The organism is Peribacillus sp. NPDC076916 (genome assembly GCF_050269675.1).
GTDB classification, from domain to species: Bacteria; Bacillota; Bacilli; order Bacillales; family DSM-1321; genus Peribacillus; species Peribacillus aracenensis.
Genome location: NZ_JBNNIU010000012.1, coordinates 1 through 57,671, shown reverse-complemented (window position 1 = coordinate 57,671; position 57,671 = coordinate 1). Strand labels below are relative to the sequence as shown.

Below are 57,671 nucleotides of genomic sequence, written 5' to 3'. Positions count from 1 at the left end.
ACTACAAAAAATTTTCATCATATATAGGTGTTATCCGTTCGGATTTGATAAGGAGGATATCATGCAACCTATGTTACCTACGGAAAAATATTTTGGGCAGTTTGAACTGGTGCATGCTTTTTATGGGGCTATGCCTACAGGTGTCAGTGTTTCCGAAACCGGTCGTATTTTTGTATGCTTTCCGAAATGGGGAGACGACGTTAAATTTACTGTGGCGGAAATTGTTGAGGGTGAATTGCAGCCTTATCCCAGTGTAGAAACCAATTTAGTTAATACTGGGAATATTACGATGTCTTTCGTCAGTGTCCAAAGTATCGTTGCTGATGGAAGAGGAACACTTTGGGTACTAGATACAGGGGCACCAAATTTTTCTGAACCTATTCAAGGGGAAGCAAAATTAGTTGCTGTTGATTTAAGCACGAATACAATAAGGAGAGTATATACCTTTACAGAAGATGTTGTCTTGCCAACAACTTATCTGAATGATGTCCGTTTGGATTTTAGGGTTGGAAGAGCAGGCTATGCATATATAACGGATTCTTCTTCCAGAGGGCCAGGGGCTATTATCGTCGTAGATTTAGAAAATGGGAACGCGTTTAGACGGTTAAATGGGGCAATATCAACTTCACCTGATCCCTATTTTTTGCCGAAAGTAGAAGGTGAAATTTTGATGAATCGAAACCCGGACGGCTCGACTTTCCCATTTAGATTGGCTTCCGATAGTTTAGCGATTTCTCCTGATGGAAAGGTTTTATTTTATGCTCCGCTAACCAGCCGTCAGCTGTTCTCGATCTCAACAGAAGCCCTAAGAGACAGGGGGATACAGGACCTGAATTTATCCCAATATGTGCAGTATTGGGGGGAAAAAGGTGCGTCTGATGGAATGATCACCGGCTCAAAAGGAACCGTTTATGCGGGAGACTATGAAAACAATAGTATCCGGAAGATATTGCCGAATGGCGCAATGGAAACCATCGCACATGACCCGAGAATTTTATGGCCGGATACTTTTTCGATTGGCCCTGATCAATACTTATATGTCATTGTGAATCAATTACATCGGCAGGCGAGATTTCATTATGGAAGAGACCTCCGGGAAAAACCATATAGTTTACTTCGTATGAGAATTGATGAATTCCCTGCTCCTACCTTTTCATAGTAATCGTAAACGGAGGTAGCTATCCCCCATCAGGGAGCTGCCTTTTTTGTCAGATATGCCCGCAACTGTCCTATAATAAAGAGGTGACTTAACTCAAATTGAAAAGCCTGCTTCTTTATAAGCCTTCCGTTGTCTCCAACACGTATATAAGGAGAGCAAAACTCTGATTTTGATTTCATTGTACGATTCTTTTTCTTTGATACAGTTGGGAAATATGCCGAGTTATAGCTTTATCGGACCTGAGATAAAGTAAGGTATTAACTAAAAGTAACAGGGATCTTTCTAAAATGGCACGGCTAGTTTTATTATAGTAATACTGGCAAGGATCACTAGTGTTAGGGAAAGGTTTATCAAAAACCTTTTTGGCTGATTCAAATATATCGATATGTTCACCAGCTGGTAAATTTACAGCGACCATCACACTACCTGTCTGTGTTTTATTTTTATAATTTCTTACTTTTAGCGAGGCAACAATATCCCAATAAATATTACCTATCCTCTCTACCTCAATCACATAAACACCTTGAGAAACTCCTTCATACAAACATTCTCCCTCATCACCTGCAAACGAAACAGTAACAATATCCTCCGGAACAGTTAAATAGAAACAAGGAAATGGGATATTTAAATCTGATCCTTTAACACTATGGGACATCTGTTTGCACAAGCATATTTGCTGTATCTTTTTCAAGATGAAAGTGTTTACTTTTGTAATACCAATGTAGAGAGGCTACATAAAATTTATGAGCAGTAATTTGCATTTCATTGAGCAGTCGTTGATTTAAAGAAGTATTAATAAAAGGAATGTGATTTTGCTCCCTAATCCATCCAAATACAATATCAGGAGTTAATTGCTTATGTGACAATTCTTGATCGTTTAGATAACAATTAAACTGATTAAAAGCTTCCTCATCTGTTTTAAAGTAGGACATTGATTATAAGACCTCCTTTTTAAAATTCTTTAACTGTTTCTCTACGCATCCCTTTTATTCCTTTGTTTCTTTTGGTTTTGTTTTCCATAGCGGCCCTCATTCTTTGAATCATTTCCGTACTCTTATGGAACTTACGGGGCAGTCTCAAGTGGTTCGGGTTGCTGAAGCAACTATGTTATGTAACTAAAGGGCACGGTAGTATCTTTTATTGAATTGCAGTCACTATTTTTTCCAATCTTCTATACTATGGTTTACGAAATAAAATCTTGGCGGGATTAATCGTAAAATGTATGGTATTGATACATAAAAAAATTTATATTTTTAAAATAAAATTTTAGGTTTTGTTTCTCCCAGTAACAATTGGGTTTAATGGATACTCCATATACCATATATTAATTCTTTAATTTATCCCGTAATATATCCCTGTTACAATGTAGGTTATTGTTAGATTGTGTCAGATTATATTAAGAATTTAAAGGGTTCAAGTCCTGATTGGAGAAGTATATTATCAGGGTGTTTTTAGCCGAGAAATACTGACTGCAAAGATTTTGACACAGAAGGAGGGCTCTTAATTAAAAAGCAGCTGTTTCTAATAAGTATATTTTGCTTGATGGTCTTTGTTCAAACGCTTTGGTCTCCCACGATTTTTGCTGAACAAAAAAACTTTATTATTGCTGGGGAAAGTGCTCTTCCTCCATTTTCATTTGAAAATGAAGCTGGTGAGCTGACAGGCATCAATATTGATTTAATGGAGGAAATAGCAAAATATAATGGCGTAGATTTCAAATATATTCCGATGAGGATGGAAGAAGCGGAAAAAGCCTTAAGCAACGGAACAATTGATGCTATTGTTGGAAGTACCTATAATACCGAAAAAGATAACCAACTTGATTTCACTCAATCCTATTTTACAATGTCCCAATCCATAATCATTCCTAGTAAAAGGAAACAGGATATTCATACGTTAACGGATCTGCGGGATTCACACGTTGTCCTTGACCAAAATACTCCAGTAATCAGTACATTTCTCAATATGAGGAATACAAATTTAACGACCGTTTCGAATCAATACTCGGGTATTTTAACATTATTGAACAACCGTGCAGATGTATTCATCGGGAACAAATGGACTGCAGATTTCTATTTGAAAAAGTTCCGCCAAGAAAAGAATTACATCATTCTCGATGAAGTCATTGAACCAGCGGATTATACGATTGCAGTGAAAAAAGGGAATCAATCGCTTCTTTTCATGATGGATAATACACTCACAGAACTTAAAGCCAACCGGAATATCAATGGTATAATCGATAAATGGGTCATGCCACAATCCAATCAAAAAATTGCCAGGCTGGAGCAATTCATATTCTGGTTGATCATCACCCTAACTGCCGTGGCCCTTATCCTTCTAATCATTTACATATGGAATCAAAAGCTAAAAAAATCCGTTCATAACCAGACGTTAAAATTACATTTATTAAATAAGGATTTAGAGAAACAACGGCAAAACATTGCTAATGCTGAAGCGTTCAAAGATCAAGTCTTAAACAATATCAATAATGGGATCATTACATTCGATCTCGATTTCATGATTACCAGCTGTAATGCAAAGGCATCAGACATTCTTGAAATTTCCAAGGAAATGATTCTGAATTTTATGAATCATTCACAATTAATGAGGAATTTCGGAGCTTTACATCAAGAACAAAATGGGAATAATCTTACGGGTTCTTTTCGGATCTTGGTATTTGATGAGGAAAATGACCAGAAGGTGATTTCATATTCGATGCATAAGATGTTCAATTCTGAAGATATACAAACCGGATACTTACTTTCCATGAATGATGAGACGGAAAAGAAAACATTGGAGAAAAAATTGGTCACGCAAGAAAAGCTGCACGCCCTTGGTCAACTAGTTGCAGGTGTCGCACATGAAATAAGGAATCCTTTGACATCGATTAAAACATTCATTGATTTACTTCCGAGTAAATATGATAATCCTCAATTCCGACAAGTTCTAATGGAGCACTTGCCTACTGAAGTTAACCGTTTGAATGCGATTGTTACCGATTTAATTGAATATGCACGTCCGCGTCCGCCAAATATTACAAATTGCCACGCTCATGAACTTATATCCTTACTTGCTTTTCATAAGGTGACAATGGAAAAAAAACAAATAAATTTCGAGCAGACGATTGAGGAGGACGTTATTTTTTATATAGATTTACAACAAATTCAACAAGTACTTCTTAACTTGGTGTTGAATTCGATTCATGCCGTTGAAGAAACAAAGGAAAAGACCATTAAAATCTCCATTGATAAAGAGAACGAAAAGACAGGGCGGATTACCATATCCGATACGGGAAAAGGGATGAAACAGGAGGAACTGAACCATATTTTCGAGCCGTTTTTTACAAATAAAGAAAAGGGGGTCGGTTTGGGACTAACGTTATCGTATAGGTTAATTAAAGAAAATAACGGAGATATCCATGTAAAAAGTTATCCTAATACAGGTACGAAATTCACCATTTCACTACCTTTATATATCGAATAGAAGCCTGGAAAGAGGGGGAGTTATATGAAAATGCGAGTATTGGTGATTGATGATGAACCTGCTATTTGCACTGCTCTTAGCTTTGCGTTGGAAGATTCTTATCAGGTCGTGGCAACCACTGACCCGGATGAGGGGCTCCGGAAGATCGACAATCAACCTTTTGATATTCTATTACTAGATTTGAGAATAGGAAATAAAAGTGGACTTGATGTCCTGCAGAAAATCAAACAAATAGCACCTAACGTAACAGTCATCATGATGACTGCCTATTCATCCATTGAAACTTCCATCGAGGCCATAAAAAAGGGGGCCTACTACTATATTGAAAAGCCAATTAATATTGAAGAACTTTCTTTGCTCTTGATGAGGGCAGCCGAATTCAAACAGATGTCCAATCAATTGGAGACATTACATGAAGAATTGGGGATTCAAAAGGGATTTGGTAACTTTCTTGGTAACAGCAAGGCGATGCAGCGTATTTTCTCAATGATCGAAAGAGTGAAAGATATTGATTCCAGTGTTCTTATCACGGGTGAAAGTGGTACTGGAAAAGAGCTTGTAGCCCGGAACATCCATACGCTAGGAAGAAGGAAAAACAATCCAATGCAGATTGTCAATTGCGCAGCAATTCCTGAGATGCTGCTGGAATCGGAGTTGTTCGGTTATGAGAAGGGAGCATTTTCCGGTGCAACACAAAGGAAGGAAGGGAAATTCGTTGCTGCTAATGGAGGCATCCTTTTTCTCGATGAGATTAGTGAAATGCCCCTTCCTCTTCAAGCCAAATTATTACGAGTATTGCAGGAACGGGAAGTGACGCCTCTTGGATCCAATGCAAAAATCTCATTGGATGTCCGTATTATAAGTGCAGCCAATAAAAACTTGGAACAAATGGTGATGGAAGGGGAATTTAGGGAGGATTTGTATTTCAGGCTTAATGTCATTCCCATCACGATGCCGCCTCTAAGAGATAGAAAAGAAGATTTACCGATCCTTATGGATTATTTCATAAAAAAGCACGCTAAGGATATGAATCGTGAAGATAAGACGTTCTCGGCAGCCGCACGTCGGATTTTACTGGATTACCATTACCCTGGCAATGTCCGTGAACTTGGTAACATCATAGAATATGCTGTCGCCCTATCGAACTCGAAAAAAATGGAGGATACCGACTTGCCGCAATATGTTCAAGAACAGAAGTTCATTCTTCAGCAGGGCGGCAATGACGAAGATTTTAATAGTTTCAAAATCCCTATCGGAATATCCATGAAAGAGATTGAAGAAAAAGCCATAACGGCCACACTTCAATACTGTAAAAACCATCGGCAAAAAACAGCTCAAATCCTAAAGATTTCTGAAAGAAGCCTTCGTGATAAAATCAAGCTCATTTCAAAAGGAGAATAAAAGGCTCATCGTGTTAATCGGCATTTTTTTCTGGATAACCGGCAAAAATTGCCGATTTATACGTGTATATCATTCAATAAATCGGCAGGATTTGCGTTTTAAAGCAGAAAATCGACTTGGCATGGTATTTGCATCTAAAATACATTAAGAAAGGAGGGCCACGATGAAGAATGGAGCACTCTTTATAAAAGTCGCTTTGTTATTTTGTTTCATGACAGGATGTTCTTTTATGAATGAGCAGCAGGAAATATCTAAACCTGCTACTACCTTGATTCAGAGTCAACTAACTTCTGAAGGACAGGATTTAAATAATAGGATGATAATCATTGGAACTGGAGATATGACAGGTGTTTATTTTTCGTTAGGACAAAGATTATCAAATATGTATGAAAAATATAATGGAACCGTGTCAGGTACCCAGGTAACCCATGCTTCCATCGAAAATACTGAATTGGTTAGCAGCCATCGCGCAGAAATTGGTTTTACCACAGTGGATGTACTGGATTTGCCTGAAACGGATAAATCCAAGTTAAGAGCTTTAACGGCCCTATATTCCAATTATGTACAAATTGTTACTACTAAACAAAATGGTATTGATTCCTTAGAGGATTTAGTTGGGAAACGCATTAGTGTGGGAACGGCGGGAAGCGGTACAAGGCTTATTGCAGAGCGGATACTGTTAGAATCTAATTTACCGACTGATCAATTGAATTTATCCTATCTTTCTTTTTCTCAATCTGCAGAAGCATTACGAAATGGTACTATTGATGTGGCTTTCTTTTCTTCGGGGATTCCGAATAATGAAATCGCTTTCATATCCAAGCGGACCGAACTATCTTTTATTCCAATCCCGGGTGACATCATTGAAGGTCTTCAAAAACAATATGGAGTTTATACCCATGATGAAATTCCCAGAGATACATACAGTGGAATGAAAAAAAATGTCCAAACGATTTCAATTAAAAATGTCCTGGTGACCTACAAGGAAATGTCTGATCCTCATGCATACAGTCTTGTGAAAACATTATATGAACATCTGCCTGAACTACAGCATGCACATCCAGCTGCTTCTGATATTTCAATAAATGAAGCAACTAAACAAGTGCCACTTGATTTTCATCCAGGGGCCATGAATTATTTTAACGAACAAGGAATTATTGAAGATCAATGAAAAAACAGGGGGTAATGACTATGAAAAAACTGCTGACTCTTTTATCAATAATAGTATTGATCGCTCTTGCGGGATGTGGTAATCCTACTCCGCAAAAACCGGGGGAATCCGTCCAAACGGGTGCGGGTGAAAAAGGAGAGAAAAAAATAACGATTGCCGGTAATGGCGGTGTCATTGAAAGTGCCATCAGGGATGTGATTGCACCAAAGTTCAAAGAAGAAACGGGAATCACTGTTAATTATATTTCCGGTTTATCAGGTGAAATTTTATCCAAAGTGGAATTACAGAAGAACGCTCCGCAAATAGATGTTGCCCTTTTTGTACCGGTTGATGTAATTCGCGCTAAGGAGAAGGAACTGATCGTACCAATTGATGAGTCCAATGTTCCCAATATGAAATCGGTGGATCCACGTTTCATTCCGATTGAAAATGCTGCCGCGCCAGCATTCGGTTTAGTCATTGCACCAGCCTATAATACGGAAACCTTTAAAAAGAATGGGTTAAAACCAATTGAATCTTGGAATGATCTTGTATCACCTGATTACGAGGGTAAAACGGCATTTTCAGATATTACGAATGACTGGGGTTTCAATACCCTTAATGGTCTGGCGATTTCAAACGGCGGCAGTACGGAAGATATGGAACCAGGTCTTGAAAAAGCGAAAGATCTTGCAGCTTATTCCAATACCTTTTATAAAAACTCAACGCAAATGATGCCAGCTGTCCAACAAGGAGCTGCTGACGTAACGGTCATGGGAAGTTACTCCATAGGTGAACTAGCCGTTTCAGGTATTCCCATTAAGATGGCCGTACCAAAAGAAGGTGTACCGCTTCAAGCTTTTAGTGCTGGTCTCGTGAAAAATACGCCAAATAGCAAAGAAGCCCTTGAATTCATCAACTATGTAATCAGTGAAGAAGCGCAAGCTTTAATTTCCGAAAAAGGATTTTATCCAACTGTAGAAGGAATGAAAATTCCAGAGAAATATGAAGAGTCAATCGGCCTTAAAGCAAGTGATAAAACATTCAAACCTGATTTCGCCAAGTTTGCCGAAATCCGCGCAGAGGTGTCAGACAGATGGGCGAAAGAGGTTACTCCTGAATTAGGGAAAAAACTCAAATAAAAAGGAGCGTGTTGATCACATGGAATTATTAAAAAAAGATGTGGAAATGAATAGGCAACACCTGGAGGCAGTTCAGGGGTTTGGGTCAAACAAAAATGATGTAGAGATAAAAGGCGCGTTTAAACAATTTGGAACGAACGTTGTACTGAATGGCATTGATCTGGAGGTGAAACAAGGAGAGTTACTTACTCTTCTTGGGCCTTCAGGGTGCGGAAAGTCCACAACCTTGAACCTAATAGCTGGGTTCCTCGATGCAGATCGGGGAGAGGTCCATATTAAAGGCAATAATGTGACGAAAGTTCCGCCTTATAAGCGAGATTTAGGGATGGTTTTTCAAACATATTCACTTTTTCCTCATATGACAGTCTATGAAAATCTCAGTTTTGGCTTGAAACTGCGCAAAGTTAGTAAAACTGAGCAAAAAAAGAAGATAAGTAAAGCGCTTGAATTAGTGAAAATGTCAGGATTGGAGAATCGTTATCCAAGGGAATTATCAGGAGGTCAGCGTCAGCGTGTTGCAATTTCCAGAGCACTTGTAGTTGAGCCGGAGCTCCTATTGCTTGACGAGCCGCTTTCAAATCTTGATGCAAAGTTACGCCATGAACTTAGGGCCGAGATAAAGCGCTTACAAAAGGAGATTGGCGTAACGACCATTTTTGTGACCCATGATCAAGAAGAAGCTCTTTCCATGTCAGATCGAGTTGTGGTCATGAATGCAGGGAAAATTGAACAAATCAGTACTCCGACTGAGATTTACAATCATCCCAAGACTGAATTCGTGTTTCAATTCATCGGAAAATCGAATTGTTTTGAAGGGAATGTGTCTGCTGTGGATAAGCGGAAAGTTTCAGTCAAGATAGGACCTGATATCACTCATGTCGATGCAAACAACATCATGGGAAATGATAGTGATTTGAAAACTGGTGATGAAGTGAAGCTATATATTAGACCAGAAAAACTGCAAATAGTTTCTCTTGAAGAAAAATCTGCCTCTCCATTGGATTTCCAACATGCTAAGATCAGCCAAATTAACTATCTTGGTACCTCTTGGGAAATCAATGTTCTATTACATGGGAAAAGTATTCAAGTATTGACTTCCGCCTTCGATTCATCATGGCAAAATGGAAGTGAGGTGCTGATTGGATGGAGCCCATCAGAAGTTATGCTAGTCAAGAAATAGAACAGGAAACGAATCCTATCGAACCGCAAAAGGAACCTAAAATAAAGAAAAGGAAAGTCTGGGTTCCGGGATTACTCCTTTTAACGCCGATTCTGCTTTTCATATTTGGTTTCTTTGTCATACCGATGTTATACATTTTATATTTAAGCTTCATATCGACAGATAATCTTGGAGGAGCGGATGCAGTTTATAGCCTGAAAAACTATACACAACTATTTACCGATAGCTATTACTTATCTTCTTTATGGCTGACAGTGAAAATCAGTTTATATTCGGTCTTGGTTGCTTTATTTCTTGGATATCCGGTAGCTTTGACGATGGCCAAAAGTTCAGCGCGGATCAGAGGGTATATCACTCTCTTGATCGTGTCACCGCTCTTGGTAAGTATAGTTGTCCGTAATTTTGGCTGGTATCTATTGCTATTGCCTAACGGAACGATTAATCAAACCTTGATGGCCCTTGGCATAATTGATGCGCCATTGAAACTATTGTTTTCGGAAATCGGGGTTGTGATAGGGCTATCCAATGCATATCTTCCTTTCATGATCTTATCCATCGTTGCCAGTTTATATAATATTGATCCTTCTCTGGATAAGGCAGGAGCAATACTTGGGGCAAGCCCATTCAGAAGGTTCTTTTCGATTACATTGCCGTTAAGTATCCCTGGTATCGTATCTGGCTGCATTCTCGTATTCAGTTTATCAATGAGTGCTTATGTTACGCCTGCACTAATGGGAGGAGCCAATGTGCCCGTGATGCCTGTTGTCATCTATGATCAAATAAATAACTTGCTGCATTGGACATTCGGATCTGCTCTTTCTTATATTCTATTAGCAACCACTGTCATATCAGTGGCCGTCTTTACCAGGGTGTTTGAAAAAGGGAAATTCAAGGAGGTATTCCGATGATGAAAACGTTTGGCGGCCTTCGGATTGCCGTAGCCGTGTTGGCAATTATCTATATCTTGATACCGCTCATTGTCGTTATTCCCGCTTCTTTCACAAGTGCCAATTATCCAAGTTTTCCGGCTGAAGGCTTTTCACTGCAATGGTATTCCAAGATCTTGGAGCGTCCTGAATTTTTGGAAGCCTTTTTGAACAGTGCGAAGTTCGCAGCATTGGCTGCCCTTTTCTCCGTCATATTCGGAACTTTGGGTGCCCTTGGCATCGCAAAGTATGATATACCTGGAAAATCATATATTACGGCCCTTTTAACTTCTCCACTAAGTGTGCCGCAATTAGTCTTGGGGATTGCACTTTTAATGTACTTTACACCAATGATGCTTGCCGGTACGTCTACAGGATTTTTAATTGCCCATATCGTCATTTGCATACCCTATGTTATGCGGCTCGTATTAACCGGTTTAAGTGGATTTGATTATAATCTCGAAAGGGCTGCGGCCATACTTGGAGCGAATCCACTAACAGTTTTCATGAAAGTGACATTGCCGCTAATAGGATCCGCGGCCATCTCAGGCGGATTATTCGCATTTTTGACATCTTTTGATAATGTAACGGTCTCTCTCTTTATGGTATCACCGGAAATGAGAACGCTGCCGATCGAAATATTCTCGCAAATGCAGGATGCCTACAATCCAATTGTTGCATCCGTGTCAAGTGTGGTTATTTTCATATCTGTCCTTCTGATCGTCATACTTGAAAAAATTCAAGGTGTCGGGAAAGTTTTTGGTGGTTCCCATCATACTAACGGGTAAAAACGAGATGAATGATATGACAACCGATCATGGTGGTTAAGTTCTGATTTTTTCGAAGAAAACTCATCCAAATGTTCCATTCAAATGAGCCAAACACCTTTTGGCAGCCAATAGTGGAGCCGTTAGGACAGGGACAGAGGGATTAACTTGCTTTGCGATATGTTCCATACTATATTGTGAAAGCAAAATCACTTCTGTCTTTCCGTCCAATTGTTCCACCATCTTTTTAACCCGATCGTCATGTTCCTTTCTTTTTCCTTGTGATAATAAATGGATGATCCCGGGATCCACCAATGATTCGATCATACAGTCAGGATTCTTATTTAATAAGTAATTTTGAAGGGCGATCGGCGTTTCTTTTACGGTTGAAACCAGGCCGATGCTAGCATAGCGAAGCGCTTCATCAAGCATGGCCTCGTCTGAACGAAATAACTTAACAGGGTATAGAGGTTGCAAGATTGAAGTGATGTCATTAAAAGCAGAGCAAGTAAGTTGGATGCATGAAACATCAGAATCATGCGCTATATTCACTAATGCAGAAAAGCGGCGGATGATTTCCGGAGTCAACTTGCCGCTCTTTTCCATCAAGGCGAGCAGACCTGTGTCCATGAAATGAAGGAGTTCAATGTTTGGAGCAACAGTCTGAAAGGCCACTTCAATTGGTTGTAGTGCAGTTGTGGTTGCGTGAATCAGTGCGATTTTCACAAAAAAACCTCCTTTTTCTTTCATCATTATATCTAGCAAAATCATAAAATGCCATTATATAACATGCAGATGGTTCTTTTCCAATTTACTATTATGAAAGGAAGTGAGAAGCATGGAGAAAGAGGCCCTGGACGACCTTAGGCAGGTAATTCCAAATGACAGAATGTTCCTTGATTTGGCAGAAAGGTATTGTTATAGCTATGACGCTTCTTTTGGGGAATATTTACCTGAAATCGTTATACAGCCAAAAAATGCGGAGGAAATCAGTGAAGTGATTAAATTGGCCAATACTCACGGAATACCTGTTTACCCAAGGGGATCTGGAACTTCGTTAAGTGGAGGCCCATTACCTGTTAAAGGAGGAATGGTTCTTGATATGACCCTTTTACGGGATAAATTGATCATTGATCGGGAAAATATGCTTGCCATTGTTTCTCCAGGTGTGATTACGGCAAATATCCATAAAAAGGCTGAAGAAGCCGGCTTGTTCTATCCCCCGGATCCAAGTAGTTCCAACGTTGCCACGATAGGCGGGAATCTATTAGAAAATTCCAGTGGCCCAAAGGGATTGAAGTACGGAACGACAAAAGAATATGTGATAGGCCTGGAGGTGGTCACCCCTACGGGAGAAATCATTCGCACGGGCGGAAAGACCGTAAAAAATGTAACAGGGTATGATTTGACCCGATTGATCGTAGGATCGGAAGGTACCCTTGGCATCGTTACTGAGGCAACCATCCGCTTAATACCAAAACCTCAATCTAAACAAACATTTGTCGCCCACTTCAATCATTTGATAGACTCTGGCCATGCCATTACCAGCATTTTATCGTCAGGGATTCTACCATCTGCCCTGGAACTGATGGATAACGCGTGTATCCGTGCTGTCGAAAGCTATCGGCCTTCAGGATTGCCTCTACAGGCAGAAGCCATCCTGATCATAGAAATAGATGGTCACCCATTGGCAATCGAGGAGGAAATCAATAAATGCGCCGATATTTGCAAGGCGGAGGGTGCTTCCTACGTCAAGATAGCGGAGACAGAGGAAGAATGCCAAACTATTTGGAGTGCGCGTAAATCTGTTTCCCCGGCCATAACACAAATGGGTCCTACAAAAATTTCTGAAGACGCGACCGTTCCACGCAGTCAAATACCGGCGATGATGGAGAGATTAAACAATATCCGGGAGAAATACGGGTTGAACTTGGTTGTATTCGGCCATGCAGGGGATGGCAATTTACATCCGAACATCATTACCGATAAACGAAATATTACGGAAATGAAAAAAGTGGAGCTTGCAGTCAGTGAAATTTTTGAAGCCGCAATCGAACTAGGAGGGACACTTTCCGGGGAACATGGTATCGGTACTTTAAAGTCACCTTATATGAAAATGGAATTAGGAATAACAGGGGTGAATATGATGAAAAAAATTAAAGAAGCATGGGATCCCAATAATATCCTGAATCCAGGAAAGATTTTTCCTGATAAAGGCCAGACGAGGGTCGTGTTGGTTACATGAGTCCATCCGTCAAACCGAACGAGACAAATGCAGTAGCCCATAATTTATATTCAGATGCCTATGATTGGACAAACCAATGCGTAAAATGCGGTTACTGTTTACCAGCTTGTCCTACATATGAATCAATGGGAGTGGAATCCGCCTCTCCACGCGGTCGAATTAATCTAGTGAAAATGGCAGCCGAAGGGAAAATAGATTTCCAAAAAGATTTAGCTGAACCGATCGATCTATGTTTAGGCTGCCGTGCTTGTGAAACGGCATGTCCTGTCGGTGTGCCATACGGACATATACTGGAAGCGGCAAAAGAAGCCATTGAAAACTCCCCGTCAGGCAACAAAAAAAACAAAATGAACAAGATCAAAAAACTGGCTTTGGTTCATCTTTTTCCATATCCAAATCGGATGAACAGAATTGGTAGTGCAGTACAGTTCTATCAAAAAACAGGAATATCCAAGCTTATCCGTTCATCGAATGTACTGCAAAAGGTTTCCCCAGCCCTTGCACAATTAGAACAAGCACTTCCAGCCATCGAGTCGTCCTCCAAACGAATTCGGACAGGTACGATAATGCCGGCAAAAGGGGAAACGAAATTAAAAGTGGCATTTTTTGCTGGGTGTATCATGGATTCCATGATGTCACGAATAAATCGTCTCACCATTGAGCTGCTCACCTTAGCAGGTTGTGAGGTCATTCTCCCTGAAAATCAGAATTGCTGCGGTGCACTGCATTCCCATCAAGGTGAAACAAACCAAGCGAAAGCATTGGCAAAGAGGAATATCCAAGCCTTCATGCAATCAGATGCTAATGTAATTGTAAATAACGCAGGAGGCTGCGGTGCTTCGCTTCTTGAATATGGACATTTATTGGCAGATGATCACGAATGGGCTGGGGCGGCAAGGGCTTTCTCGGAAAAATCAAAAGACATCAGTCAAATTCTTCATCAATTGGGGCCTCTCCCCTTTACTGAAGAATGGCAAGGCATCGTTTCCTATCAAGATTCATGTCATTTACGCAATGTTCAAAAGGTCCAAAAGGAACCTCGTTTACTATTGCAATCCATACCTGGAGTTTCTTATGCGGAAATGGAAGGGTTTGACCGTTGCTGTGCATCTGGAGGCATTTACAATCTTCTTCACTTTGATGAATCAATGAAAATTCTAGATGATAAAATGAAGAACCTAAAAGATACAAAAGCCGCTACAGTAGTGACCGTAAACCCTGGCTGCCAAATGCAAATGAGCATTGGCATTCAAAGGGAGGGGGCAGCAAACCAAATCAAAAGTATGCACCTTGTTGAAATACTTGCCAAGGCCTGCGGCTTGGATTGATAAAGAGGATATTAAAACTTCATAAGGCAATACTCGTCAGCATTATCGCACTTATGGGAAAATGCTGACGTTTTTTATTTTTCAATTAATTAATGACCCATGTTAGGGAATATAATGATTGATGAAAAACTCCTTGTAGATTAATAATGCAGTGCCATATATATGGATGAAAGATTGATTATGTTAGTGCACAGTATGTTAATTGCATGTAAATACATATGAAAAAAACCGTTCAATTTTCTGAACGGATCATCAAATTAGATGTGTTAGTAAATGAACTTAAATTCCTGTTTTTATGCCAAAACCTATTAAAATTAAGCCAGTTGATTTTTGGAATGCTTTCTGGAATTTAGAGTTGTTCATCCATTTTTTTGCGTAATCAATTAGAAAAACAAGAAAAAGAAACCACAATACAGCAAGAAAGGTTAAGATGAACGCTAATATAATCAATTGCTGGTTTACATTTCCGTTCAAATTGATAAATTGAGGCATGATTGTTATATAAACTAAAACGGTCTTTGGATTAAGAATATTATTAAGTAATGCTTGCATAAAGGAATCTTTATTATGCCGGCTTGAATACTTCGTAGGTGTATTTGCTTGTGCTTGAATTTCTTTTAATGAAAAAGCGCTTTTAGCAAAAAAACTTTTTATCCCTAAATAAATTAAGTAGGCGGCTCCCAAATATTTGATTGTACTGAACAGAATCACGGACTTTGCAATGACAACAGATAGTCCAAGAATAGCAATAAGCGTCCAAAAAGAAAGTCCCGTTGCCATTCCGAGAACGGTATAACGTCCGGCTTTTGGACCATAGCTAAGCGTGTTTTTCACTAAGAGCATGGTATCTGCTCCAGGAATAATAACCATCATTGCAACTATTGATATGTATGTAAGTAAGCTATCCATACTATTTCTCCCTTCCCTTCAATAGGGGTTACTAAAGTAACTACTTATGTAAGTATATTAGATGAAAATGGAAATCGTCAACAGATTTTGCTAAAATATTAGTTACAAAGGTAGCAACTACGGTTGTGTGGAGGGTTTATGAAAGAAAACATTTTAGACACATTAAAAAATCTGAATTTTACCGAATATGAAGCGAAAGCATATCTTGCCTTATTGGAAGAATCGCCATTGACAGGCTATGCAGTTGCAAAAAACTCCGGTGTACCACGTTCAAGAATATATGAAATACTGGACAGTCTCGCAATAAGAGGAGATATTCTAGTTAGTCCTGGAAACACTCCACAGTATACTCCCGTACCTGCAAGCGAGCTAATAAAAAACCGCCGCATGAAAGCAGAAGAAAACTTTGAACTGGCAGAAAAATCATTAGCGGAGTTTGAACGTTCTGCAAATGATCGTGAAAACATTTGGAACATCATGGGGCGTAATGAAATACTCGATAAGGTAAAAGCTTGTATATTATCTGCTAAAAAAAGAATACTCTTAGAGATTTGGGAAGAAGAATTCGAAGTATTAGAGTCAGAACTAAGACAGGCTGCAAATAAAGGAGTCAATGTCACAATTATTGCCTATGGTGAAATCGTCTGTGATTTTGCTAATGTTTACCTTCATTATATGGGTCATGAAATTACAGAAGAGTATGGTGGGCGATGGCTTGTTATTAGTGGAGATGATTCAGAAGTGGTAGCAGGTATTGTCTCGCTTGGTAAAGATAGCCGTGCAGCATGGACCATGCATGTAGGTTTGGTCATGCCCATTACAGAAGTCATGATTCATGATTTGTATCTCATGGAAATCATGGAGAAACATAGGGGACTTTTAGAAGAAAGCTTTGGTGTAAACCTCGCCAATTTACGTAAAAAATTTTCTATCCATCCAGATTATAAAAAACATTACGTGGACTAGATTCGGGTTATTAATTCCTGTTTTTTACAGCATAATAAGAAAGCGAACATTATTGTCAACAATAGGGGCATACATCCAGGCAGGATTTATGCCCTTTAAAGATAAAGTCACTTTTTTGATTGAAGATGCAGCAGATGATTAAGAAATATAACTATATTAAAATAGGGAAACGGGTATAATGAAGAATGGAATAAACCATTCTTGGTAATGGGACTATTATAGTATCGGATTGACATCTTGATATCCGGATTACATAAAGACAGAAGGAGAAATGATTCATTTGGATAATAAAGAAACAAAAGGTATCGAGTTACCTGCCAACTATGAGGAATTAAAAAAATCTGCCAATCGCAAATCTAATTGGAGAGAACGTTTGGATGCGATCGAAGAATTAGGACAGTCAAAAAACAAACAAGTGATCGACATTCTCACACATATCATGAATAGTGATTCTGTATATAAAGTTCAAGAGGCTGCATACCGACAACTGAAAAGATTAGGCGAAGATGTCCAATTGCCACCAAGGAAAAAGGGCGATCTGGTTAAAGGATTAACCAAAATCTTAGTAAGGATCAAGAAGAGTTTACCAGAAAATCACTCATATACTGAATTCAAAGATAAACTTCAGAAAATGAGAATGGATATATATGATACCTATGAGGGTGAAAAAGGGGCAGATTTTGATAAGTGGTTAGAAAATACTTGGTCTGCGTTATCGAAAAGATAACATTCATTCAAAAGGAAAACAAATAAGATTGGATTTAGGAGCAAAATTTTTGCTCCTTTTTGTTTACCAATAAAATAGGAATACATGTATATCCCTCCCCTTTTTTAAACCATCGAATGGGACACTCTCTTGCATACAAGGATTAAATGACCGAGAGCCTTTAAAGCACAATTCAAGAAAAACCACATTTCCCATGTGCTCAGCACACACTAGAATAATTCTATTTCTATATAAACACATTTTTTTTATAAATCAACATAATGATATTAATAGAATGAATGAACTCATAGAAGACCAGGGGGAAGACAAGTGAATCAAATGTATACTATCCTTGAAGAAATTCAATCGACATCCATGGAGTGTGTATTGGCTACCATCATTCATGTGGAAGGTTCAGCATACTTGCGTGAAGGTACCTCCATGCTTATAAAAAAAGATGGTACATCTTCAGGCGTTATTAGTGTTGGGTGTATCGAGGAAGATCTTATTCTTCATTCTTGCAGAGTGTTTGAAAGGAAAAATACAGAGACCTTTGTATATCAAATGGAAAGTGATGAAGATCCAGAATGGGGAATTGGAACAGGTTGTAACGGAACTCTCTATATATTACTGGAGTATGTGGACCATAAATTAAAAGAAAATCTTTCATATGTATTGGCTTCCATTAAAGAAGCTAAGGTGATCGTCCATCAAATTGAGTTAGATGATGATTGGAACTTATTGGGGTATTCTTTCCGGCCAAAGGATGAGTATACTAATGAACGCAAAGAAAATGATGTTAGCTTTATTTATAGGCAAAAGATTATACCTAAACCGCGTTTAATCATTTTTGGAGCTGGATGTGATGTATATCCAGTTGTCACTATGGCTACCTCAATAGGGTTTTCAGTTACTGTTTGCGATTGGAGGTCCGAGCTTTGTAACGAAAATAATATACCCGACGCAGTTAGCCATATTATAGGATTCCCATCTGAAATTATGGAACAATTATCTTTAAAAAAAGATGATTATGTTATCATCATGACTCATAACTTTCAGAGAGATAAAGAAATACTTTCACTAATAATGAATCAGCCATTATCCTATATAGGCATTTTAGGTTCCAAAAAACGTACAGCCAGTTTATTTGACACGAAACCCCCTAATAATATACACTCACCTATCGGTTTATCAATTGGAGCTAAGGGCCCTTTCGAGATTGCAGTTAGCATTATAGCCGAATTAATTCAGCATAAAAGTATGAAGGGACATCCCGAATGAAAATAACTGGGGTATACCTGGCCGCTGGAAATAGTAATCGAATGGGTATAAATAAATTAGCATTGCCATTAGGAAATAAAGAAATGGGACGATGGGGATTAGAAAAAGCGATTCTATCTGAACTTAACGGTATTATCATTGTTTCGAATCATTTAAACCACCTGGATTTATCAGGTTTTAGTTCTGAAAAAATAATTACGGTAGAAATTAAAGAACCTGAAGCAGGTCAATCCCATTCACTCCAAACAGGTATACGATCAGCAAACAACATACATTCGGACGCCGTAGTAATTTTACTTGCTGATCAGCCCTTTATAACAACAAATATGATAAACAAACTCATCGAAATATACAAACGAAACCCTAATTACTCCTTTGTTGCCTCTAGTTTTCATGGTTGTATACGACCTCCCATACTTATTGACAAAGATCTCTTTTCCGACATTCACCTTTTACGAGGAGACCGAGGCGCAAGACAGATTCTAATGGCGAAGAGAGAACAGGGGATACTTGTTCCTTTTTATGTGGAAAAATGGTTTGTTGATATTGATAATATGGAAGAATATCTTTTTTGGAAAAACAAAATAGATAACAATTAAAAAGAATAATAATGAAAATGAGGAGACTATATGGATATTATCGGAAAAGGGGTAATTCGAAAAGATGCTTGGGAAAAGGTGACAGGGCAGGCGATTTACACAGGAGATCGAGTAGAAGTGAAAATTCTCCATGTTAAAAAGGTAATTAGTCCTTATGCACATGCCCTTATTAAACATATCAATCTAACCAAAGCTGAAAAAGTTCCAGGTGTTCGTGCAATCATAACAGGTGGGAATTTACCACTAACAGGAGAAGAAATCAGGGATCGGTACCCCATAGCTCAAGATAAGGTCCGCTATCATGGTGAAGTCGTAGCACTTGTTGTTGCTGATACAAAGAAACAAGCAAAGATTGCCGCTGACAATATTCAAGTTATCTATGAACCTTTAGCCGTAGTCAATTCACCAATGGAAGCTTTAAATCCCAATTCCCCTCTACTCCACCCAGATTTAGATACTTATAAAAAAATATCCGAGGTATTTCCCGAGCCAGGCACAAATATAGCAAATCGAACCAAAATCAGAAAAGGCGACAGAAAAACAGGTTGGCAAGAGAGCGAAATCATTATTGAGGAAAAGTTTTCTTTTTCCCCCTCCGACCATGCAGCCATGGAAACAAGATGTTCTTTAGCGGAAATTCAATCAGATGGCAAGATTATTATCACTTCTTCTTCTCAAGCTCCCTTCATGATCAAGCGTTTGATAAGTGATTACTTTGATGTTGAAATTGGCAACGTCATAGTAAACACTCCACTTGTTGGAGGGGCATTCGGTGGTAAAGCCTCGGTCCAACTTGAACTATTAGCTTATATCGCTTCAAAGGCCGTTAATGGCAGGCTAGTAAAAGTTGAAAATAGTCGTGAAGAGGATATTTTGACATCACCTTGTCATATTGGATTAGATGCTACCATTAAATTAGGTTGTACACAATCTGGTTTGCTAAAGGTCGCAGAGCTGACGTATTTATGGGACGGGGGAGCATATGCCGACAAAGCTACAGATCTAAGCCGTGCTGGTGCTGTGGATTGCACCGGACCTTATAATATAGAAAATATTTGGTGTGACTCTCTCTGCATGTATACAAATCATCCATATGCCTCGCCTTATCGAGGTTTCGCCCATTCAGAAGTTCTGTTTGCTTTTGAGCGGACTATGGATTCTCTTTCAAAAAAGCTTGGAATGGATCCACTTGAACTGCGTGAAATGAATGCGATCCTCCCAGGACACTCCACCCCAACACAAGTTAAATTGAATTCGAGCACGGTGGGTAATCTTCCTGAATGCATACAGGTGCTTAAGAAAAAAATGAAATGGGAAGAGGGCCAATTAGTTAAAATAAACGACAAGATTATAAGGGCAAAAGGGATCGCTTGTATATGGAAAACTTCAACGATCGATACCAACGCTGGATCTGGTGTGATTTTAACCTTTAATCCTGATGGCAGTGTAAACCTTATGTCAGGAGTAGTAGAAATCGGTACAGGAACGAAAACGATATTAGCACAGATTGTATCAGATAAATTAAAGGTCCCCATTGATCGTGTAAACGTTCAGTTGAAGGTAAATACACAAAATACACCAGAACATTGGAAAACGGTAGCAAGCCGTGGAACATTAATGGCAGGAAGGGCTGCGATTCAAGCCGCGGAAGATGCTCTTTTACAAATAAAGAAACTTGCTTCTTGTGTATTACGAGCTCCAATTGAAGACATCGTCCTTGGACAGGAAAGGGTCTTTATGAAAGGGGAACCGAATATAGAAATTCCTTTCAAACGGCTAGTGTATGGGTATACATATCCTGACGGAAGCACGATTGGAGGACAAATCATCGGTAGAGGGCAATATACCATCCCACATATAACAAATTTAGATCCCGATACAGGTGCAGGCAGACCAGGTCCTGAATGGACTGTTGGCGCACAAGGGGTAGAAGTAGAGTATGACATAAATGAATATACTTACAAGATAGTAAGGGCAATATCTGTCATTGATGCAGGAAAGGTTCTGAATCAAAAAACTGCAGAAGGACAAATAATGGGTGCAATGAGCATGGGCATAGCATTTGGTGGGCGTGAAACATTCTATTTCGATCAGCTTGGCAGAGTATTGAACCCTCAACTCAGAACCTATAGACCGCTAAGATATGGAGAAAACCCTGAATATATCTGTGAATTTGTTGAAACACCACAATTAGATGCCCCATATGGCGCAAGGGGCCTTGGGGAACATGGGCTTCTTGGTATGCCAGCTGCCTTAGGTAACAGTTTATCTTTGGCGGCTGGGATTCCTTTGAACCAGTTGCCATTACTTCCTGAACTCATTTGGAGGGGGAAAAGAGGGAGAAGAGCGTAATGTTACCTTATAATTTTGATTATTATAAACCTCGATCGATAAAAGAGGCGATTGAACTTTATCAACTATTAAAATTACAAGAAAAAAAAACTATGTATTATGGTGGGGGGACTGAAGTTTTAACATTAGGACGTTTAAATTTTATATACCCCGATGCGATTATTGATTTAAAAGGGATTCCCGAATGCAATGCATTCGGTTTTCAACACCAAGAACTGATCATTGGCTCAACATTGAGTTTACGCGCAATCGAAGAAAATAGGCTATTTCCGCTATTAGCGGATACTTCAAAAGAAGTTGCTGATTATACATCAAGAAATAAAATCACTATAGGTGGAAACATATGTGGTCAAATTTTTTATAGAGAGGCAGTTCTTCCATTTTTATTATCAGATAGTACTGTCATTATTGCAGGGCCAAAAGGAACGAGGAAAGAATTTATTAATGAAGTTTTCCATAAAGAGCTACGACTTGACGAAGGGGAATTTCTCGTACAAATTATAACAGAAAAAGAATATACGAAAGCTAAACACATTAGTGTAAAGAAGAGGCAGCAATGGAAAACGGGATATCCGCTTTTAACAGTTGCCTCATTAAAAAAAGAAGGATATATTCGATTTGCATTCAGCGGGGTATGTCCATTTCCTTTTCGGTCAATTCAAATGGAAAACAAACTAAATGATAAGAGATTATCTATTAAAGACCGAATTTTAAACTCTTTTGAGTTTTTACCAGCTCAGGTTTTAAACGATATAGAAGGATCCAATGAATATAGATTATTTGTTTTAGAAAATACCCTTTCATACATTTTGTCATATATAGGTGGTGAGGAACATGAATAGTCATTCGGCGGATCGAAAAATTACCATTCAATTAGAAATAAATAAAGAACGTTATGAGAGGGATATATTGGCATCAGATAAATTGCTAGATGTTCTCCGATATAAAATTGGACTTACAGGAGCTAAACCTGGATGTTTAAATGGAGATTGCGGCGCTTGTACAGTTATAATGAATAACCAGCCAATGAAATCCTGTTTAATGTTAGCCATTGAAGCCATTGATTCAGAAATCCTTACAATTGAAGGCCTCAAGAATACCCCGATCCAGAGAGCATTCGTGGAACATTTTGCTTTTCAATGTGGGTATTGTACATCAGGATTTATAATGATTTGCCAGGCTTTACTCCTTAATGACAGAAACCCAAGCCCTGAAAAAATTGAAACATGGCTTTCTTCGAATATTTGTCGCTGTACCGGATATAAAGAAATTGAAAAAGCCATATATTCAGTAATAGAACTTTTAAATAAAAATCAATCAAATCAGTGACGTTTGCCCGTTTATATGAATAAAATGCCTACATGGGGAGTGGTGATATTGATTGAATCCTGTGTAGTTAATTCAGAAAAAAAAGTAATTCACTCCTTTCAGCGTAATCTCGAAATTACAACAGCCATCCTATTATTAACTGGACAAATCACAATCATTGGCGTGTTTGTAAGACCAGGAAGATTTAGTATCTCATTAGGCGGGCCTCTTTTTGGGGGCCATCGTTTAGAAGGGACGGACCAGTCGCAAGTGGGAAATCTTTTTATCGATATATTGGACATCATCATAGCTATATTATTAATCAATGATGCCATACATGTGACAGGAACATTTATTTCGTCTGGTGATTTCTCAATTAATGTTTCCGGTCCTATATTTGGTTATCCTGAAGTTGTTCCGGCATTGCCAATTGAAGATTATAATTTTTTCAATACGATTGTAAAGAAGCATTATAACGTACCACCAGAATTATTAACTACATTAAAAGGAAATGAGTAAAAATGTCATTAACAGATATTCCTACAATTAAAAGTTCGAGAAACAATGCCTTTCTAATAGCCATTCCCATTATCATCTTCATATTTTTCTTCACTCAGCAAAAGTCCACAGATGTCTAAATTACAATAAACCTAGAAAAGATTGGATTAGAAACATTGAATCATTTACGGATTTAAATACACCCATAAAGATTAGATCATGCATTAAAGAGAGAAAGTACAAGTAAAGTGGATTGATCAAATGACTTTGATACCTTTAGAGTAATGAAGGTTTTAATCATTTCAGAGGTGAGGCCTTTTTGTAGCTTTACCTTTTTTTGTGTTTGATGTTATATGGGGGAGAGATGGAAGCGAATAAATCTCGGACAAAGAATTGAAGGAGTCCATATCCACATCTTTAATAATTCCATTTATGACTAAACTTTAGATAAAAATCTAAAAACACAAGCATTGAATAACAAACTAACATAGAAATGAGAGAGGGATTTGATAGTAATTCCATTTAAACTGTCTATATCGTTATTTTATCCATAGTCTATTCCGAATAAATCCCCATTCTAGCCAGGAACTATGACCTGTCATTATGCTAATAAGGTTTCAAAATACTTTATTCAGGAGGTTGATAAAAGTGGAAAAGAAAAAAATGATAATAAATGGAAAGATGGTATCCTATATCGAGAAAGGCAATGTTAATGATCCCCCAGTACTTTTATTGCACGGGGTACCTGAGTCCAGTCTTTTGTGGAAAGAAATGATTCCATGCATTGTGTCTTGTGGATTTAGAACCATCGCACCGGATCTCCCTGGATTCGGCCAAAGTGAACAGTTTGATGAATCTTCAACCTGGGAAAGATATGAACAGTTTGTATCGGATTTTACAAGGGAACTAAAACTAGATAAATTCCACCTTATTGTACATGACTGGGGCGGACTTATTGGACTGAAATGGGCATGTGATCATCCAGAGAGAATACTAAGTCTCTTTGTTTCAAATACAACCATATCAGTAGATTATAAGTGGCACTCACTTGCTCAGATTTGGAGAACACCAAATGCTGGAGAGAAAATAATGAAGCGCATGTCAGGTGATCCACAAGCTCAAACTGAATTGAAGAAAACGATTCCGAACATAGGTGACGAAATTATGGAAGACTTCTTTCGTGTCTTTAGAACTCCCGAATCTTGTAAAGTCATCTTAGATCTATACCGTTCTGGAAATATAGAAAAGGTAAAATCGTACAATCAAAAACTAAATCAGATCAAAATACCTGTCACAATAATTTGGGGAGAGATGGATCCTTATATACCTTTTGAATTTGCCTACAAGCTCCAGAAAGAAGGTTTCCCACATGCACAGGTTCACATTATTCAAAATGCCGGGCATTTTATCCAAATCGAAGTGCCTGATAAAGTGAATTCTTATATTCAGCAGCATTTTAAAAACGTGTAAACCTTTAGATATATAGAAGGGGAGAAGCGGATGAAACGTCACACTCCCCTTTTCGAACATCATGTTAACCATACTTTATGGATAATCTTATTGTATTATTAAAAGGAGTACCTATAAAATAGAGAAATAGAAAGCCCTAAAGCAGTGAGTCTTTGGACAAAACGCTGCAAGTAGTTGAGTATGAACAATGCTAATTTGTTGAGAGATTATAATATAAAAAAGGCTTTGTTCATTATCGGGAGCTGATTTGCAGCTCTTTTTCTTTTGCAACTATGGGGTAAAAATAGTGTAAGAAAAAATCATTATACATAAATTATATAATTGGGGGAGAGCGAAGATGAAGACTGATAATTTTGATTATATTGAACTTTGGAGAGAATCCATGCTAGATCCTTATGGTAAAATGCCAAATCGACTAAAAGATGATGCCGCAGAAGAAGCTTTTTGGTCCTCCAAAGTGGCAGAAAAAAAACAACATAAAGCGGATCCTTATGCAAAACATGTGCAGCGAGAGTTATTGGCATTATTAAAACAGGATGATCATGTATTGGAAATCGGCCCTGGATGGGGCAATTATACATTCGAAATTGCAAAAGAAGTCAGGAAGCTAACTTGTATAGATAGTTCTAAAAGCATTATCAGTTTTTTAGCATCCCAAGCGAATGAAAAAGGTTTCGAAAACATGGAATTGATTCATGATAAGTGGGAAAGTGATACCAAAAGAGAAAGTTATGATGTAGTATTTGGGTTTAATTGTTATTACCGTATGACAGAAATCGGTCAAATCTTATTAAAAATGAATGAGACTGCAGGCCGATTAGTGATAGTAGGCATGACAACAGGACCAGAAAAACCTCATTATATGGAATTGAAGCAAAGAGGATATACGATCAATTTAAGAAAGCGGGATTACATACACATCTTGAATGTTTTGTATCAACTTGGAATACTGGCGGATTGTAAGATCGTTAAATTAAAAAGTAAAAAAATCTATTCCACCTATGAAGAAATGATTCGTGATAATACGACTAAAATTCTCGACGAACATTTTTCCTATGATGAAGTAAAATCAATCCTTAATAAATATGTGGTGGAAAAAGAAGGAGTTTTTGAATATGAATATCCGTTTCATGCAGCTTTGATGTATTGGAGTCCGAAGTGAAATTAACTTTTCCATTACCATTTTCCCTGAATTCATTATCTTCTTTTTTAAGGTCGTTCAGGAAAAAGGTATTTTTTCTGAAGGATATTCGCAAAATAATAGTAACAAGGCTACAAACCATTGATGGGAAAACGGAGTGTGAATGATACATGAAAGAAATATCCGAAAAGAGATTTTGTGAAACTTGTAAAAAAGAGACCGTACATACAGTAACTGAGGATGCATTGGAAATAGAATATTCCTGTAATGAGTGCGGTCAGCACCAAGACATTTTCAAGACATTTTTTTAGAAAACATTCTAATGGAATTCGCAACCGGACTTTTGCTGCAACCGAAGAAGCTTGACTAAAGTCATGTTTCTTTGGTATTTCAACATGACCTCCCCTAATGGAAAGACTCCCCTCGAATTCTCCGATATTTTTTTGCTTTTTCCCTTACTTAGGAACGAAAATCGACCGCCAATTACTTTCTCAATGATGGGATAATCCAATTAAAAAGACAGTACTCTGGTTGTGAGTGTTGTCTTTTTGGTTTGAAAAGAAAGAGTTTGAATTCTTTTATTCTGGCTTTTACTTTACTCCATTGACGAGACACCATCAAGTAGTCTTACGCCAAGTGGTGGAGCAATTATGAAATCAATTAAATAATACAGCGGTAAAATCTTCTTATTTCTATTTTAACGGCATGCAATATGTGATATATTGCATATTATATATTGATATTTCAAGGAGGTAAAGCCGTTGGTGCATTCAAATTCATCACAAAAAATCAAACGTACTTCTGTACGTGAAGAAGCATACATGATATTGCGGGATTGGATAGTACAGGGAATCCTAACACCAGGCCAACAATTACGTGACAAAGAATTAGCTGAACAATTGGGAGTAAGCAGAACCCCCATTAGAGAAGCACTTTTAAGGCTTGAGGATGAAGGATTTGTAGAGACCAAGCCTAGCCGTTCAACTATTGTTTCCCCTATTCAATTCGAAGGGGTATTAAACATATATTCCATTGTTTGGACACTGGAAAAGTTGGCTATGGAACAGGCTTTTGATTTCATTGAAGAAAAATACTTAATTGAAATGGAAGCCATCAATCATGAAGTGAAAAAAGCAATCGACGAGGGAAATCAAATAGTGGCCGTTCAGAAAGATGATGACTTTCACTCCATTTACATCAACCTTTCTACAAATGATGAATTAAAGCGGATTCTATCAGGACTCAAACAAAAACTTATACGGATAGAACTGTTTTATTTCAATCAGGTTAGTGATGTTCATCTTTCCGTTGATGAGCATGATAGAATCATACAGGCATTAAGGAATGGAAATCTCACTATGGCGCTTAATATGATAGAAAAGAATTGGAAAGAAAGTTATTATAGAATTCAAGCCCATTCGAAACGTGTAAAAAGCGGGGAAGATAAATATGAGTAATGATACTTTAGTTGCTATGTCAACTTCAAGAAATAAAGGGATTGCACTAGTACTGACTGGCGCTGCGTTATGGGGAGTATCAGGAACGGCAGCTCAATATCTATTTCAGCATCAAGGTTTCAGTCCTGAGTGGCTCACTGTTGTGCGCTTGTTGCTTTCTGGAATTATCTTATTAGGTGTCGCATATAAGAACGAAAGACTGAAAGTTTTTGAGATTTGGAAAAATAAAAAAGATGCGCTTCAAATTATCCTTTTTGCCATTCTGGGAATGCTTGCTGTCCAATACACATATTTTGCAGCAATTGAACATGGCAACGCAGCCACCGCTACAGTCCTTCAATATTTGGCACCGGCCCTGATCACTTGTTATTTAGCCATTCATTCCAGACGTCTTCCAAGCATTACTGTGAGTGTAGCTGTGATCATAGCGATTTTAGGAACTTTTTTGCTTGTGACAGGAGGTAGCATACATACACTTTCCATTTCGGGGTGGGCAGTATTTTGGGGAGTAACATCAGCCTTTGCATTGGCATTCTATACATTGCAGCCGTATGAACTCCTTTCAAGATGGGGATCAATGATTGTTGTAGGATGGGGAATGTTGATTGGAGGCATATGCTTTAGCATAATTCATCCTCCATGGGCATTCGAAGGCAATTGGACGTTACCTTCATTTTCAGCGGTATTATTCATCATCATTTTCGGAACGATCATTGCTTTTTATTTTTATTTGGAAAGTACCAAATTCATCTCGGCTTCAGAGGTAAGTTTATTAGCTTCAGTTGAGCCATTATCCGCAACCTTAATATCCGTTTTCTGGCTGAATGTAACATTCGGTTTTGCCGAGTGGCTCGGCACACTCTGCATTATAAGTACCATCACGATTTTATCAATCGTAAAAAACAAGTAATGTCAGTTGCAAGCCGGGCAAAATAATGGAATCTCTGCTATAGCATATAATGCGATATAAACTTTAACTTTTAAACTACCATGAAGCTTGAACATACATCAAAAAAAGGCAATTACACTGCATGTGAATTGCCTTTTTTGTATTTTCCGAGTTTTACGCATGCATTTAATCATTCAAAAATACATTAATTTTTAGAAAATGCTATTTTATATATTACGGCTGTTGTCGAGATGGTCTTACAATAGACTCATTAACAGTAACATCTTCAAGTTGATTTAAAGCAAAAAGAATCGTTTCCGTAATACGGTCTCAAAAGCATCCGGTAATTTTCCCATGAAATGTAATTAAGAAGAGTTTACCTTATATCTATATAATGTTGCAGAACCTTTGACGGGAAGAATTTGAGGGGCAGGGGGCGTAAGGAAACAATAATGGAAGAGGGCATTGTTAAATTCCGTTGTGCTTGCTTTAAACAGTTATACATTGCTTTACCGCCAATTGAATTAGCAGAGTGAATAGTAATGCGGTTAGCAAAAAGCTTTTCTTTGACCATCTTTTGAACAAGCATAAAACCATTCCTAGTTTTATTTAATAAATCATGGTCCAAAGAGAGGTGTTCAATATCAAAGTTTTGCAATAGCTCTATACATTCGTCAATAGTCTCGACTAACACATAGCCATCGGGAGCTTTCCGATAGTCATCCAGAAAAACGCTGATTTTCTCCATTTCTTATACTCCTTTCCCTATAAAAGCGTGATTAATAAAAGTCAAAAAAACCTTAGAAAATATGATTTTATATATTAAGTCTAACATAAAAATGTATGAAGGGGACATTTTCGACGTTAAAGGCTAATATGCGACAGCCTTTTTTTATAAATATTCTATATACTTATCGTTGTACTTCTTCAGCCACTCCCTTATGAAACTCAGTTGCATGATTTCAAACAGTTTAGTAACTCCCTCTAAATATTCCTTGTGAAATAAGGTACAAAACTTACTTAAAAGTTAATAATTGTAATAATTAGGGTAAAAGGTAGTATCTTGACTAAAAGGAGAAGTGATATGTTACATCCAGAAGAGATTTTCCTTGTACTAAGGGACAAAACGCGGCTGTTGGAGTTAAAGGAACAAATAAATGACTATCATCATAATTTCTACTTATCAATGATTAATGATCAGCTTTCATTGATTGATAATGCTCTAAAAGAATGTAACGTTGATTCCTGCACTATATCAAAAGGGTAAAACCAATATTTACTATTTCACATATAAAGGGAATCAAATTTTTAACTATAAATAACCAACTTAGCGCCCTCTGAGAAAAGGCGCTTTTTTATGTCAAATTTAATTGGTCCCCGATAAAACATCAGTTAGCAATAATTTAAGAGGTATACCTCCATGTTCCATTAGTTATCGCAAGCGGAACTTATTTTTCACCTTCAGCATTATGATGAAGGTCTTTTTCATTTTGATAAGCAACAATTTTGGCATCATCTCCAATGCTTTCAAGTGTAGCTGTGGCCATCTGTTCTCTAATGCGAATGATATGGGCGTCCATCAGTTGTTTGGCTTTATCCGCTTCCTTTAATGCGATAGAATAGTAGATTTCTTTGTGTTCTTGAAGCGTTTCTTGAAAATGACCTGGCTTTGCGAAACGATGCCGTCTAGTGGCACGAATAGTATCTTTCATTTGATCACTAAGGGTATGGACCAATCCAGCAAATATGGAATTGTTTGTGGCTTTTGCGACACTATAGTGAAACATCAAATCTGCTCGCAAGCCTAATTCTTCATCATGTTCCGAACGTGCCATTTCTTCTAAAGCATTAAGAATATTTTGTAAATCTAGGGAGTTTGCTCTTTGTGCAGCAAGAAAAGCACACTCGGTTTCAATTACTCGACGGACTTCAAGCATTTCATAGACCATGTTGTCCTTAGCTTTGATGATTGAGTTGGATAGCAGTTCGATCAGGAACTTAACATCAGATTGTCTGATAAATGTCCCGTCACCTGGTCTGACCTCAATGACTCCGTTAATCTCCAATACTCGAAGGGCTTCCCTGATTGATGTTCGACTCACTTTAAAACGATTGGACAACTCCCGCTCAGGGGGTAATTTATCCCCAGGTTTTAATTCACCGCTAATAAAAGATTCCTTAATTTGATTGAAGATGATTTCGTACACTTTTGGGGATTTAACTGGTATAGAATCCATTACTTCCTTCACATCCTTCAATAACAACAAGTTGATACGACTAAGTGGAATCATCTTAACAAGCATTCATTAATGAAGCAAGAAGATAATTTCAGACCTTCTATTGGTTAGACCAATTTTGAAAATATATTATTACTTTATTTCAGTCGAAACCGTTCATTTAGGAATTGAAGGCGATTCATCTTTTGTTAGAGGGTAGGAAAACCGCCTATAATACTGTCAAAATAACGATTAATTTATGGAGAAAAGTAATATATATATAATTGTTGAAAAAGTCAAAAAATTTAGTATAATGAAAATTGGTTAGACCAATTATGAAATGACAAAAATGGTCTAGGTCAATCTATTCATTAATGAAAACGATATCATTTTTTAAGATTTTTAGGGAGGGGGATTCACTCAATAGTTGAAGCTTAGAAGTAGAAACTTAATCTTGGTATAGGTGCGACCAAAGCTTTTGATATGACAAAAGCGGATGTTATAGCAGAAAGAAGGAGAATTGAATGGAAGCAACTAGTGTAAATTTGATCAACGCTTTAAAGGAAGTTCTTTCGGAAAGTCAAGTAACAGTAAACCAGACAGTGAGAGAATTGCACGGCAGAGATGAATCATATCATGCTGTAAGTCTTCCCGATATTGTTGTATTTCCAGAAACAACACAGCAAGTTAGTGATGTTGTGAAATTGGCCAATATGCACAAAATCCCGATCGTCCCTTTTGGGTTGGGATCAAGCCTCGAGGGCCATGTCATACCGTACAATCATGGCATAACCATTGACTTTTCACTAATGAATAAAATCATTGAAGTGCGTGAAAACGATTTTCTCGTAAAGGTTCAGCCTGGCGTAACGCGTTCGCAACTAAATAAAGAATTGAAAAAATATGGGCTGTTTTTTTCCGTGGATCCTGGAGCTGATGCTACTCTGGGCGGAATGGCGGCAACAAATGCCAGTGGAACGACATCAGTAAAGTATGGTGTGATGCGTGACCAAGTCCGTGACCTTGAAGTGGTTCTTGCAGATGGTTCGATTATACATACTGGCAATTTGGCAGCTAAATCGTCATCAGGTTACCATCTAAACGGTATTTTTGTTGGTTCTGAAGGAACCCTTGGCTGCTTTACGGAATTGACGTTGAAAGTTTACGGAATTCCTGAGCACGTTATGGCGGCAAGAGCATCATTTCCGGCATTGAACCATGCGGTAGAAGCTGTTGTATCCATTTTGCAGTCAGGTGTTCCAATTGCAAGGGTGGAACTTGTCGATGAACCATCAATGAAGCAGGTTAACCATTATAGTGATACAAGCTATAACGAAGCGCCTACACTATTTTTGGAGTTTCATGGTAATGAAGCAGGGTTGAAGCAAGATGTAGATTTCACTAAAGAAATAGTAGCAGAACATCATTGTCTCGATATTGAATTTGAGGCAGATAATGCTGCCAGGAACCGCCTATGGGAAGCTCGCCATAATCTTGCCTATGCTTATATTCATGGCTATCCTAGAAAAAAACTGATGGTGACTGATGTCTGCCTTCCGATTTCAGAGCTGTCCGGTGCCATTCAACATGCAAGGGAGGCTGTTGATATTCTGGGCCTTACCGGTGGGATTGTCGGCCATGTAGGCGATGGAAACTATCACGTACTCTTAATGATTGATAACAAAAATCTAGAAGAGATTAAAAGAGCAGAACAGCTAAATGAACAAATTGTCCTGTATGCCCTTGAGCGGAACGGAACATGCACTGGGGAGCACGGAGTCGGGGTCGGTAAACAAAAATATCAGAAAAAAGAACATGGGAACTCACTGTTTGTGATGGAAAAAATCAAAGTAGCCCTTGATCCAGATAATTTATTAAATCCAAGTAAAATATTTATGCAAGAAAGAGTGTGATGAAATGAAGGTATTAGAAGCGTTTAGTGCATTAGCCGGAAAATATTTTGCTGTTTGGGTTATCTTAATTTCCGTCATTGCCTTTATTTTTCCAGAGCCATTTTTGGGATTGGGAGGCTATATTCCGATATTGCTAGGGGTTGTCATGTTTGGTATGGGGCTTACTTTGAAGGCAGTTGATTTTAAAATCGTCATCACTAAACCACTGCCCGTAATTATTGGAGTTTGCGCCCAGTTCATCATCATGCCATCTGTGGCATTCCTTATTGCGAAACTTATGAATTTGCCACCCGAATTAGCTGCAGGTCTGGTTTTGCTCGGCTGTGTACCGGGCGGAACAGCCTCTAATGTTATGGTATATCTTGCAAAAGGTAATGTACCCTTGTCGATAGCTATGACCTCGGTATCAACTTTACTGGCTCCAATCATGACTCCGCTGCTTCTGCTTTTGTTGGCGGGCCAATGGATGCCGGTCGATTTTTTTGATATGTTTAAGTCCATTATACAAGTCATCCTTCTTCCGATTGTTTTAGGTTTGGGCATTAAGCGGCTTTTCCCGGTAATAGTTGAAAAAAGCTTAACCGTTTTACCACTTATTTCGGTAGCGGCCATTATTACGATTGTAAGCGCAGTAGTTTCAGGCAATGTAGCTAGCATCGCTACATCCGGGTTCCTCATTTTTACTGCCGTGATGCTTCACAACGGATTTGGACTGCTGTTTGGTTACATGACAGCAAAAGTGCTTGGACTTGATGAAGTCAATAGAAGAGCGATTTCGATTGAAGTGGGCATGCAGAACTCCGGGTTAGGCGTTGCGCTTGCTACGGCACATTTCGGCCCGCTGGCAGCACTTCCAAGTGTCCTGGCTGCTGCATGGCACAACATATCAGGACCAATTCTTGCGACTTACTGGTCAAAAAAACATGCCGGCGTCAGTATAGAGGAAGGGACAGTCCAGCCAGTAGAGAACAAGCTTTAATAATATGAAATGAAAAAGATCCTATGCTCCCAGCAGGGATTTTTTTGCTGTTGCAATATTTTCCGGTCGGGGAAGTGGAGGGGCAAATAACCATGCTGCTTGAATTCTAGAATTCATCTAGGAAAAAGAGAGTCATTCTGTTAATGCTCTCCTACAGCAAGCATGTAGTAGCAATAGCTTTAACAGGCAGAATACAAATATCAAAAAAGAAAAAATTTATGAAGTTCTAGAACAAAATCATGAATTAATTGATATAATTAGCGATCTTTTTATAGAAGGTTCCAAGTGAAAGTATCATTCAAAAAGACATTAAGATTTTGAAATGAAGGGAGGAGAGGGGCTAATTTCCTTTTACTCTAACTATAAATCGTTTGATTTTCTATTTTAACTTGCTCACCACCGTCATTAAGTATCATAAAGTTGTAAATCGGAAAAAGCCCACAACATTTAGGTTGGGGCTTTTTCCGATTTACTGACTTTGGCAGCTAGTTGGCAATTTTAGTGACTACTAATGAGGGATACCTATATGTTACATTGGCAGAAGCAGTAATAACTCTAATACTTAGCCTATCGTTTGCGGATAATCGAAGTTGGATTGTTTTTCCTATCGTGTTTCTAGCTTCAACCTGTATTGGTTGGCCGCCCGGACCGCCTGTAATTCGATTAAAGGATTCAAAAGTACTTTCAAGAACTGGGGTTGTGTCATTGATGAATAACCTGAACTGCACTTCGGTATTAAACGTTAAGTTAGAAGCATTAATTAGTCTAGCAGTTAAATCCATGCTAATCTCATATACCCCATCAGTCAGAACCTCAATATCAGTATAAGGTCCAAGACCAGGAGGAAAAGGAGCTGTTCCTAATAACGGACCAGGGGTTGTGAAAACAACCTTCTGCCCCAGAGTAGGGGGATTTACCGTAGACACTGTGACAAAATTCCCAGACGGATCGTACAATGATCCATAAGCCAAAGCACCCCCTGGTCCTGGAGGTCCAGTTTCTCCCTGAGGTCCTGGGGGTCCTGGAAGCCCTTGAAATCCTTGAGGTCCTGAAGGTCCTTGAGGTCCTCGAGGACCTTGTTCACACTCCTTACATTTTTTATGCTCGTTTTTATTAAGGAAATCATCGTTATTACACTTATAGGTCGTGTCAACAAATCTGCGACCTTGAATTGGCTTTTCTATTTTACTCACCCTTTTTTCCTCATTGTTCACTTTCCGAAAAGTCGAGCAATGAAGCTTTTTTTCTGTTTTCTTCGAGGCATTCTTTGCAACAATTGTACTTCTTTTTATAAAACCGATACTTTTCCTGATAATACTTTTAATCGTAATTGGACAAGTTAATCACTCCTTTCTACAATATATATGCCGATATAAAAAAAAGGCTTGGATTTTTAAGTTTGATTTTTAAATCAGGCTATTTAAAGTTAAATTGAGTACGTACTATTTATGAAGGATGAAGGATGAAGGATCAAGGATCACTGAATATCTTTTGGGCGCTAGGCGTTTTAAAGAAGAAGCTAGGATAGCGATTTACCAACGTTATGTATATACCGGACATTGAAAAAAATATATACAACTGAGGAGAATTTGCTTGTTGAAGTGCATTTCGAACAATGGATTGTTGCCTTTGAGTAATATGATTTTCATAATAAGAGAAGTATTTGTCGAGTCCCATTGCGATTGGAACAACAAGTGGATCTCTGAATTTGAATCACCCTGGAGTTTATTTGAAAAGTTTAGATTCATGAATAGCATATCTTGTAAAGACTTTGTGAATTTATCGAGAGTAACGAAATGAAAGGAATACATACTAACAAGGATCTTTATCAATTAGATAAAGATTTTAGAAAGAATGTCTTAACAGAGAATTTAGAATCAATCACATTAATCTATATGAAATAAGTAATGAAGCTTTTAATAAAAAAACTTTAAATGGTAATTGTAGGATATGTCTAGCATGTATAAAAAAGGTATCGTTGTGGTGATTGCGGAAAAAGTAAGAGCAATAATTACGTACATTGTTATAAATATTTCAAAAGTGGAAACGGAAAAGCAATGTATCAACGATAAACACATCAGTTAAAAAACAGTACTATATCAAACGATGAAATATCCTAAAGATGAGATAGGAGATGAGATAGACAACAAATTGGTACTATCATTATTTTGATTCTAGTTTACATAATATATATTATAGGAAGTTGTATTTTTATTGTTAATTATATCTCATATCTTAAGAATACTTAACTTAGTGAGACGAAATGCAAATTTTTAAATTGATACACTACAATTATTTATTAATATCTTTTTATCTAATTACTCATTGTTAACTAATACTTTAAGTAAATATTGTTACGTTCATTTAGAAAAAATGATTGATCTTCAATTTTTTATTGGATTAAATATTGGCAGTAACTTTTGCTTGGATTTAAGCTAATTTTACAATGAATTAAGTCCCATAATATTTAATTCTCAAATGTCAATTAAAATTCTGATTTTTATTCTCAATCGTAATTTATCTGTTAATATAATTGCTGATATTTTTTGTTTGTCGCTATTTTGTTATGACTACGATTAATCACATTAGTTCAATTATTTAATACACTTAGTCATTTGACTCTAAGGATCTCATATCAATTCTAAGCTATATTAGTTTTCCATTCAGTAAAAACCGGTGGCACCTTCATTTTCTTCCTTTTTCCGTCCGTTTAAGGACCAATACATGTCCATTTGGATTACGTTGTCATCGGAAGTCATAACATCATAATTGCTCCTATCTGAACCAATTCAGCATTTCTCGATACAAAGAATTAGGATAAACCTTCTGTTGTTGTGTATGAAGATATAGACATGAAGTAATAAAAGGTTCCCCCCTTCTATCACAAACGCTGCTACTCTGAATACCTTTTTATTCATGTTGCTCATTAATAATTCTATATTTATCAAAATATTATCATTAACTGACCTGATCTATCATTTTTGTTATTCTGATATATAAAATATATGGCAATATGAGAAAAATCACGGGTTAACACTTCTAAAAAAATATATTAATATAACTTTACCAATAACAACTCCAAGGGTCTTCAACTTGAAATTCCCACTTTCTCTTCCTGAAAGTGATAATGGGCACCTCTATTTAGCAACATAATCACTCTTTTAACTTATAACTGCCTATATCATGAATAACCTTTAATAAATGATGATCCATCCGCTCTGTTTTAAACTTATTTTTAAGTAAGGATAGCGATTTTAAGGAACTGCTTTCATAATTGCAACAACATGCATCAATAGGAAGCTGCCAATGGTTATAAGGTAACCCTGCAAATCGAATTTGTTAAATAACAATTCCTACCATCAGCAATCATTTTTTTGTATCTTGAATGCAATTCATTTATATGTAAATCGTAAAAATCGATTTTTACATATAAATGTTTAAAAAGTTTCAGAAATCAAGGCAGATTATAAGTTAATGCCAGATGACAACATATTTTTATAAAACGGAATAATAATATTATGTAAACTCTAATCACGAAATGTTGAGGAAAATTGGTAAGCAAGTTATTGATGGGTTATGTACCTATTTACTTTCTTGAATACGCATTTCGCGTTAGAGTTCGATTAAACCCAATTTCCCATCAACCTATAAAAAAGGAACACGAAATAGCACTTGATCTCATGTTCCTGATACGTTATTTATGTTCGAATGGATTCGATACGGCTTTGGATGAATTCGAACGAAGTTTTTGCTTCATGGATGATTTGTGTTATTAGTTCATTGACGGTCAATATTTCTTTTATCAGTCCTACAGATTGTCCGCATGACCATATTCCTCCGTCTAAAATTCCTTCAAAGTATACTTTCTTGCTTCGTTGTCCCGTAATTAGTGGAATCAATTCCTCTATGGTGGCACCTTCATTTTCAAGTTTGTCCACTTCTTTACTGATGGCATTTAATGCTACACGCGACGGACTGCCTATATTCCGTTGGATGACAACTGTATCCATTTCATTGGCAGATACCATCCACTGCTTCACGTTATCATGGATCGGCGCTTCTTTCGTTGCCATAAAGCGAGTTCCCATGACGATTCCTTCAGCACCGAGTGACAAGGCACTAATTAGGCTTCTGCCATCCGAAAATCCTCCGCCTGCTATTACTGGAATAGTAACGGAGTCAACGGCTCTAGGGAGCATGACAAGCGTTCCTACATCCCCCATGCCTGGATGCCCGCCTGTTTCATTCCCTACAATGATAATGGCATCGACTCCTAATTTCTCTGCTGAGATTGCGTTTTTGACGTTCGCTACCTTATGTATCACGGTAAAGCCGTGCTCTTTAAGTTTGGGCATTAAACTTTCTGGGTTTCGGCCACTCGTTTCAACAATCTTTATATCTTCATCAATTAAAATATCAATGAACTCATCATTCGGGGTTGCGGTTTGACTTGGAAACAAGTTCAGGTTGACAGCAAAGGGCTTCTTGGTCAAAGTTTTCACTTTGCGTATTTCATCACGGAGACCTTCTGGGGTCACCTGTGTTTTCGAAGTAATGATGCCTAGTCCTCCCGCTTCTGACACGGCGGCTGCGAGCGGGGCTCGGCCAACTTGAAACATCCCGCCGCAAATAATCGGATATTCAATCCCCAATAATTCAGTAATTCTTGTTTTCATTTGCCATACCCCTTTCATTTTCCATGGATTTCCACCAATCTACTCTTCTTACATCATGTACACACGTCATGTCTATATACCATACTTATGGAGCCGCTTGTAAAATGTACTTCTTGGTATATCCATCAACTTTGCTGCAGCCGTTACATTCCCTCTTGATTTTTGTAATGCCTCTATCATTAAATCCCGTTGAATTTTTTCACGGATCGTCAGTTCTTTTCCCGATATGCCTTTATCACCAGGTTCCTCCCATGCAGGGAAATCATCATGCCGTGTAACGGGTTGAGAATGCATGGAATTCAACACTTTACCATAATCCAGAGGTCCTTCCGCCAGTAAGATGGTCAATCGCTGAAGTACATTCTGCAATTCTCTAATATTGCCTGGCCAATTGTACTCTTTTAAACGATTCAATAATTCTTCCGTTAATGGAATATTCCAATTATTTTTCGCACACAAGTAGTTGACTAGATAAGGAATGTCTTCAATCCTTTCCCTCAAGGGCGGTACATGAATGGGGTAAACGTTCAACCGATAGTATAAATCCTTCCGAAAGGACCCTTCATTGACAAGCTCTTCAAGATTACGGTGTGTTGCAGTGATAATGCGAATATCCAATAAAATGCTTTTTGTGCCACCGATTGGAACGATTTTTCTTTCCTGGAGTACACGCAATAAGGCGACTTGCATCGCTGAAGGGATTTCACCGATTTCATCGAGAAAAATGGTCCCTCCATTTGCCTGCTCGAACTTCCCTTTGTGCCCTTGCCGTTTAGCCCCAGTAAAAGCACCTTCGACATACCCGAATAATTCACTCTCCATTAATTCTTTAGGTATGGCCCCACAATTTATCGTGACGAACGGTCCTTTTTTACGAAACCCATTTTCATGAATGGCCATGGCAATAAGCTCTTTCCCGACCCCTGTTTCACCAGAAATATACACATTTGCTTCTGTCGGTGCAACAAGCTTCACTTTGTGTAATGTGTTATGAAAGGCTTCGCTAATCCCGCTTTCCCCTTTGAAGGCGAACCTCTCTGCAGGCATTGAAGCAGGGAAAAGCCGATTGGTTTCATGACCATGATTCTCTGATAAGAATAAACACTTACCTGAAACTCTATTATCCTCTTTGGATAGAAGCGGATTTTCCTTTACGATTCGATATCCGTGATTTAATAGATCGGCCAATGCCATACCAATGGATTGAGGAATTTTTTTGCGAATCTGTTTACTGGCGGAGATTATCATTTCTTTATGGTTACAGACGATAAAAGGCAAATCCGGGTAGGTCTCTGCAAGTTCTATCGAGTGCTGGGTCAATGCCAGCTCCTTTTTATAGGAACGCACTCCCATTTCCTGTTCGATTGTATACGCCAAACTGGCTACCATACCCAGCATGGAAGGATGGAAATAATCTACTGGACATGATATATCCAAAACTCCCAATATCTTACCGTCTTCATTTAAAATGGGCATGGCAGAGCAACTCCATTTGTGTGAGGCAATTGAATAGTGCTCGGTACCTTGAATCATTACGGCTTCACCCGTTTTCAAGGCTGTTCCAATCGCGTTCGTTCCGACCTCCCCCTCCGTCCAGCATACGCCCTCCACAAAATTTATTTTGCCTGCCTCATCGAGGATTTTCTCGTTTCCGGAAAGTGAAAGGACATATCCATCCGGATCGACCAATAAGGCCATCATTCCTGATTCTTTTATTGATTGATTCATCCTAGTTAATTGGGGTGATGCCACTTCTAATAGGAAGGAGTTCTTTTCTCTTTGAATGTCCAATAATTCATTCGTCAAAATGTGTTTGCCTTTATTAAGGTATGGGTTGACTTGTTCTTTTTTGCAGCGATGCCAGGATTCCATTATTCGCTTGTTCAGACGATTTGAATCGAGAACCCCTTCACTTACAAAGCGTTCCCATGTGCGTAGATAACAACTAGTGGATAGCATAAAATCCTCCTCTAATCATTTGGTTTAAACCTTCATTTGACCAGTCAATCTAGAGGAAAAATACCATGGAGTATAAAATAGGATGTTAATCGAGGTCCATTTAATTATAGTAGATTATGTATCCGCTTACAATATATAGATTTAGTTTACACAAAAAGCATCATGTGATCATTCACACGATGCTTCTCCATCTAACAATATAATGCGTTAGTTTTATGAAAATATAACCCCGCCATCTATCATGATGGATTGCCCTGTCATATAATCCGAATCCGGTGAAGCAAGGTAAGATACGAATTTCGCAACATCTTCTGGCGTTTCGGAGCGTCCTAAGGTTATGGAATCTGTAAACTTTTTAAATGTTTCCCCTTTAGCAAGATTCATATATTGACCCATTTTTTCATCAATTAAATCCCACATTTGCGTCCCGACAATACCTGGACAGTATGCATTCACCGTAATGCCAAACTGGGCCAATTCCTGTGCTGCCGCTTGTGTAATGCCTCTTACGGCAAATTTTGTGGCCGAGTATGTACCTAGTAAACTAAAGCCTTTGTAACTGGCGATGCTGGCAGCACTTATAATTTTCCCGCCTTCCTGCTTTTTCATTTGTTCAGCAGCAGCTTGGAGGCAAAAGAGGACACCATTTACATTTATATTGAAAATCTGCTCCAGATCCTCTTGTGTTACCTCCAATAGAGGCTTTATTTGAGCAATACCTGCATTTGAAACCATAACGTCCAGTTGTCCAAAACGTTCCACAACTTGATTCACCATTTCGAATACTTCCCGTCTATTGCTTACATCCGCTTTAACGGCAAAGCTTTCACGCCCAATTTCCCTGATCTCATTCACGACCGATTCAGCCGTATCCAGATTGACATCATTAATGACCACATTCAATCCATCTTGAGCCAATCTTAATGCAATGGCACGTCCGATACCGCGTCCTGCACCAGTGACTACCGCCGTCCGTTGACCGCTAGCCATATAAAAATCCCCCTTCTGGTTTTTATGAATGCACAGCTTGACCTACAACGTTCAAAAAAGCTTCATGAATGGATTCCGACAATGTTGGATGTGCCGCTACAAAATCATCCATCATATCTGCCGTTATTTCTGCATGCAGCATGACCGTACCTTGACCGATCAATTCTGTCGCATGTTGACCAACAATGGTAAAACCTAGAATTTCATTATATTGTGGGTTCACTAGCACTTTGACCTTTCCTACCGGTTCATTGGAAAGGATCGCTTTCCCATTTGCGGAAAAAGCGAATTCACCAACTTTAATTTCCCCATATTTTTTACGCGCTTCTTTTTCAGTCAAGCCTACACTGGCAATCTCCGGGGAGGTATAAATGCAGCGAGGGATTGCCCGGTAATTCACTTGTGCAAATTGGCCACAGGCATTCAGAGCCGCAACTCGCCCTTCATGAAAAGCAACATGGGCAAGTTGTATGCCCCCTATCACATCACCACAGGCATAAATCGATGGATTGCTTGTTTGCATTCGATCATCCACCGAGATGCCAAGTCGGGAAAAATCTATATCATTTCCCTCTAAGCCCATTTCGTTCACTCTTGGTATTCTCCCTATTGATACGAGTACGTAATCTGCATGAAGTTCTTCCGATTCGCCATTGCTTTTCTCCAAAAATACCGTCTTACTGGTTGCATTGATGTTTTTGACAGATGTGGAGGTTTGGACCGTTACGCCTTGTTTTTTTAATTCTCCATGAAGGATGCTCGTAATATCATCGTCTTCCCCCGGAAGCAGCTTTGCCCCCATTTCGATAACGGTAACCTTGGTGCCCATCCTGCTATAAATACTGGCAAATTCACATCCGATGACGCCGCCTCCGACAATGAGCAGCGACTCGGGAATGGCAGGAAGTGACATGGCCTGGCCACTGTGGATGATCCATTCACCATCAAACGGCGCAAAAGGTAAAGGAATCGGTTCGGACCCAGTTGAAATGATGATCTTACTAGCTTCAATCTCTTCATTTTTATTTCCGTTCTCGATTCGCAGTCGATGGCCCGTCAGGATAGACGCCCTTCCCTGAATGACTTTTATTTTATTCTTATTCATTAAATATCGAATGCCGTTCACTAGTTTAGATATGACATCTCTCTTTCGTTCTTGTACGGTATCCCAATCGACTTCAATCAAATTGGAGGGCAGGCGAATTCCCATATGACCGGCATTTTTCACCAAGTCATACGTATCAGCACTTTTCAATAATGACTTCGTTGGCATACAGCCTTCGTTTAAACAGGTGCCCCCTAATGGCCCATCGACTACCAATATGACTTCCTTATCCTGCTGGGCAGCAGTGATTGCCGCTACATACCCTGCAGGACCGCCGCCTATAATAGCTATACGATTCAAGAGCTTTCCCTCCTTTTCTATAAAATCACGGTGATCGGCTCTTCTAAATACCGTTTAAGTGTTTGTAAAAAGGCAGCAGCAGGTGCCCCGTCAAGTACACGGTGATCAAACGTTAAACTGAGTGGCAAGATCGTTCTCTTCGCCAATTCTTCGCCAATATAACGCGGGGTATCGTAAGCAGAGCCAATTCCAAGAATCCCCGTTTCCGGTGTATTGAGAATCGGTGTAAAATGCTCAACGCCGTATGCCCCAAGGTTACTGATGGTAAAAGTGGACCCTTGCATGTCTTCAATGGGCAATTGGCCGTCACGTGCACATCGGGCCAATTCCTTACCCTTTTTCGATAACTGTCTTAGGGTACAATTTTCGGCATTTCTTATGACGGGAACAACGAGCCCCTTTTCCAAGGCCACCGCTAATCCAAGATGGATTTGCTCATACAAAATGATGTTATCTTCAATATAAGCACTATTCATTTTAGGATGCTCTTTAAGTGAAAGCACGACAGCCTTGGCAACAAAGTCCGTTATCGTCAATTTAGTTGATTCTTGTTTTTGTAGCGTTTCAGTAGCCTGTTTTTGCAAAATGACTAAATCAGTGACATCAACTTTCATCGTTAGAGTTAATTGGGCACTGCTTTGCAGGCTCTCTTTCATACGTTTTGCAATGATGTTCCTCATACCGGTAACAGGGATCTGCTGCCGACTCTCTACAGTAGATTGGGGGGAAACTATTCTTTCTTCTGTATTTACAGACATGGAATCCCTTTTTTCGATTACTTTCTGTACATCTTCTTTAGTGATTCTTCCACCTGGCCCGGTGCCTTGAATCTTCTCAATGTCAAGATTCGCTGCCTGTGCCATTTTTCGTGCAACCGGGGTGATCATCAAACGATCTCCCATTGGTAAAATGGGTGTCTCTTTTGTTTTCGGCTTTTCTTGTTCAGCAATTATCGACTGAGTCTGTTCAGCAACATGATCATCGATCACTATTTCTTCATTCGGATTTCCGATATGACAGATAACGGTTCCTGGAGGTACTCCTTGTCCTTCTTGAACAGCTATATTCAGAATCGTACCTTCAGCAGGAGATTCAATATCCATTTCGATTTTCTCTGAATTGATGCTGGCTATTGCTTCACCTTTTTCTACTGAATCCCCAACAGCCTTACTCCACAACGAAACAGTGCCTTCTTTCATTGCCATGCCTAATTTCGGCATTACCACTTCGACCGCCATATCTTTTTTCTCCCTTCAGATTGGTTTCTGTGTTGCTCCAACTTTTGCAGTTCTATGCGAAAAAGCTGGAGCATGCATCATATTGATTTATTTACACCCTAAGAATGGAAGGCTCCCCCAATAATTCTGAAACGACTTGTATCACTTTTTCTGATGTTGGAAGGTAAATATCTTCTAGCGGTGGAGAAAAAGGTACAGGTGTATGTGGTGCCGTAATCCTTTTAATTGGCGCATCGAGCGTGTCAAATCCCTTATCCGCCACCAGTGCGGCAATATCCGTTGCGACGCTGCATCTTGGGTTCGCTTCATCGATCACGATCAAACGATTTGTTTTTGCCACAGAATTGAGAATCGATTCTTCATCCAGTGGTGACAAGCTCCTAGGGTCGACAATCTCGACTTCAATGCCTTTAGCAGTAAGTTTTTCAGCAGCCTCCATCGCGGTGTGAACTTGTTTACCGATGGCAACGACCGTCAAGTCCGAGCCTTTCCTTTTAATTTCAGCTTTGCCGAATGGGATTGTATAGTAGCCTTCCGGAACCTCTCCGACCATGTTGTATAACGTTTTATCTTCAAAAAAGATGACGGGATCATTATCTTCTATGGCTGAAAGTAAGAGCCCTTTTGCGTCATAGGGGGATGAGGGAACAACGACCTTCAATCCAGGAATGCTAGTGAACAAGGCATAAAGGCTTTGTGAATGCTGTGCTGCAGCCCTGAACCCTGCACCATGCATCGTACGGATTGTCACGGGAACCTGTGCTTTTCCTCCAAACATATAGCGGAACTTCGCACCTTGATTCAATACTTCATCCAAACAGCTCCCAATGAAATCGTTGAACATTAGCTCGGCAATCGGTCGTAAGCCTGTCGAAGCGGCTGCCATGGCCGCACCCATATAACCGGCTTCCGCAATGGGAGTATCAAGGATTCTATCACGGCCAAACTCTTGAACCAATCCTTTTGTGACACCTAAAACACCACCCCATGCTTCGTCATCCTGCAAATGATCAACCTCTGCGCCTCCGGCTACATCTTCTCCCATAAGGATGACATTTTCATCTTTTCTCATTGCCATGGCCATTGCTTCATTTATTGCCTGTGACATACTGATTTTTCTACTCATTTTAATTCCTCCTTTTATCATTTAATAGGATACATAAACATCTTTTAATAAATCGGAAGCCTCTGGATATGGGCTATCTTCACTGAACTTGACTGCTTGTTTAATAGATTCCTCAACGGCAATTTCAAGAGAAATCAGTTCTTTTTCCGCCAGCATATTCTGTTTGAGTAAGTAATTCCTAAACAGGGCAATCGCATCTTTCTCTTGTTTATGCTCCTTTTTGTCTTGTTCTTTTTTATATTTCTGTGCATCTCCCTCGAAGTGTCCATAATTACGATAAGTAACGCATTCGATCAATGATGGACCTTCTCCCCTGCGAGCCCTCTGAACGGCTTCTTCGGCAGCCTTATATACAGCCAATACATCTTTCCCATCCACTCGGACACCCGGGATATTGTAGCTAATCGCCCGATCGGCTATCGTTTTACAGCTTGAAGCATAATTGAATGGCGTGGCCTCCCCATACCCATTATTTTCTGCGATGAATATTACGGGTAGCTTCCAAATTGCCGCCAGATTTATACCTTCATGGAATGTCCCATGATTATTGGCACCATCACCAAAAAAACAAACACTAACATGATCGGTCTTTTTATATTTCGCAGTTAATGCTGCACCGCATGCGAGCGGAAAGCCTCCACCAACTATCCCGTTAGCACCTAACATCCCCTTATCCAAATCGGCAATATGCATGGAACCGCCTTTTCCCTTGCAAAGCCCTGTCACTTTCCCATAGATTTCAGCCATCATCCCGTTAAGGTCACATTCTTTTGCAATACAGTGGCCATGCCCTCTGTGAGTGCTTGTAATGGTGTCCTTTTCAGAAAGGTGAGCACATACTCCTACAGCTACCGCTTCTTCCCCAGCATACAAATGGACAAAACCTGGTAAAATCCCTTTTGCAAAAGATTCATGAACTTGGTCTTCGAATTTCCTGATCTCCAGCATTTTTTTGTACATCCAATAAGCCCTGTCCTGTGATAACTTTATTTCATTCGATTGAACCGTTTCCATTTTTTAGCCCCCAATCATTAATAATGAGTCATTCTTTATATTGATATTGCAAATGCCGTGCCAAGATGGGAGGTCGCTAAAATGAGGATTTTATTTATTTTCAGTAGAAACAAAACGAGACAAAATGAGATTGTTGTCTCGTTTTGTCTCGTTTTGTTTAAATAAATTATTCCAATTCAATCATCACTGAAGTGAAAAAATGGTTTGAATGTGGAGGCAGCCTGTTTATGGAATAAGTTCTTTATGAACCATTTATTTAGGTGTCAGTACTTACTATCATGGATTTTTGTAAGTAAGGGAGAAATAGAAAACTTAACAGGAATACGACCTCGGTCGTATTAGAGTCTACTAGTCATTGTCATACACCAGTTGTTCAGCATTTCGAGGAAAGAGATTATTTATTAATTATCATTAACCCACTTGTTTAATAGCATGAAAAGAGCTCATCTCTACGAAAAGTAAAGACAGATGTGATTGATGCTTGCTATCTCTATTACCGTACTGTTATTCACATTTAGTTCCATTGTGGTAACTACTATTATGGAGAATCGATATCAATGAAAATAAGTTTGGTTACACATATATACAATACAAATCGTTACCAAGAGAGCCTAATAGAATGGGTCCCGCACAAAGCAAAAAAGGACAGAAAAGAGTAATGGCAACATTCCCTTCTCTGTCCTTTTAACTGAGGGTTTAACTCTATGCTAAAAAGAGTTTCCCCAATGGTGGCGTTTTATAAACGCGCTCCCCAGAGTTTCGTCCTATTATGTTTCTTTTACCTGAGAGATTTGTTCCAGGTTTTTTTGGGAACTTGCTCCTTCGTTGGCTGTCTACATTGCACTCTCCCACAACCGTCATCCTCTATACTTTTTTAGATACTCAATATACTCAATATATTCAAAATAGACAATTATTTACATAAATATTTTTATGATATCGCTTCTATCAATTATACATATTTAGGAAACTAAGAGGAAAATCACTTTATATCAGCAAACGCTTTAAAATTTAACAGACTAATGCTTCTTTATGAATTTCTTCTCTTGATGATCGCTGATTGCAGCCTGTTTTTCTCTTTTTCCTTTAAAACATAACTAAGCAAGTCTAATGAGAGGCGCGCTGCCACTTGTCCAGTTATTCCCGTATGATCGTAAGGTGTAGCTACTTCTACCATATCAAAACCGATTACTTCTCCTCTTTTTGCAATTCCATGGAGTAATTCGTTGACTTCATCATAAAGCAGGCCTCCAGGAGAAGGTGTGCCTGTCGCAGGGGCGATTGATGGGTCGAGGCCATCAATGTCCATGGTAATATAATATTTTTCACCTGCTGGAATAAGTTCCAGAACTTGTTCAAATCCCATCTTTCTCATTTGGCGGGGAGACAAGATGACACTTCCGTATTCTCTGGCAGCATCGACATCTTCTTTTTTACTGCTGCTGATTCCACGAATGCCCAATTGAAAAATCTTTTGAACATGATTCATTTCAGATAAGCGGCGGATGCAGCTTCCATGTCCAACCCGCATTCCTGAACGGTGATCTGCCCAGTCTAAATGCGCATCAATCTGGATCACATGAAATGGCCCGAGTTCATCCAAGCCCTTTCCTACTGGAATTGTAATGGAATGATCTCCACCTAAAACAACCGGCATTGCACCTTTTGAAACGATTTTTCGAATGGCTTCTTCCGTATTATCATGGGATTGGATCATATCCCCGTGTACCATGTCTACATCACCGCAATCAACAACTTTCCATTTCGGGCCAAGATACATGATATCATTTTCAATATCATAGGCTCCATCTAACCCGAAACTATATAATGTAGAGCCTTCACGAATTCCTCTTGGACCCATTCTTGCGCCTGACTTCCATTGTGTTCCCATATCATTTGGAACGCCAATGACAGCTACATCTGCATCTAGCTGGTCTAGATCAGGACATACGGGATATTTCCCGAAAGTACAGATTCCGGTAAAAGGTAAATTAAGGTGTTGTTTTTCATTATTTGACATGTACGTTGCCTCCCACTTGTATTACGTTCTCGATAATATACGCATGCTTCATGCCAACTTATAAAACTAGGAGTCAATAATGACTACTAGGAACCATCATATTTTCTGATTACTCGATTTTTCTTAGTAAACGCCACTGAGAAAGAGCTCGGAGAATATAATTCAAATACTATGCATGTCCTATTAGGTCTTAAAAAAGACAAATCTTGATGAACTGGCCTTTTACTGGTTTAGATAATCAAGTAGGCTGACAGCTTTCTTTCTGTTAAAGCCCATCTTCAGAATTAATATTTGAAAATCATTAAGTTTTAAAATATTGGCAAATTAAAAAATGCATCCTCTATTATTAGTCAAAAATTTCTTCGATGTAAGCATTACTCACTCTCTTTTACTCATTTATCTCTACTTCTCCATTTATCTCTACTTCTCCATTTTTAATGATCAAACCACTTGGTTGGCTCCACTTCTAAATTAATGTTGATTTGTTTTACCTCACTAAACTCATCTAAACCAAAAGTTCCTAACCCTCGACCAATTCCGCTCTGCTTGTATCCTCCCCACGGTGCTTCGTTGTAGGCTAGATTGTAGGCATTAATCCATGTAATTCCGGCTCTTATTTTCTTAATCACTCTTAATGCCTTCGCACCGTCTTGGGAAAATACACCTGCTGCGAGGCCATATGGGGTATCATTCGCAAGCTGGATGGCTTCTGCTTCATCTTTAAACTTTTGCACAGTCAGTACCGGACCGAATATTTCTTCCTGAACAATTCTCATGTCAGGTTTAGTGTCAACAAATATCGTCGGCTTAACAAAATAACCGTTTTCAAGCCCATCGCTTGTGATACGTTTGCCTCCGCAGGCTAGTTTCGCCCCTTCTTCTATACCTAGTTGAATATAGTTGAGCACCTCATTCATATGGTCTTCACTGACAAGCGCCCCCATTTCTGTAGACGGTTGATCGCCAGGGCCGACCCGGATTTTTTTCGCCTTCTCTACCAGTCTCTCGATAAACTTGTCATGAATGCTCTCTTCAAGCAGTAAACGAGATCCTGCATTACAAACTTGGCCAGAATTTATAAAAATCCCATATAAAGCATAGTCCACGGCTGTTTCAAAATCTGCATCAGCGAAAACAATATTAGGTGACTTGCCGCCTAATTCGAGTGCAATGTTTTTAATATTTCCAGCTGCTGTTTTCATGATGTTTCTGCCTGTTTCTGTGCTGCCAGTAAACGAAACCATATCGACTTTATCGCTTTCCGCTAGTTCATTTCCTACTGTTCCCCCGCCGCCCATAACTAGGTTGGCAACGCCATCCGGTATGCCGACTTCTTGGATAATCTCAAATAATTTAACAGTCGTAATCGGAGTGATCCCGGCTGGTTTAAACACAATCGTATTTCCTGCAGCAAGGGAAGGCGCAATTTTCCAGGCTCCTGTCAATAAAGGGAAATTCCATGGAGCGATTAGTCCGCATACCCCTACCGGCTCCCGAACAACCATAGGCTGTACAGGACCGGAAACCGGGTATGTTTGTCCATCGGGTTTAGTGACTAAACCGGCATAATATCGAAAACAATCCACTGCATCCGCAATGTCAAATTCCGCTTCTCTAAGAGGTTTTCCGGTATTCGCTGTTTCAAGCTGGCTAAGCTCAGATGCTCTTTCTTCAAGTGTCTCCGCTATTTTAAATAGGTAGGAAGCCCGTTCTGAAGCTGGCAGATCTGACCAAATCCCGGAATCAAATGCGGTTCGCGCCGCATCAATGGCCATTCGGGTATCTTCTGCATTTCCCTTGGGAGCCTCTGCAATGAACTTGCCGTTTGCAGGGTTTACAACTTGACTCTTTTGTTTACTTAAAGAATCCATCCATTCTCCGTTTATGAACATTTTCAGATTTAACACTGTAAAAACACCTCCAGTTTTTATGTAAGCCATGGTGGCCGCCCAATTAAAGCTCCTATCAAGCTGACCACCGATTCAAAAACTCTTAATCCACATTAACACTTAAAAACTCGACACATCTTCATTCCATCGAGGAACATTTAGAATTGGTCATGTCAAATTTTCTAAATCAATTTATATAGTTAAATTAATGTTGTGTTTTTCGCCTCATAAGTCTTTTGGAATAATGTCAAATAATCTTCGCGTGTCACTTTTCTTGAATTCGTCTGTGTGCATAAATGAACTGCTGCCCCTTCAGCAAGGAATGGGAAATCTTCAGGATTGACATTATATAAATCTCGAAAATCAGGAATGCCAATTTTACGAGCAAGCTCTTTTAACAAGACAACACCTTCATAGGCAGTTTCTTCAATTGTTTTACCTTCTTTATTTGCTCCAAGTTTTTCAGCTACAATTGCATGCTTTTCAGGGTTTGAAGGAACATTAAATTCAAAAACATGTGGAAGAAAGATAGAATTTGCTACCCCATGTGGAGTATCATAAAGACCTCCAAGTGGTTCAGCCATAGCATGTACAGCACCAAGATCCGCGTGATTAAATGCCATACCTGCAATTAAACTTGCTACAAGCATATTTTTCCGTCCTTCTAAGTCGTTCCCATTTTCTACAGCTAACGGAAGGTACTTAGCAATTAATTCAATTGAATAAAGACTGAGAGCATCGGAAATGGGTTCAGCAATATTGCTGGTATATGCTTCGATAGCATGTGTAAGTGCATCCATTCCAGTAGCAGCAGTAATAGATTTAGGCAGAGTTAGAGTTAATTCAGGATCCAAAATTGCTAGTTTCGGAGCCAATCTAATGTCAAGTATAGCCTCTTTCTGTTTTGTAACTGTATCTGTAATGACAGAACCTGTTGTAACTTCACTTCCAGTACCTGAAGTTGTAGGGATACAAATAAGTGGAGTGATTTCTCGCTCTAGTAAATTTACACCGTAACGCTCTCTAAGCTCTCCTCCATGGGTTAAAAGTGTACCAATTGCTTTGGCTGTATCCATTGAACTTCCTCCGCCAAGACCAATCAAAAGATCTATTTCCTCGTCTTTAAATTGCTCATAGGCTCTTTGACAATCTACATCTTTTGGATTAGGCGTAATTTCATCAAAAACAATATAATTGACACCTTCTTGGTCTAACGAATCTATAACCTTTTGCAAAATTCCAGTTTGCGCTAGTCCTTTATCGGTAATAAGAAGAGCCTTTTTTCCTCCTAGCTCTTTTGCTCTTTTCCCAATATTTTTAACTTTTCCGCCTCCAAACTCTATAGAGGTAGGAATATTGAAATTAAAATCCCAGATCATCATTAATTTCCCCTTTCAATTTTTCAAATAGTGTAATAGTAGTTACTTACTCTCTTTTACTCTTTTATATCTACTTTTCAATTTTTAATGATCAAACCACTTAGTTGGCTCTACTTCTAAATTAATGTTAATTTGTTTTACCTCACTAAACTCATCTAACCCAAAAGTTCCTAATCCCCGGCCAATTCCGCTCTGCTTGTATCCTCCCCACGGCGCTTCATTGTAGGCTAGATTATAGGCATTAACCCATGTAATTCCGGCTCTTATTTTCTTAATTACTCGTAAAGCCTTCGCACCGTCTTGTGAAAATACACCTGCTGCGAGGCCGTATGGAGTATCATTGGCAAGCTGGATGGCCTCCGCTTCATCTTTAAATTTTTGCACGGTAAGTACTGGCCCGAATATTTCTTCCTGAACAATTTTCATGGCAGGTTTAGTGTCAACAAATATCGTCGGCTCAACAAAATAGCCATTTTCAAGCCCGTTACTTGTGATACGTTTGCCACCGCAGACTAATTTCGCCCCTTCTTCTATGCCAAGTTGAATATATTGGAGTACCTTATTCATATGTGTTTCACTGACAAGGGCACCCATTTGTGTAGACGGTTGATCGCCAGGGCCGACTCGGATCTTTTTCGCTTTCTCTATCAATCTATCGATAAACTTGTCGTGAATGCTCTCTTCAATCAGTAAACGAGATCCCGCATTACAAACTTGGCCGGCGTTGACAAAAATCCCATATAAAGCATAATCCACAGCTGTCTCAAAGTCCGCATCGGCGAAAACGATGTTAGGTGACTTGCCGCCTAATTCGAGTGCAATGTTTTTAATATTTCCAGCTGCTGCTTTCATGATGCTTCTGCCTGTGGATGTACTGCCAGTGAACGAAACCATATCAACTTTATCGCTTTCCGCTAGTTCATTTCCTACTGTTGCACCACCACCCATAACTAGATTTGCAACGCCATCCGGTATGCCAACTTCTTCGATAATCTCAAATAATTTAGTAGTCGTAATCGGAGTAACCTCGGATGTTTTAAACACAATCGTATTTCCTGCAGCAAGGGCAGGGGCTATTTTCCAAGCTCCAGTCAGTAAAGGAAAATTCCAGGGAGCAATCAGTCCACATACCCCCACAGGCTCTCGAACAACCATGGCCTGTACAGGACCGGAAACAGGATACGTTTGGCCGTCCGGTTTAGTGACTAAACCGGCATAATAACGAAAACAATCCGCTGCATCCGCAATGTCAAACTCTGCTTCTTTAAGAGGTTTTCCGGTATTGGCTGTTTCAAGTTGGCTAAGCTCAGATGCATGTTCTTCAATTTTCTCTGCTATTATAAATAAATAGGAAGCCCGTTCCGAAGCTGACAGGTCTGACCAAATCCCGGAATCAAACGCGGTTCGTGCCGCATCAATGGCCATCCGGGCATCTTCTGCATTTCCGTTGGGAGCCTCCGCAATGATCTTGCCGTTTGCGGGGTTAACAACTTGACTCTTTTGTTTACTCAAAGAATCCATCCACTCACCGTTTATAAACTTTTTCAGCTTCAACAATTTGAAAAAACCTCCTGTTCGTTATTCTTACTTTAACGATCTCGCCTTAAAAATAGATAACGCTTTCATTTTTCTTTATTTTCAAAATATTGACCCCTCTTTTAGTTACATATACTTACTTCAGTGTAAAAAAAGGATTAAAAGTCTTCTACCTTTTGGGAAAGAATTTTTTCATTCATATCTTCTGCCTCTTGAGGAATGATCTCTTCATCAAAATGAAACTCTGGAAGAGGCTTGCGAAAAAATTTTGTCATGTAAAGAAGATATGCCAAGCCGCATGCGACCCAGATGCCTCCAAGGATCAAAGCCTCTATTTCTAAATAAGACCATAACCACATAGTAAATGCTGCACCTATGAGCGGTAAAAATAAATACCGTATGCAGTCGTTAAAAGAACGTTTCTGATTTCTAATAAAATAATGGGCGATGACAGATAGATTAACGGATGTAAAAGCAATGAGCCCTCCAAAATTTATAAACTTGATGACTTGCTCCAAGGTCAACAAGATACCTAGTAAAGAAACCGTGCCTATCACGATAATGCCGTGTGACGGTGTATTAAATTTTGGATGAATATAACCAAATAGATTTTTAGGCAATACAGAATCCCGTCCCATAGCATATAACACACGTGATGCGCTTGTAATTGCAGCAACTCCCGAAGAAAAGTTCCCAACAATTACTCCAGTAATAAATAATGATTTAAATACGTTTCCTCCAACAAGTATTGCGATTTCCATGGCTGCAGAATCAGGGTGTTCGAATGAATAGCCTGGCTGCACCAATTGTGCTAAGTAGGAAGAGCCAATGTACAAGATCCCTGTAAACAAAAGCATTATGATAATAGCTTTTGGGATCGTTTTTTCGGGATTGATTGTTTCTTCTGACAAGGTAGTAAGTGAGTCAAAACCAAGGAAACTAAAACAAAGAATCGAAGCTCCTGCTAAGATAACGGACAAGGGAACATCTGAATTTAACAATGGTTTACTTGAGAAAAGAGTGCCTGTCCCTACTCCTTCTATTAAACTTTTGACGGTTAATAGCCAGAAAAAACAAACGAAAATGATTTGAGCAATAACAAAAATTTTACTTGTGGATGCTGATATCGTTACACCTAGTATGCTCGGTACCACTATGATAGCAGTCAAAAGAATAATCCACACATAATGCGGAATTCCCGGAAACACTGCATTTAAAAAGACAGTGGACATCAAGCACGTCACCATAGGTGTTAAAATATAATCAAGCATAATTGTCCAACCTACAAGAAACCCAACTTCAGAATTAATAGACTTTTGAGTAAATGTATAAGCTGAACCTGAGATAGGATATGCCTTTGCCATCTTTCCATAGCTGAGGGCTGTAAACAGTATCGCTAGAAATGCAATAATGTACGCACCCGTAATTACACCATGTGAGGTTACGGTAGCTATTCCATAGGTATTAAAAAATACCATGGGGTTATTCCAAGCAATTCCTAAAAAAACAACCTGTGACAAAGTAAGCGTTCTAACTAGCTTCTTTCTTTCCATAATCAGCTCCCTCCTATCGATAAAGAATACTCAGAAGTTTTAGAATATTTTGTATCTTGATTATAAAGGTTTTTGTTACACAAAGGTCAATACTGTATTATATTATTTAAGGAGGTGGTTAAACTGAAAGAAAAACTAACCATCAGTGAGATGGCAAAGTTAAGAGGGATGACGGCGGAGACCTTGCGCCACTATGATCGGATTGACTTATTCAAGCCGCAATATATCGATCCAAACTCGGGGTATCGCTACTATTCTATTTTCCAGTACGAGGTTTTAGGTACCATTAAAGAGTTAAGGCAACTTGGAATGAGTACGGACGAAATAAAGGATTATTTCAATGAACGCAATTTTAGTAAGTCTTTGGACATTCTTAAAGCAAAGCACGCGGATCTTGTTTCAAAACTGAACGAATTAACAGACTTGGAGGAAAATATCCGGGAAAAAATTGTATATTTGGATCACGTAGCAAGAGAAAAGGAACTTCAAACGGTTATGTTTCGTGAAATAGGACGCAGAAAGTTAATTACATTGAATGAAAAAATCAATAATAATTTGGAACTTTGTTATGGTGTTATCAGGCTAGGCATTCTCATCCAGGAAGCAGATCTTAGAGCTAAACGTTTTGAAGAACCATCAGTCATTTTTGTTGTGGCAAAAAGTAAAGAAAAAATACCAAAACAGTACCAACGGATCGTTCCGGCTGGGTTATTTGCGTGTACCCGTTATAACGGAGAATTACTATGGAACCGAAGTGAAAGCTTGAGTAAAATATTGGATTATCTTGATGAAGGTGGTTATCAAATTACCGGCGATGCGCTGCAAATTATGCATGTTGATATTACGATCACAGATAAACCAAACGAGATTACCTTTGAAATTCAAGTTCCCGTTCAAAAGGTCTGACCTATTTTCGCAGGACAAATGTTTATGTGTATGGTTTAGACGAAAGATATAGGAGAAGTTTTGATATGGAAAAGAACTAGCTAATTGCTAGTTCTTTCAGACTGTAGACAAACTCGATGAAAATCGAGTTTGTCTACTTTTTTTATGGCTTGTACAATTTGGACGTTGATTTCCACTCCAGGCACTCTCTTTTCCGCGGGCGGTCCGGGAGCCTCCTCGGCTTTCAGCCTGTGGGGTCTCCCGTGACTCGCATTTCCCGCAGGAGTCTCGTACCTTCCGTTCCAATCAACTTTGTTTTAATTCATAGATAGAACCCTTTTCCCTAAAGGCATGATTGTTTTACAATAGAATGATAAAAAACTTGAGGTGATGAGGATGCTTTCTAAACATGATTCTATTCAGCGAGATCGACTTGAAATGATTACGTTAGATCAACTGGTGCCATCGAACCATTTGGTTCGTAAAATGGAGGCTGCCATTGACTTCTCTTTCATTTATGACTTAGTGAAAGAGATGTATTCAGAGGTAGGACGCCCGAGTATTGATCCCGTTATTTTAGTTAAACTGACATTCATCCAATATACCTTCGGTATTCGGTCCATGCGTAAAACAATTGAAGAAATAGAAACAAATATGGCTACCGTTGGTTCTTAGGTTACGGTTTCCATGATAAAGTCCCTCATTTCTCGACATTCGGGAAAAATTATGAGCGACGCTTTAAAGATACAGATTTGTTTGAACAGATTTTTTATCGAATCTTAATGATAGCTGCTGATAGAAAGTTAATAAGTGCAGAGCATGTATTCGTCGATTCCACACATGTGAAAGCCAGTGCGAATAAGACGAAATTTGAAAAGAAAATGGTTCGCAAAGAAACACGAGCGTATCAAGGACGCCTTCAAGTTGAAATCAATCAAGATCGTGAAAACCATGGAAAGATGCCTTTTCCACCGGATAAATTTGATAAGAACGAAACCAAAGAAATAAAAGAAAGTACAACAGATTATGAGAGTGGTTACTATGTGAAAGATGAACGAACAAAACAGTTTGCCTATTCATTCCACGCTGCCGCAGACCGCAACGGGTTTGTATTAGGAACGATTGTAACACCTGGAAATACACATGACAGTAAAGTCTTAGAGCCACTTATTGATCAAGTGATTGAGAAAGTTGGAAAACCGGAAGCCGTTGCCGCAGATGCAGCATATAAAACACCGGCAATTACAAACTACCTATTTAACAAAGAAATCCTACCGGCTTTACCCTATACACGTCCTCGAACAAAAGAAGGGTTCTTTCCCAAACATGACTATGTTTACGATGAACATTTTGATTGTTACCTTTGCCCTTCGGGCGAGTTATTAACGTACTCAACAACTAATAAAGAGGGCTATCGCGAGTACAAATCGCCCAAACACATCTGTGCAACCTGCCCATATTTATCACGGTGTACAGAAAGCAAAGATTATCAAAAAGTGGTGACACGGCATATCTGGCAAACACATGTGGAAGAAGCAGATCATCTGCGTCATCATCAAGATGTCAAACCTATCTATGCGAAACGTAAAGAAACGATTGAGCGTGTATTCGCAGATGCAAAAGAAAAGCATGGGATGCGTTGGACTACTTTAAGGGGACTTAAAAAATTGTCGATGCAGGCGATGCTTACTTTCGCTGCCATGAATATTAAGAAGATGGCCAATTGGACATGGAAAGGTCCAAAAATGGTCTAACATGGTGTGCTCGAAGAGCTCCAATCTCTTAACTTTAGGTAAAAACCAATGGGGGATTTCAAAAGGGATCCGGAATTTTATAATTCCGAACCCCTTTTGTCTACAAACTGAAAGAACTAGCTAATTGCTAGTTCTTTTTTCAGAAAGGATGCCAACGAAAAAAAATTAAATGGGAATCTTCCCTCTTCGCGTTGTAAAATTCACATTTTATACTTATGCTTAACAGTAGTTATTTAATTATTTGCTTTAATATTTAACCCAAAAAAGATGTGTACCAAAAACGCTCCCATCTGGCTCCATACTACACAAGCAATTAAAAGACTCAGGCTTAACACGAAATAAGTCTTTTTCTTCCACATTATAATTTATCCTTTTTTAAGGATTGAATTTTTTGTTCCAATTTTTCAATTAAACTTTGTTGTACGTGATTTCATAACTGAGCTCAATGTATAGGTTTATTTAAATGAACCGAAAATTTCCTTTGCCAATCTACGCCCAGTAGGAGTCGCAGCCAGGCCGCCCTCTGCCGTTTCGCGAAGTGCAACCGGCATGGTCAATCCTATTTTATACATGGCATCGATCACTTCGTCACATGGAATGCGGCTCGTAATGCCTGCAAGCGCCATATCAGCTGCTGTTATCGCGTTGGAGGCACCCATTGCGTTACGTTTCACGCAAGGAACTTCGACCAATCCAGCCACTGGATCACAAACCAGTCCAAGCATATTTTTCAATGTGATCGCCATCGCTTCTGCAGCTTGGCTTGGCGTACCGCCGGCCAG

At 38.9% G+C, this 57,671-nt stretch carries 46 protein-coding genes, 2 pseudogenes and 1 riboswitch; of the genes and pseudogenes, 28 read left to right on the top strand and 20 right to left on the bottom strand.

Annotated elements, in window-relative coordinates; genetic code table 11:
- Positions 1-61: 61 nt before the first annotated feature.
- Positions 62-1,159 (top strand): L-dopachrome tautomerase-related protein, encoded by a 1,098-nt coding sequence (locus ACQKFG_RS23290; RefSeq protein WP_427563292.1) that lies wholly within the window; start codon positions 62-64, stop codon positions 1,157-1,159.
- 175 nt (positions 1,160-1,334) lie between these two features.
- Here ACQKFG_RS23290 and ACQKFG_RS23285 read toward each other — a convergent pair whose 3' ends face one another.
- Positions 1,335-1,814 carry a hypothetical protein gene (locus ACQKFG_RS23285; RefSeq protein WP_427563290.1) on the bottom strand — a complete coding sequence of 160 codons (480 nt, stop codon included), beginning with the start codon at positions 1,812-1,814 and terminating at the stop codon, positions 1,335-1,337.
- Positions 1,804-2,091, bottom strand: a complete 288-nt coding sequence (locus tag ACQKFG_RS23280) for a hypothetical protein (RefSeq protein ID WP_427563288.1) — start codon at positions 2,089-2,091, stop codon at positions 1,804-1,806. The genes ACQKFG_RS23285 and ACQKFG_RS23280 overlap by 11 nt, the downstream gene beginning before the upstream one ends.
- A gap of 610 nt (positions 2,092-2,701) precedes the next feature.
- Here ACQKFG_RS23280 and ACQKFG_RS23275 point away from each other — a divergent pair.
- The 7 genes from ACQKFG_RS23275 (at position 2,702) to ACQKFG_RS23245 (ending at position 11,229) form a co-directional block, all read left to right on the top strand.
- Positions 2,702-4,642 carry a transporter substrate-binding domain-containing protein gene (locus tag ACQKFG_RS23275; protein ID WP_427563369.1) on the top strand — a complete coding sequence of 647 codons (1,941 nt, stop codon included), beginning with the start codon at positions 2,702-2,704 and terminating at the stop codon, positions 4,640-4,642.
- 24 nt (positions 4,643-4,666) lie between these two features.
- The gene (locus ACQKFG_RS23270) at positions 4,667-6,043 is read left to right on the top strand and encodes a sigma-54-dependent transcriptional regulator (protein WP_427563286.1); all 1,377 of its coding nucleotides are present in this window, start codon (positions 4,667-4,669) and stop codon (positions 6,041-6,043) included.
- Positions 6,044-6,206: 163 nt separating this feature from the next.
- Positions 6,207-7,214 carry a TAXI family TRAP transporter solute-binding subunit gene (locus ACQKFG_RS23265; protein WP_427563284.1) on the top strand — a complete coding sequence of 336 codons (1,008 nt, stop codon included), beginning with the start codon at positions 6,207-6,209 and terminating at the stop codon, positions 7,212-7,214.
- A 20-nt stretch (positions 7,215-7,234) separates the two neighbouring features.
- Positions 7,235-8,335, top strand: coding sequence for an extracellular solute-binding protein (locus ACQKFG_RS23260; RefSeq protein WP_427563282.1), 1,101 nt, complete (start codon positions 7,235-7,237; stop codon positions 8,333-8,335).
- A gap of 46 nt (positions 8,336-8,381) precedes the next feature.
- The gene (locus ACQKFG_RS23255) at positions 8,382-9,515 is read left to right on the top strand and encodes an ABC transporter ATP-binding protein (protein WP_192208277.1); all 1,134 of its coding nucleotides are present in this window, start codon (positions 8,382-8,384) and stop codon (positions 9,513-9,515) included.
- Entirely contained in the window at positions 9,479-10,423 is a 945-nt protein-coding gene (locus ACQKFG_RS23250; RefSeq protein WP_098372380.1) for an ABC transporter permease, read from the top strand. Before ACQKFG_RS23255 ends, ACQKFG_RS23250 begins: the two co-directional genes overlap by 37 nt.
- Complete coding sequence (locus ACQKFG_RS23245) at positions 10,423-11,229, top strand: ABC transporter permease (protein WP_142244692.1); 807 nt, start codon at positions 10,423-10,425, stop codon at positions 11,227-11,229. The genes ACQKFG_RS23250 and ACQKFG_RS23245 overlap by 1 nt, the downstream gene beginning before the upstream one ends.
- A 63-nt stretch (positions 11,230-11,292) precedes the next feature.
- Here the strand turns inward: ACQKFG_RS23245 and ACQKFG_RS23240 are convergent, their stop codons facing one another.
- On the bottom strand, positions 11,293-11,934 hold the full coding sequence (locus tag ACQKFG_RS23240; protein WP_192204832.1) for a hypothetical protein: 642 nt from the start codon (positions 11,932-11,934) through the stop codon (positions 11,293-11,295).
- 112 nt (positions 11,935-12,046) lie between these two features.
- On the opposite strand from ACQKFG_RS23240, the gene ACQKFG_RS23235 reads away from it, so the two are divergent.
- Together ACQKFG_RS23235 and ACQKFG_RS23230 are read left to right on the top strand one after the other, a co-directional pair.
- Positions 12,047-13,453 carry an FAD-binding oxidoreductase gene (locus ACQKFG_RS23235; RefSeq protein ID WP_427563279.1) on the top strand — a complete coding sequence of 469 codons (1,407 nt, stop codon included), beginning with the start codon at positions 12,047-12,049 and terminating at the stop codon, positions 13,451-13,453.
- On the top strand, positions 13,450-14,781 hold the full coding sequence (locus ACQKFG_RS23230; protein ID WP_427563277.1) for a (Fe-S)-binding protein: 1,332 nt from the start codon (positions 13,450-13,452) through the stop codon (positions 14,779-14,781). Before ACQKFG_RS23235 ends, ACQKFG_RS23230 begins: the two co-directional genes overlap by 4 nt.
- Before the next feature lie 279 nt (positions 14,782-15,060).
- On the opposite strand, the gene ACQKFG_RS23225 is transcribed toward ACQKFG_RS23230, so the two are convergent.
- Positions 15,061-15,690, bottom strand: coding sequence for a homoserine/threonine efflux transporter (locus ACQKFG_RS23225; RefSeq protein WP_192204829.1), 630 nt, complete (start codon positions 15,688-15,690; stop codon positions 15,061-15,063).
- A 138-nt stretch (positions 15,691-15,828) separates the two neighbouring features.
- On the opposite strand from ACQKFG_RS23225, the gene ACQKFG_RS23220 reads away from it, so the two are divergent.
- The 12 genes from ACQKFG_RS23220 to ACQKFG_RS23165 all read left to right on the top strand — a co-directional run bounded on the left by ACQKFG_RS23220 (position 15,829) and on the right by ACQKFG_RS23165 (position 28,378).
- Complete coding sequence (locus ACQKFG_RS23220) at positions 15,829-16,656, top strand: TrmB family transcriptional regulator (protein ID WP_349728482.1); 828 nt, start codon at positions 15,829-15,831, stop codon at positions 16,654-16,656.
- A 280-nt stretch (positions 16,657-16,936) separates the two neighbouring features.
- Complete coding sequence (locus ACQKFG_RS23215; RefSeq protein WP_427563275.1) at positions 16,937-17,383, top strand: HEAT repeat domain-containing protein; 447 nt, start codon at positions 16,937-16,939, stop codon at positions 17,381-17,383.
- A 318-nt stretch (positions 17,384-17,701) separates the two neighbouring features.
- Entirely contained in the window at positions 17,702-18,643 is a 942-nt protein-coding gene (locus tag ACQKFG_RS23210) for an XdhC family protein (protein WP_427563366.1), read from the top strand.
- Positions 18,640-19,242, top strand: a complete 603-nt coding sequence (locus tag ACQKFG_RS23205; RefSeq protein ID WP_427563273.1) for a nucleotidyltransferase family protein — start codon at positions 18,640-18,642, stop codon at positions 19,240-19,242. Before ACQKFG_RS23210 ends, ACQKFG_RS23205 begins: the two co-directional genes overlap by 4 nt.
- Before the next feature lie 30 nt (positions 19,243-19,272).
- Positions 19,273-21,594: a xanthine dehydrogenase family protein molybdopterin-binding subunit gene (locus ACQKFG_RS23200; RefSeq protein WP_427563272.1), complete on the top strand. Its 2,322-nt coding sequence runs from the start codon at positions 19,273-19,275 to the stop codon at positions 21,592-21,594.
- On the top strand, positions 21,594-22,436 hold the full coding sequence (locus tag ACQKFG_RS23195) for an FAD binding domain-containing protein (RefSeq protein ID WP_427563270.1): 843 nt from the start codon (positions 21,594-21,596) through the stop codon (positions 22,434-22,436). Before ACQKFG_RS23200 ends, ACQKFG_RS23195 begins: the two co-directional genes overlap by 1 nt.
- The gene (locus ACQKFG_RS23190) at positions 22,429-22,923 is read left to right on the top strand and encodes a (2Fe-2S)-binding protein (RefSeq protein WP_427563268.1); all 495 of its coding nucleotides are present in this window, start codon (positions 22,429-22,431) and stop codon (positions 22,921-22,923) included. The genes ACQKFG_RS23195 and ACQKFG_RS23190 overlap by 8 nt, the downstream gene beginning before the upstream one ends.
- A gap of 42 nt (positions 22,924-22,965) precedes the next feature.
- On the top strand, positions 22,966-23,421 hold the full coding sequence (locus tag ACQKFG_RS23185; protein ID WP_427563364.1) for a hypothetical protein: 456 nt from the start codon (positions 22,966-22,968) through the stop codon (positions 23,419-23,421).
- A gap of 627 nt (positions 23,422-24,048) precedes the next feature.
- Complete coding sequence (locus tag ACQKFG_RS23180; protein WP_427563266.1) at positions 24,049-24,870, top strand: alpha/beta fold hydrolase; 822 nt, start codon at positions 24,049-24,051, stop codon at positions 24,868-24,870.
- Positions 24,871-25,207: 337 nt separating this feature from the next.
- Positions 25,208-26,032 carry a class I SAM-dependent methyltransferase gene (locus ACQKFG_RS23175; protein WP_427563264.1) on the top strand — a complete coding sequence of 275 codons (825 nt, stop codon included), beginning with the start codon at positions 25,208-25,210 and terminating at the stop codon, positions 26,030-26,032.
- Positions 26,033-26,775: 743 nt separating this feature from the next.
- Positions 26,776-27,468 carry a GntR family transcriptional regulator gene (locus ACQKFG_RS23170; protein WP_427563362.1) on the top strand — a complete coding sequence of 231 codons (693 nt, stop codon included), beginning with the start codon at positions 26,776-26,778 and terminating at the stop codon, positions 27,466-27,468.
- Positions 27,461-28,378: a DMT family transporter gene (locus ACQKFG_RS23165; RefSeq protein ID WP_427563262.1), complete on the top strand. Its 918-nt coding sequence runs from the start codon at positions 27,461-27,463 to the stop codon at positions 28,376-28,378. The genes ACQKFG_RS23170 and ACQKFG_RS23165 overlap by 8 nt, the downstream gene beginning before the upstream one ends.
- A 355-nt stretch (positions 28,379-28,733) precedes the next feature.
- Here ACQKFG_RS23165 and ACQKFG_RS23160 read toward each other — a convergent pair whose 3' ends face one another.
- A complete protein-coding gene (locus ACQKFG_RS23160) occupies positions 28,734-29,105 on the bottom strand; it encodes a cyclic-phosphate processing receiver domain-containing protein (RefSeq protein ID WP_192204817.1) in 372 nt (123 codons plus the stop codon).
- 336 nt (positions 29,106-29,441) lie between these two features.
- Between ACQKFG_RS23160 and ACQKFG_RS23155 the strand changes: the two genes are divergently transcribed.
- Positions 29,442-29,624, top strand: a complete 183-nt coding sequence (locus tag ACQKFG_RS23155; protein ID WP_427563260.1) for a hypothetical protein — start codon at positions 29,442-29,444, stop codon at positions 29,622-29,624.
- 181 nt (positions 29,625-29,805) lie between these two features.
- On the opposite strand, the gene ACQKFG_RS23150 is transcribed toward ACQKFG_RS23155, so the two are convergent.
- Positions 29,806-30,594, bottom strand: coding sequence for a FadR/GntR family transcriptional regulator (locus ACQKFG_RS23150; RefSeq protein ID WP_192204815.1), 789 nt, complete (start codon positions 30,592-30,594; stop codon positions 29,806-29,808).
- A 503-nt stretch (positions 30,595-31,097) separates the two neighbouring features.
- Here ACQKFG_RS23150 and ACQKFG_RS23145 point away from each other — a divergent pair.
- Entirely contained in the window at positions 31,098-32,486 is a 1,389-nt protein-coding gene (locus tag ACQKFG_RS23145; protein WP_427563258.1) for an FAD-binding oxidoreductase, read from the top strand.
- Positions 32,487-32,490: 4 nt separating this feature from the next.
- Positions 32,491-33,465, top strand: a complete 975-nt coding sequence (locus tag ACQKFG_RS23140) for a bile acid:sodium symporter family protein (protein ID WP_427563256.1) — start codon at positions 32,491-32,493, stop codon at positions 33,463-33,465.
- 485 nt (positions 33,466-33,950) lie between these two features.
- Here the strand turns inward: ACQKFG_RS23140 and ACQKFG_RS23135 are convergent, their stop codons facing one another.
- The 8 genes from ACQKFG_RS23135 to ACQKFG_RS23100 form a co-directional block, all read right to left on the bottom strand.
- Complete coding sequence (locus tag ACQKFG_RS23135) at positions 33,951-34,658, bottom strand: exosporium leader peptide-containing protein (protein ID WP_427563254.1); 708 nt, start codon at positions 34,656-34,658, stop codon at positions 33,951-33,953.
- Between the two features lie 2,505 nt (positions 34,659-37,163).
- Positions 37,164-38,141: an NAD(P)H-dependent flavin oxidoreductase gene (locus ACQKFG_RS23130; RefSeq protein WP_427563252.1), complete on the bottom strand. Its 978-nt coding sequence runs from the start codon at positions 38,139-38,141 to the stop codon at positions 37,164-37,166.
- A 72-nt stretch (positions 38,142-38,213) separates the two neighbouring features.
- Positions 38,214-40,100 carry a sigma-54-dependent Fis family transcriptional regulator gene (locus tag ACQKFG_RS23125; RefSeq protein WP_427563250.1) on the bottom strand — a complete coding sequence of 629 codons (1,887 nt, stop codon included), beginning with the start codon at positions 40,098-40,100 and terminating at the stop codon, positions 38,214-38,216.
- A gap of 213 nt (positions 40,101-40,313) precedes the next feature.
- The gene (locus ACQKFG_RS23120) at positions 40,314-41,090 is read right to left on the bottom strand and encodes an acetoin reductase (protein ID WP_192204810.1); all 777 of its coding nucleotides are present in this window, start codon (positions 41,088-41,090) and stop codon (positions 40,314-40,316) included.
- 22 nt (positions 41,091-41,112) lie between these two features.
- Positions 41,113-42,495: a dihydrolipoyl dehydrogenase gene (lpdA, locus tag ACQKFG_RS23115; RefSeq protein WP_427563247.1), complete on the bottom strand. Its 1,383-nt coding sequence runs from the start codon at positions 42,493-42,495 to the stop codon at positions 41,113-41,115.
- Between the two features lie 17 nt (positions 42,496-42,512).
- Positions 42,513-43,733, bottom strand: coding sequence for a dihydrolipoamide acetyltransferase family protein (locus tag ACQKFG_RS23110; RefSeq protein ID WP_427563245.1), 1,221 nt, complete (start codon positions 43,731-43,733; stop codon positions 42,513-42,515).
- A 91-nt stretch (positions 43,734-43,824) separates the two neighbouring features.
- Entirely contained in the window at positions 43,825-44,859 is a 1,035-nt protein-coding gene (locus ACQKFG_RS23105; protein ID WP_192204807.1) for an alpha-ketoacid dehydrogenase subunit beta, read from the bottom strand.
- Positions 44,860-44,880: 21 nt separating this feature from the next.
- Positions 44,881-45,873, bottom strand: a complete 993-nt coding sequence (locus ACQKFG_RS23100) for a thiamine pyrophosphate-dependent dehydrogenase E1 component subunit alpha (RefSeq protein WP_427563243.1) — start codon at positions 45,871-45,873, stop codon at positions 44,881-44,883.
- 329 nt (positions 45,874-46,202) lie between these two features.
- Here ACQKFG_RS23100 and ACQKFG_RS23095 point away from each other — a divergent pair.
- A pseudogene (locus tag ACQKFG_RS23095) lies at positions 46,203-46,373 on the top strand (IS110 family transposase); the annotation flags it as partial.
- Between the two features lie 260 nt (positions 46,374-46,633).
- Positions 46,634-46,734: riboswitch (glycine riboswitch) on the bottom strand.
- A 169-nt stretch (positions 46,735-46,903) separates the two neighbouring features.
- On the opposite strand, the gene speB reads toward ACQKFG_RS23095, so the two are convergent.
- From speB to ACQKFG_RS23070, 5 genes are all read right to left on the bottom strand, one after another.
- Entirely contained in the window at positions 46,904-47,893 is a 990-nt protein-coding gene (gene speB / locus ACQKFG_RS23090) for an agmatinase (RefSeq protein WP_192204804.1), read from the bottom strand.
- 434 nt (positions 47,894-48,327) lie between these two features.
- Positions 48,328-49,800 carry an aldehyde dehydrogenase family protein gene (locus ACQKFG_RS23085; RefSeq protein ID WP_427563241.1) on the bottom strand — a complete coding sequence of 491 codons (1,473 nt, stop codon included), beginning with the start codon at positions 49,798-49,800 and terminating at the stop codon, positions 48,328-48,330.
- 182 nt (positions 49,801-49,982) lie between these two features.
- A complete protein-coding gene (locus ACQKFG_RS23080; RefSeq protein ID WP_427563239.1) occupies positions 49,983-51,164 on the bottom strand; it encodes an iron-containing alcohol dehydrogenase in 1,182 nt (393 codons plus the stop codon).
- A gap of 81 nt (positions 51,165-51,245) precedes the next feature.
- Entirely contained in the window at positions 51,246-52,718 is a 1,473-nt protein-coding gene (locus ACQKFG_RS23075; protein WP_427563237.1) for an aldehyde dehydrogenase family protein, read from the bottom strand.
- 137 nt (positions 52,719-52,855) lie between these two features.
- A complete protein-coding gene (locus ACQKFG_RS23070; protein ID WP_192204801.1) occupies positions 52,856-54,250 on the bottom strand; it encodes an APC family permease in 1,395 nt (464 codons plus the stop codon).
- Between the two features lie 114 nt (positions 54,251-54,364).
- Here ACQKFG_RS23070 and ACQKFG_RS23065 point away from each other — a divergent pair, with 114 nt between their 5' ends.
- Both ACQKFG_RS23065 and ACQKFG_RS23060 read left to right on the top strand, forming a co-directional pair.
- On the top strand, positions 54,365-55,156 hold the full coding sequence (locus tag ACQKFG_RS23065) for a MerR family transcriptional regulator (protein ID WP_427563235.1): 792 nt from the start codon (positions 54,365-54,367) through the stop codon (positions 55,154-55,156).
- Between the two features lie 375 nt (positions 55,157-55,531).
- Positions 55,532-56,889, top strand: a pseudogene (locus tag ACQKFG_RS23060) (IS1182 family transposase).
- Positions 56,890-57,344: 455 nt separating this feature from the next.
- Here the strand turns inward: ACQKFG_RS23060 and ACQKFG_RS23055 are convergent.
- A partial coding sequence (locus ACQKFG_RS23055) for an L-serine ammonia-lyase, iron-sulfur-dependent, subunit alpha (RefSeq protein ID WP_427563232.1) occupies positions 57,345-57,671 on the bottom strand: 327 nt, incomplete at its 5' end.

Excerpts from the sequence above, each read along its gene's own strand:
- ACQKFG_RS23265 (WP_427563284.1), top strand. The coding sequence starts at position 6,207 with ATGAAGAATGGAGCACTCTTTATAAAAGTCGCTTTGTTATTTTGTTTC.
- ACQKFG_RS23225 (WP_192204829.1), bottom strand. The coding sequence starts at position 15,690 with ATGGATAGCTTACTTACATACATATCAATAGTTGCAATGATGGTTATT.
- ACQKFG_RS23230 (WP_427563277.1), top strand. The coding sequence starts at position 13,450 with ATGAGTCCATCCGTCAAACCGAACGAGACAAATGCAGTAGCCCATAAT.
- ACQKFG_RS23255 (WP_192208277.1), top strand. The coding sequence starts at position 8,382 with ATGAATAGGCAACACCTGGAGGCAGTTCAGGGGTTTGGGTCAAACAAA.
- ACQKFG_RS23080 (WP_427563239.1), bottom strand. The coding sequence starts at position 51,164 with ATGATGATCTGGGATTTTAATTTCAATATTCCTACCTCTATAGAGTTT.
- ACQKFG_RS23070 (WP_192204801.1), bottom strand. The coding sequence starts at position 54,250 with ATGGAAAGAAAGAAGCTAGTTAGAACGCTTACTTTGTCACAGGTTGTT.
- ACQKFG_RS23165 (WP_427563262.1), top strand. The coding sequence starts at position 27,461 with ATGAGTAATGATACTTTAGTTGCTATGTCAACTTCAAGAAATAAAGGG.
- ACQKFG_RS23205 (WP_427563273.1), top strand. The coding sequence starts at position 18,640 with ATGAAAATAACTGGGGTATACCTGGCCGCTGGAAATAGTAATCGAATG.
- ACQKFG_RS23195 (WP_427563270.1), top strand. The coding sequence starts at position 21,594 with ATGTTACCTTATAATTTTGATTATTATAAACCTCGATCGATAAAAGAG.
- ACQKFG_RS23290 (WP_427563292.1), top strand. The coding sequence starts at position 62 with ATGCAACCTATGTTACCTACGGAAAAATATTTTGGGCAGTTTGAACTG.
- ACQKFG_RS23220 (WP_349728482.1), top strand. The coding sequence starts at position 15,829 with ATGAAAGAAAACATTTTAGACACATTAAAAAATCTGAATTTTACCGAA.
- ACQKFG_RS23270 (WP_427563286.1), top strand. The coding sequence starts at position 4,667 with ATGAAAATGCGAGTATTGGTGATTGATGATGAACCTGCTATTTGCACT.
- ACQKFG_RS23175 (WP_427563264.1), top strand. The coding sequence starts at position 25,208 with ATGAAGACTGATAATTTTGATTATATTGAACTTTGGAGAGAATCCATG.
- ACQKFG_RS23250 (WP_098372380.1), top strand. The coding sequence starts at position 9,479 with ATGGAGCCCATCAGAAGTTATGCTAGTCAAGAAATAGAACAGGAAACG.
- ACQKFG_RS23100 (WP_427563243.1), bottom strand. The coding sequence starts at position 45,873 with ATGGAAACGGTTCAATCGAATGAAATAAAGTTATCACAGGACAGGGCT.
- ACQKFG_RS23160 (WP_192204817.1), bottom strand. The coding sequence starts at position 29,105 with ATGGAGAAAATCAGCGTTTTTCTGGATGACTATCGGAAAGCTCCCGAT.
- ACQKFG_RS23105 (WP_192204807.1), bottom strand. The coding sequence starts at position 44,859 with ATGAGTAGAAAAATCAGTATGTCACAGGCAATAAATGAAGCAATGGCC.
- ACQKFG_RS23140 (WP_427563256.1), top strand. The coding sequence starts at position 32,491 with ATGAAGGTATTAGAAGCGTTTAGTGCATTAGCCGGAAAATATTTTGCT.
- ACQKFG_RS23155 (WP_427563260.1), top strand. The coding sequence starts at position 29,442 with ATGTTACATCCAGAAGAGATTTTCCTTGTACTAAGGGACAAAACGCGG.
- ACQKFG_RS23285 (WP_427563290.1), bottom strand. The coding sequence starts at position 1,814 with ATGTCCCATAGTGTTAAAGGATCAGATTTAAATATCCCATTTCCTTGT.
- ACQKFG_RS23190 (WP_427563268.1), top strand. The coding sequence starts at position 22,429 with ATGAATAGTCATTCGGCGGATCGAAAAATTACCATTCAATTAGAAATA.
- ACQKFG_RS23125 (WP_427563250.1), bottom strand. The coding sequence starts at position 40,100 with ATGCTATCCACTAGTTGTTATCTACGCACATGGGAACGCTTTGTAAGT.
- ACQKFG_RS23110 (WP_427563245.1), bottom strand. The coding sequence starts at position 43,733 with ATGGCGGTCGAAGTGGTAATGCCGAAATTAGGCATGGCAATGAAAGAA.
- ACQKFG_RS23120 (WP_192204810.1), bottom strand. The coding sequence starts at position 41,090 with ATGGCTAGCGGTCAACGGACGGCGGTAGTCACTGGTGCAGGACGCGGT.
- ACQKFG_RS23235 (WP_427563279.1), top strand. The coding sequence starts at position 12,047 with ATGGAGAAAGAGGCCCTGGACGACCTTAGGCAGGTAATTCCAAATGAC.
- ACQKFG_RS23130 (WP_427563252.1), bottom strand. The coding sequence starts at position 38,141 with ATGAAAACAAGAATTACTGAATTATTGGGGATTGAATATCCGATTATT.
- speB (WP_192204804.1), bottom strand. The coding sequence starts at position 47,893 with ATGTCAAATAATGAAAAACAACACCTTAATTTACCTTTTACCGGAATC.
- ACQKFG_RS23210 (WP_427563366.1), top strand. The coding sequence starts at position 17,702 with ATGTATACTATCCTTGAAGAAATTCAATCGACATCCATGGAGTGTGTA.
- ACQKFG_RS23150 (WP_192204815.1), bottom strand. The coding sequence starts at position 30,594 with ATGGATTCTATACCAGTTAAATCCCCAAAAGTGTACGAAATCATCTTC.
- ACQKFG_RS23145 (WP_427563258.1), top strand. The coding sequence starts at position 31,098 with ATGGAAGCAACTAGTGTAAATTTGATCAACGCTTTAAAGGAAGTTCTT.
- ACQKFG_RS23260 (WP_427563282.1), top strand. The coding sequence starts at position 7,235 with ATGAAAAAACTGCTGACTCTTTTATCAATAATAGTATTGATCGCTCTT.
- ACQKFG_RS23200 (WP_427563272.1), top strand. The coding sequence starts at position 19,273 with ATGGATATTATCGGAAAAGGGGTAATTCGAAAAGATGCTTGGGAAAAG.
- ACQKFG_RS23245 (WP_142244692.1), top strand. The coding sequence starts at position 10,423 with ATGAAAACGTTTGGCGGCCTTCGGATTGCCGTAGCCGTGTTGGCAATT.
- ACQKFG_RS23275 (WP_427563369.1), top strand. The coding sequence starts at position 2,702 with ATGGTCTTTGTTCAAACGCTTTGGTCTCCCACGATTTTTGCTGAACAA.
- ACQKFG_RS23280 (WP_427563288.1), bottom strand. The coding sequence starts at position 2,091 with ATGTCCTACTTTAAAACAGATGAGGAAGCTTTTAATCAGTTTAATTGT.